At 57.8% G+C, this 56,076-nt stretch carries 58 protein-coding genes and 1 tRNA gene (1 of these 59 only partly in view); 24 read left to right on the top strand and 35 right to left on the bottom strand.

What is annotated here, in order from left to right:
* The 5 genes in view from SLH49_RS21380 to trxA are tightly spaced (at most 59 nt apart) and all read left to right on the top strand, a layout consistent with a single transcriptional unit that may run on beyond the window.
* Positions 1-502, top strand: partial view of an aminoglycoside phosphotransferase family protein gene (locus SLH49_RS21380; protein WP_320271178.1) — the 3' portion only. It extends 470 nt beyond the left edge of the window; only the last 502 of its 972 coding nucleotides appear in the window; the start codon falls outside the window, past its left edge; it ends in the stop codon at positions 500-502.
* The gene (locus tag SLH49_RS21375) at positions 499-1,170 is read left to right on the top strand and encodes a nucleotidyltransferase family protein (RefSeq protein ID WP_320271177.1); all 672 of its coding nucleotides are present in this window, start codon (positions 499-501) and stop codon (positions 1,168-1,170) included. The genes SLH49_RS21380 and SLH49_RS21375 overlap by 4 nt, the downstream gene beginning before the upstream one ends.
* Complete coding sequence (gene addB, locus SLH49_RS21370) at positions 1,163-4,087, top strand: double-strand break repair protein AddB (RefSeq protein ID WP_320271176.1); 2,925 nt, start codon at positions 1,163-1,165, stop codon at positions 4,085-4,087. Before SLH49_RS21375 ends, addB begins: the two co-directional genes overlap by 8 nt.
* Positions 4,084-7,419 carry a double-strand break repair helicase AddA gene (gene addA, locus SLH49_RS21365; protein ID WP_320271175.1) on the top strand — a complete coding sequence of 1,112 codons (3,336 nt, stop codon included), beginning with the start codon at positions 4,084-4,086 and terminating at the stop codon, positions 7,417-7,419. The genes addB and addA overlap by 4 nt, the downstream gene beginning before the upstream one ends.
* Positions 7,420-7,478: 59 nt before the next feature.
* Positions 7,479-7,799, top strand: a complete 321-nt coding sequence (gene trxA, locus SLH49_RS21360; RefSeq protein ID WP_320239922.1) for a thioredoxin — start codon at positions 7,479-7,481, stop codon at positions 7,797-7,799.
* A 96-nt stretch (positions 7,800-7,895) separates the two neighbouring features.
* Here the strand turns inward: trxA and SLH49_RS21355 are convergent, their stop codons facing one another.
* Entirely contained in the window at positions 7,896-8,813 is a 918-nt protein-coding gene (locus SLH49_RS21355) for a hypothetical protein (RefSeq protein ID WP_320271174.1), read from the bottom strand.
* 104 nt (positions 8,814-8,917) lie between these two features.
* On the opposite strand from SLH49_RS21355, the gene hslV reads away from it, so the two are divergent.
* The 4 genes from hslV to SLH49_RS21335 are packed head-to-tail and all read left to right on the top strand — an operon-like array spanning position 8,918 to position 12,146.
* On the top strand, positions 8,918-9,487 hold the full coding sequence (gene hslV, locus SLH49_RS21350) for an ATP-dependent protease subunit HslV (protein ID WP_320271188.1): 570 nt from the start codon (positions 8,918-8,920) through the stop codon (positions 9,485-9,487).
* Entirely contained in the window at positions 9,484-10,551 is a 1,068-nt protein-coding gene (locus tag SLH49_RS21345) for a hypothetical protein (RefSeq protein ID WP_320271173.1), read from the top strand. Before hslV ends, SLH49_RS21345 begins: the two co-directional genes overlap by 4 nt.
* 8 nt (positions 10,552-10,559) lie before the next feature.
* Positions 10,560-11,870, top strand: coding sequence for an ATP-dependent protease ATPase subunit HslU (gene hslU / locus SLH49_RS21340; RefSeq protein WP_320271172.1), 1,311 nt, complete (start codon positions 10,560-10,562; stop codon positions 11,868-11,870).
* A gap of 24 nt (positions 11,871-11,894) precedes the next feature.
* Positions 11,895-12,146, top strand: a complete 252-nt coding sequence (locus tag SLH49_RS21335) for a hypothetical protein (RefSeq protein ID WP_320271171.1) — start codon at positions 11,895-11,897, stop codon at positions 12,144-12,146.
* Positions 12,147-12,158: 12 nt separating this feature from the next.
* On the opposite strand, the gene SLH49_RS21330 is transcribed toward SLH49_RS21335, so the two are convergent.
* Positions 12,159-12,449, bottom strand: a complete 291-nt coding sequence (locus SLH49_RS21330; RefSeq protein WP_320271170.1) for a zf-TFIIB domain-containing protein — start codon at positions 12,447-12,449, stop codon at positions 12,159-12,161.
* Positions 12,450-12,636: 187 nt separating this feature from the next.
* On the opposite strand from SLH49_RS21330, the gene SLH49_RS21325 reads away from it, so the two are divergent.
* On the top strand, positions 12,637-13,134 hold the full coding sequence (locus SLH49_RS21325; RefSeq protein WP_320271169.1) for a hypothetical protein: 498 nt from the start codon (positions 12,637-12,639) through the stop codon (positions 13,132-13,134).
* Positions 13,135-13,314: 180 nt separating this feature from the next.
* Positions 13,315-14,589 carry an MFS transporter gene (locus tag SLH49_RS21320; protein ID WP_320271168.1) on the top strand — a complete coding sequence of 425 codons (1,275 nt, stop codon included), beginning with the start codon at positions 13,315-13,317 and terminating at the stop codon, positions 14,587-14,589.
* On the opposite strand, the gene SLH49_RS21315 is transcribed toward SLH49_RS21320, so the two are convergent.
* The 3 genes from SLH49_RS21315 to dapF are packed head-to-tail and all read right to left on the bottom strand — an operon-like array spanning position 14,550 to position 17,304.
* Positions 14,550-15,197 (bottom strand): glutathione S-transferase, encoded by a 648-nt coding sequence (locus SLH49_RS21315; RefSeq protein ID WP_320271167.1) that lies wholly within the window; start codon positions 15,195-15,197, stop codon positions 14,550-14,552. The two genes, SLH49_RS21320 and SLH49_RS21315, sit on opposite strands and share 40 nt — an antisense overlap.
* 5 nt (positions 15,198-15,202) lie before the next feature.
* The gene (mtaB, locus tag SLH49_RS21310) at positions 15,203-16,471 is read right to left on the bottom strand and encodes a tRNA (N(6)-L-threonylcarbamoyladenosine(37)-C(2))-methylthiotransferase MtaB (protein WP_320271166.1); all 1,269 of its coding nucleotides are present in this window, start codon (positions 16,469-16,471) and stop codon (positions 15,203-15,205) included.
* The gene (gene dapF / locus SLH49_RS21305) at positions 16,456-17,304 is read right to left on the bottom strand and encodes a diaminopimelate epimerase (protein ID WP_320271165.1); all 849 of its coding nucleotides are present in this window, start codon (positions 17,302-17,304) and stop codon (positions 16,456-16,458) included. The genes mtaB and dapF overlap by 16 nt, the downstream gene beginning before the upstream one ends.
* Positions 17,305-17,369: 65 nt before the next feature.
* On the opposite strand from dapF, the gene SLH49_RS21300 reads away from it, so the two are divergent.
* A tRNA-Lys gene (locus tag SLH49_RS21300) sits at positions 17,370-17,445 on the top strand.
* A 149-nt stretch (positions 17,446-17,594) separates the two neighbouring features.
* Here the strand turns inward: SLH49_RS21300 and SLH49_RS21295 are convergent.
* Complete coding sequence (locus SLH49_RS21295) at positions 17,595-17,936, bottom strand: hypothetical protein (RefSeq protein WP_320271164.1); 342 nt, start codon at positions 17,934-17,936, stop codon at positions 17,595-17,597.
* Positions 17,923-18,387 carry a hypothetical protein gene (locus SLH49_RS21290; RefSeq protein ID WP_320271163.1) on the bottom strand — a complete coding sequence of 155 codons (465 nt, stop codon included), beginning with the start codon at positions 18,385-18,387 and terminating at the stop codon, positions 17,923-17,925. The genes SLH49_RS21295 and SLH49_RS21290 overlap by 14 nt, the downstream gene beginning before the upstream one ends.
* Positions 18,388-18,503: 116 nt before the next feature.
* Between SLH49_RS21290 and SLH49_RS21285 the strand changes: the two genes are divergently transcribed.
* Positions 18,504-19,103 (top strand): TetR/AcrR family transcriptional regulator, encoded by a 600-nt coding sequence (locus SLH49_RS21285; protein ID WP_320271162.1) that lies wholly within the window; start codon positions 18,504-18,506, stop codon positions 19,101-19,103.
* On the opposite strand, the gene SLH49_RS21280 is transcribed toward SLH49_RS21285, so the two are convergent.
* The 19 genes from SLH49_RS21280 to phnF all read right to left on the bottom strand — a co-directional run bounded on the left by SLH49_RS21280 (position 19,027) and on the right by phnF (position 40,032).
* On the bottom strand, positions 19,027-19,503 hold the full coding sequence (locus SLH49_RS21280) for a hypothetical protein (RefSeq protein ID WP_320271161.1): 477 nt from the start codon (positions 19,501-19,503) through the stop codon (positions 19,027-19,029). The genes SLH49_RS21285 and SLH49_RS21280 overlap by 77 nt on opposite strands.
* A 539-nt stretch (positions 19,504-20,042) precedes the next feature.
* On the bottom strand, positions 20,043-20,597 hold the full coding sequence (locus SLH49_RS21275) for a hypothetical protein (protein ID WP_320271160.1): 555 nt from the start codon (positions 20,595-20,597) through the stop codon (positions 20,043-20,045).
* A complete protein-coding gene (locus tag SLH49_RS21270) occupies positions 20,594-26,596 on the bottom strand; it encodes a filamentous hemagglutinin N-terminal domain-containing protein (protein WP_320271159.1) in 6,003 nt (2,000 codons plus the stop codon). Before SLH49_RS21270 ends, SLH49_RS21275 begins: the two co-directional genes overlap by 4 nt.
* A 15-nt stretch (positions 26,597-26,611) precedes the next feature.
* Positions 26,612-28,234 carry a ShlB/FhaC/HecB family hemolysin secretion/activation protein gene (locus tag SLH49_RS21265; protein ID WP_320271158.1) on the bottom strand — a complete coding sequence of 541 codons (1,623 nt, stop codon included), beginning with the start codon at positions 28,232-28,234 and terminating at the stop codon, positions 26,612-26,614.
* An 8-nt stretch (positions 28,235-28,242) separates the two neighbouring features.
* The gene (locus tag SLH49_RS21260; RefSeq protein WP_320271157.1) at positions 28,243-29,049 is read right to left on the bottom strand and encodes a tetratricopeptide repeat protein; all 807 of its coding nucleotides are present in this window, start codon (positions 29,047-29,049) and stop codon (positions 28,243-28,245) included.
* A gap of 381 nt (positions 29,050-29,430) precedes the next feature.
* Positions 29,431-29,664 carry an SDR family NAD(P)-dependent oxidoreductase gene (locus SLH49_RS21255; RefSeq protein WP_320271156.1) on the bottom strand — a complete coding sequence of 78 codons (234 nt, stop codon included), beginning with the start codon at positions 29,662-29,664 and terminating at the stop codon, positions 29,431-29,433.
* Between the two features lie 8 nt (positions 29,665-29,672).
* Complete coding sequence (locus SLH49_RS21250) at positions 29,673-29,948, bottom strand: hypothetical protein (RefSeq protein ID WP_320271155.1); 276 nt, start codon at positions 29,946-29,948, stop codon at positions 29,673-29,675.
* Between the two features lie 83 nt (positions 29,949-30,031).
* Entirely contained in the window at positions 30,032-30,883 is an 852-nt protein-coding gene (phnE, locus tag SLH49_RS21245; protein ID WP_320271154.1) for a phosphonate ABC transporter, permease protein PhnE, read from the bottom strand.
* A complete protein-coding gene (gene phnE, locus SLH49_RS21240) occupies positions 30,880-31,821 on the bottom strand; it encodes a phosphonate ABC transporter, permease protein PhnE (protein ID WP_320271153.1) in 942 nt (313 codons plus the stop codon). The genes phnE (SLH49_RS21245) and phnE (SLH49_RS21240) overlap by 4 nt, the downstream gene beginning before the upstream one ends.
* A 57-nt stretch (positions 31,822-31,878) precedes the next feature.
* On the bottom strand, positions 31,879-32,793 hold the full coding sequence (gene phnD / locus SLH49_RS21235) for a phosphate/phosphite/phosphonate ABC transporter substrate-binding protein (protein ID WP_320271152.1): 915 nt from the start codon (positions 32,791-32,793) through the stop codon (positions 31,879-31,881).
* Positions 32,794-32,817: 24 nt separating this feature from the next.
* On the bottom strand, positions 32,818-33,615 hold the full coding sequence (gene phnC, locus SLH49_RS21230; protein WP_320271151.1) for a phosphonate ABC transporter ATP-binding protein: 798 nt from the start codon (positions 33,613-33,615) through the stop codon (positions 32,818-32,820).
* An 88-nt stretch (positions 33,616-33,703) separates the two neighbouring features.
* Positions 33,704-34,876, bottom strand: a complete 1,173-nt coding sequence (locus tag SLH49_RS21225) for an alpha-D-ribose 1-methylphosphonate 5-triphosphate diphosphatase (protein ID WP_320271150.1) — start codon at positions 34,874-34,876, stop codon at positions 33,704-33,706.
* On the bottom strand, positions 34,863-35,579 hold the full coding sequence (locus SLH49_RS21220) for a phosphonate C-P lyase system protein PhnL (RefSeq protein ID WP_320271149.1): 717 nt from the start codon (positions 35,577-35,579) through the stop codon (positions 34,863-34,865). The genes SLH49_RS21225 and SLH49_RS21220 overlap by 14 nt, the downstream gene beginning before the upstream one ends.
* A complete protein-coding gene (locus SLH49_RS21215) occupies positions 35,576-36,364 on the bottom strand; it encodes an ATP-binding cassette domain-containing protein (RefSeq protein WP_320271148.1) in 789 nt (262 codons plus the stop codon). The genes SLH49_RS21220 and SLH49_RS21215 overlap by 4 nt, the downstream gene beginning before the upstream one ends.
* The gene (locus tag SLH49_RS21210) at positions 36,361-37,275 is read right to left on the bottom strand and encodes an alpha-D-ribose 1-methylphosphonate 5-phosphate C-P-lyase PhnJ (RefSeq protein WP_320271147.1); all 915 of its coding nucleotides are present in this window, start codon (positions 37,273-37,275) and stop codon (positions 36,361-36,363) included. Before SLH49_RS21210 ends, SLH49_RS21215 begins: the two co-directional genes overlap by 4 nt.
* Complete coding sequence (locus SLH49_RS21205; protein WP_320271146.1) at positions 37,272-38,336, bottom strand: carbon-phosphorus lyase complex subunit PhnI; 1,065 nt, start codon at positions 38,334-38,336, stop codon at positions 37,272-37,274. The genes SLH49_RS21210 and SLH49_RS21205 overlap by 4 nt, the downstream gene beginning before the upstream one ends.
* Positions 38,336-38,872: a phosphonate C-P lyase system protein PhnH gene (gene phnH / locus SLH49_RS21200; RefSeq protein ID WP_320271145.1), complete on the bottom strand. Its 537-nt coding sequence runs from the start codon at positions 38,870-38,872 to the stop codon at positions 38,336-38,338. Before phnH ends, SLH49_RS21205 begins: the two co-directional genes overlap by 1 nt.
* On the bottom strand, positions 38,872-39,312 hold the full coding sequence (locus SLH49_RS21195) for a phosphonate C-P lyase system protein PhnG (protein ID WP_320271144.1): 441 nt from the start codon (positions 39,310-39,312) through the stop codon (positions 38,872-38,874). Before SLH49_RS21195 ends, phnH begins: the two co-directional genes overlap by 1 nt.
* 3 nt (positions 39,313-39,315) lie before the next feature.
* A complete protein-coding gene (gene phnF, locus SLH49_RS21190; protein WP_320271143.1) occupies positions 39,316-40,032 on the bottom strand; it encodes a phosphonate metabolism transcriptional regulator PhnF in 717 nt (238 codons plus the stop codon).
* Between the two features lie 156 nt (positions 40,033-40,188).
* Between phnF and SLH49_RS21185 the strand changes: the two genes are divergently transcribed.
* Genes SLH49_RS21185 through SLH49_RS21165 form a run of 5 tightly spaced genes read left to right on the top strand, consistent with a single transcriptional unit; the run spans position 40,189 to position 44,514 of the window.
* Entirely contained in the window at positions 40,189-41,058 is an 870-nt protein-coding gene (locus SLH49_RS21185; protein WP_320271142.1) for a PhnD/SsuA/transferrin family substrate-binding protein, read from the top strand.
* Positions 41,051-41,863, top strand: coding sequence for a phosphonate ABC transporter ATP-binding protein (locus tag SLH49_RS21180; protein ID WP_320271141.1), 813 nt, complete (start codon positions 41,051-41,053; stop codon positions 41,861-41,863). The genes SLH49_RS21185 and SLH49_RS21180 overlap by 8 nt, the downstream gene beginning before the upstream one ends.
* Entirely contained in the window at positions 41,856-42,662 is an 807-nt protein-coding gene (gene phnE, locus SLH49_RS21175; RefSeq protein WP_320271140.1) for a phosphonate ABC transporter, permease protein PhnE, read from the top strand. Before SLH49_RS21180 ends, phnE (SLH49_RS21175) begins: the two co-directional genes overlap by 8 nt.
* Entirely contained in the window at positions 42,659-43,303 is a 645-nt protein-coding gene (locus SLH49_RS21170; RefSeq protein ID WP_320271139.1) for a class I SAM-dependent methyltransferase, read from the top strand. Before phnE (SLH49_RS21175) ends, SLH49_RS21170 begins: the two co-directional genes overlap by 4 nt.
* Positions 43,303-44,514, top strand: a complete 1,212-nt coding sequence (locus SLH49_RS21165; RefSeq protein WP_320271138.1) for an alpha-D-ribose 1-methylphosphonate 5-triphosphate diphosphatase — start codon at positions 43,303-43,305, stop codon at positions 44,512-44,514. Before SLH49_RS21170 ends, SLH49_RS21165 begins: the two co-directional genes overlap by 1 nt.
* Positions 44,515-44,906: 392 nt before the next feature.
* Here the strand turns inward: SLH49_RS21165 and SLH49_RS21160 are convergent, their stop codons facing one another.
* The 7 genes from SLH49_RS21160 to SLH49_RS22430 form a co-directional block, all read right to left on the bottom strand.
* Positions 44,907-45,836 carry a type VI immunity family protein gene (locus tag SLH49_RS21160; protein WP_320271137.1) on the bottom strand — a complete coding sequence of 310 codons (930 nt, stop codon included), beginning with the start codon at positions 45,834-45,836 and terminating at the stop codon, positions 44,907-44,909.
* Between the two features lie 6 nt (positions 45,837-45,842).
* Positions 45,843-46,376: an SMI1/KNR4 family protein gene (locus SLH49_RS21155; protein WP_320271136.1), complete on the bottom strand. Its 534-nt coding sequence runs from the start codon at positions 46,374-46,376 to the stop codon at positions 45,843-45,845.
* 14 nt (positions 46,377-46,390) lie between these two features.
* The gene (locus SLH49_RS21150; protein ID WP_320271135.1) at positions 46,391-47,344 is read right to left on the bottom strand and encodes a DUF4150 domain-containing protein; all 954 of its coding nucleotides are present in this window, start codon (positions 47,342-47,344) and stop codon (positions 46,391-46,393) included.
* Positions 47,344-48,276: a beta-ketoacyl synthase N-terminal-like domain-containing protein gene (locus tag SLH49_RS21145; protein ID WP_320271134.1), complete on the bottom strand. Its 933-nt coding sequence runs from the start codon at positions 48,274-48,276 to the stop codon at positions 47,344-47,346. The genes SLH49_RS21150 and SLH49_RS21145 overlap by 1 nt, the downstream gene beginning before the upstream one ends.
* Before the next feature lie 110 nt (positions 48,277-48,386).
* Positions 48,387-49,442 carry a DUF2169 domain-containing protein gene (locus SLH49_RS21140; RefSeq protein ID WP_320271133.1) on the bottom strand — a complete coding sequence of 352 codons (1,056 nt, stop codon included), beginning with the start codon at positions 49,440-49,442 and terminating at the stop codon, positions 48,387-48,389.
* 73 nt (positions 49,443-49,515) lie between these two features.
* Positions 49,516-50,541 carry a hypothetical protein gene (locus SLH49_RS21135; protein ID WP_320271132.1) on the bottom strand — a complete coding sequence of 342 codons (1,026 nt, stop codon included), beginning with the start codon at positions 50,539-50,541 and terminating at the stop codon, positions 49,516-49,518.
* Between the two features lie 136 nt (positions 50,542-50,677).
* Positions 50,678-51,007 (bottom strand): hypothetical protein, encoded by a 330-nt coding sequence (locus SLH49_RS22430; protein ID WP_413785321.1) that lies wholly within the window; start codon positions 51,005-51,007, stop codon positions 50,678-50,680.
* Between SLH49_RS22430 and SLH49_RS22425 the strand changes: the two genes are divergently transcribed.
* From SLH49_RS22425 to SLH49_RS21110, 6 genes are all read left to right on the top strand, one after another.
* Positions 50,931-51,608 (top strand): DUF2214 family protein, encoded by a 678-nt coding sequence (locus SLH49_RS22425; RefSeq protein WP_413785320.1) that lies wholly within the window; start codon positions 50,931-50,933, stop codon positions 51,606-51,608. The two genes, SLH49_RS22430 and SLH49_RS22425, sit on opposite strands and share 77 nt — an antisense overlap.
* Before the next feature lie 307 nt (positions 51,609-51,915).
* Positions 51,916-52,335 carry a hypothetical protein gene (locus SLH49_RS21130; RefSeq protein ID WP_320271131.1) on the top strand — a complete coding sequence of 140 codons (420 nt, stop codon included), beginning with the start codon at positions 51,916-51,918 and terminating at the stop codon, positions 52,333-52,335.
* Between the two features lie 14 nt (positions 52,336-52,349).
* Complete coding sequence (locus SLH49_RS21125; RefSeq protein ID WP_320271187.1) at positions 52,350-52,976, top strand: MotA/TolQ/ExbB proton channel family protein; 627 nt, start codon at positions 52,350-52,352, stop codon at positions 52,974-52,976.
* The gene (locus SLH49_RS21120; protein ID WP_320271130.1) at positions 52,969-53,334 is read left to right on the top strand and encodes a biopolymer transporter ExbD; all 366 of its coding nucleotides are present in this window, start codon (positions 52,969-52,971) and stop codon (positions 53,332-53,334) included. The genes SLH49_RS21125 and SLH49_RS21120 overlap by 8 nt, the downstream gene beginning before the upstream one ends.
* A complete protein-coding gene (locus SLH49_RS21115) occupies positions 53,334-53,720 on the top strand; it encodes an ExbD/TolR family protein (protein ID WP_320271129.1) in 387 nt (128 codons plus the stop codon). The genes SLH49_RS21120 and SLH49_RS21115 overlap by 1 nt, the downstream gene beginning before the upstream one ends.
* Entirely contained in the window at positions 53,717-54,580 is an 864-nt protein-coding gene (locus SLH49_RS21110) for a TonB family protein (protein ID WP_320271128.1), read from the top strand. The genes SLH49_RS21115 and SLH49_RS21110 overlap by 4 nt, the downstream gene beginning before the upstream one ends.
* Positions 54,581-55,371: 791 nt before the next feature.
* On the opposite strand, the gene SLH49_RS21105 is transcribed toward SLH49_RS21110, so the two are convergent.
* Positions 55,372-55,713 carry a hypothetical protein gene (locus SLH49_RS21105; RefSeq protein ID WP_320271127.1) on the bottom strand — a complete coding sequence of 114 codons (342 nt, stop codon included), beginning with the start codon at positions 55,711-55,713 and terminating at the stop codon, positions 55,372-55,374.
* Positions 55,714-55,875: 162 nt separating this feature from the next.
* The coding region (locus SLH49_RS21100) for a hypothetical protein (protein ID WP_320271126.1) at positions 55,876-56,076 on the bottom strand (201 nt) is incomplete at its 5' end.

Raw genomic sequence — 56,076 nt, 5'->3', positions numbered from 1 at the left:
TCTCATCAGCGAGATGGCGCGCGCGCTTGAGCGGCTCGCGCCCCATGCCGATACGCTGGCCTTGCGCGATTATCACGCGGAAAACCTGATCTGGCGCCCCGGTCTGTCAGGGCTTGCGCGCGTGGGGCTTCTTGACTTCCAAGACGCTTTTGTCGCGCCCGAAGGGTACGACCTCGTCTCGCTCTTGCGCGATGCGCGGCGCGATGTTCCACCCGCGCTCGTCACCCGGATGGTCGCGTATTACATGGACAAGACCAACGCTGATCAGGGTTTTCATGCGCAGTTGGCCTGCCTTGGCGCACAGCGCAATCTGCGCATTCTTGGCGTCTTTCCGCGTTTGGCCAAGCAGATGCGAAAACCAAAATATCTGGCCTTAATCCCGCGCGTTTGGGCCAATCTCCAACTTGACCTTGCCCATCCCGCACTTGCCGAGCTACGCCGCGTGGCCGATGCCACCCTTCCAAGCCCAACGGACGCATTCCTGGAAGGTCTACAGCCATGACTACGCCGATCATGCTGTTTGCCGCTGGTTTGGGCACGAGGATGGGCGATCTGGTGCGGGATAAGCCGAAACCGCTGATAAAGGTGGCAGGCAAAGCGCTGATCGATCACGCGCTTGACCTGACAATGATCCCCGAAGTCGGGCAACGCGTCGTGAATGTGCATTACAAGGCCGAGATGCTGCGTGCGCATTTGGCGCCGCACCCGGTTCTCATTTCCGACGAAACCGCCGCACTTCTGGAAACCGGTGGCGGGTTGAAGAAAGCGCTTCCATTGCTGGGTGCCGGTCCGGTTCTGACGATGAACACCGATGCGGTGTGGCAAGGACCGAACCCGATTGACACCATCTTGAATGCCTGGCGGCCCGAAATGGAGGCGCTTTTGCTGCTTGTCCGTCAGCCGCAGGTTTATGGGCATCGCGGTGCCGGGGATTTCAGGATCAATGCGGATGGCAGGTTGGTTCGCGCGCCCGAGGCAGTCTATTCAGGCCTTCAGATGTTGCGCATCGAAGGGCTGGAGGCGATTAGGGACAAGGCATTCTCCATGAATGTGCTGTGGGATCAGATCGCAGAACGCGGCGGCCTCTACGGCGTGCATTACGCGGGGCACTGGTGCGATGTGGGCCAACCGTCCAGCATTCCCCTTGCCGAAAGCATGCCACATGTTTGAACAGATACACAAAGCCCGCGTCTTTGCCACGCCACCTGGCGTCGACTTTGCCGAAGCATTGGTAGCGGGTCTGGAAGACCGGGCGGCCAATCTGGCACCTGCCGATTGGGCGCGGACTGAGATTTACGTCAATACAACACGGATGCAGCGCCGGGTCAGGGCGGTTTTTGATCAGGGTCCGCCACGGCTCTTACCGCGGATCCGGTTGATCACCGACCTTGCAAACGACCCGGAGGTGATTGCCCAACCGACGGCAATTTCTCCGCTGCGGCGCAGGTTGGAACTGTCGCGCTTTGTTGGTCTGCTTCTCGCGCAAGAACCCGATCTGGCATCACGGGCTGCGCTTTATGATCTGTCCGATAGCCTTGCGAACCTGATGGACGAAATGCAGGGCGAGGGGGTCAGCCCGTCCGCATTTCGCAAGCTCGATATCGCCGATCAGTCGGGCCATTGGGAACGGTCACTGAAATTTCTGAACATCATCGCCCCGTTTTTCGACGACGGGGCCGCCCCGCTTGATCAGGAGGCGCGGCAAAGGCGTGTCATCACTGCGCTGGCTGAGAAGTGGGCAGCGCAGCCGGTTCAACACCCGGTCATCGTCGCAGGCTCAACCGGGTCGCGGGGTGCGACGGCAATGTTCATGGAAGCGGTGGCGCGATTGCCGCAAGGTGCCATCATCCTGCCCGGCTTTGATTTTGAACTGCCGGAGCCCGTTTGGGCCAGCATGGGTGACGCAATGCAAGGTGAGGATCACCCGCAATTCCGGTTCCGGCGTCTGATGGACAGGTTGGACATCGGGGCCAAAGACATTGCCCGGTGGTCAGATCAGGGGCCTGCAAATCCCGCGCGCAATGCGATGATCTCGCTGTCGCTGCGTCCAGCACCGGTGACGGATCAATGGTTACAGGATGGCCCGGGTCTGGGTGACTTGTGCGCCGCAACGGCAGGGCTGACTCTGGTCGAGGCCGCATCGCCGCGCGAAGAGGCGGACGCGATTGCGCTTGCTCTGCGTCGGGCCGCGCAGGAGGGGAAGACCGCCGCACTGATCTCACCCGACCGGATGTTGAGTCGGCAGGTGACCGCGGCGCTTGACCGCTGGGAGATTGAGCCGGATGACAGCGCGGGAACGCCGTTGCCGCTTTCACCACCCGGCAGGCTGTTGCGCCATGTGGGGGAGATGATTGCAAAACCGCCAGATGTGGCCGCTTTGCTGACATTGCTCAAACATCCTCTCTGCCACTCAGAGGGTGAGGATCGTGGTGAACACCTGCGCAACACGCGAGAGCTGGAGCTGCATCTGCGTAAGACTGGCCCCCGATTTCCAAGTGCGGAGGACCTGCAGGATTGGGCGCAAACAGAGCAGCAGATGAATTGGGCGCGCTGGGTGCAGGAAGTCGCGCTTGCGACGCCCTTTGAAGGTGAAACCGCCCTGACTGACCATTTGGAGCATCATCTCGATGTGGCAGAGCAGGTTTGCGCGGGACCAGATGCAACCGGCTCCGGCGGGCTCTGGAAAGAGGCGGCGGGGCGCGAGGCGCAGCGTATTTGTACCACTTTGGGTGATGCGGCGGATGCCGCAGGACCCATTACCGCATTCGACTATGTGACGCTTTTTGGTGGGGTGCTGGCGACCGGAACGGTGCGCGATCGCGACCGGGGGCATCCACAGATCCTGATCTGGGGGACTCTAGAGGCGCGGGTGCAAAGCGCGGATCTGACCATTCTAGGCGGGCTCAACGAAGGGTCCTGGCCAGAGGCGCCGCCGCCTGATCCGTGGCTCAACCGCGCGATGCGCATGCAGGCTGGACTTTTGTTGCCCGAACGCAAGATCGGGCTTTCAGCACACGATTACCAGCAGGCCGTTTGTGGAAAAGAAGTGTGGATCACACGGTCAAAACGGTCTGCGGATGCCGAGACGGTGCCTGCGCGCTGGGTGAACCGACTAACGAACCTGTTGAGCGGTTTGCCCGCGCAGAACGGGCCCGCCGCGTTGGCGCAGATGCGCGCGCGCGGGCAAACATGGCTTGATCAGGGGGCGGCGCTTTCTGCGCCGACACGCCGTGTCGATCCTGCACCACGCCCATCACCTTGCCCGCCGATTGCGGCGCGTCCACGGCAATTGTCGGTCACACAAATCAAGACGTTGATCCGCGATCCCTTCGCGATCTATGCGCGCAAGGTTCTGCGGCTCGAGCCGCTCAACCCGCTTGTGGCGACGCCAGATGCACCGCTGCGCGGCACGATTATTCACGCTATTCTGGAACGGTTCATCGCGGCCAAGGGCGATCCGACAGATCGCGGAGGATTCATGCCGATGGCGCGGGCGCAATTCGCGCAAGATTGCCCATGGCCGACGATCGGTGCGCAATGGCTGGCGCGTCTGGACCGAACGATTGACACGTTTTTGGAAGGCGAGGCGCAACGGCAAGTGGATGTCGCCCGACATCTTGTCGAACAACAGGGCCGCGCTGTGCTGCCGGGGCCGGATATGACCCTGACCTGCAAGGCCGACCGGATTGATGTGATGCCGGATGACGGGGTCATCATCTACGATTACAAAACCGGTGCGGTGCCGACCGGACCGCAGCAAGAGCAATTCGATAAGCAATTGCTGCTTGAGGCGGCGATGGTTGAAAAAGGGGCCTTTCGCGATCTGGGTGTGCGGCCCGTGCATTCGGCGGCGTTTATCGGTGTGAATGCCGCGATGAAGGTTGTGCAAGCGCCGCTGGACAAAAATCCTGTTGATCAGGTCTGGGCGGATTTGGAGACCCTGTTTCAGAACTGGCTGCGCGCCGACCGCGGCTATACCGCGCGGATGGCTCTGTTCTCAAAATCCGACACTGGCCCCTATGATCACCTGTCGCGTTTTGGCGAATGGGATACGAGCGATAGCCCAAAGGCGGAACGGTTGACATGATCCGCGACGCCGCCTCGCAACGGCAGATCGATGCCGCTGATCCGCAAGTGTCGACTTGGCTTTCGGCGAATGCGGGTTCAGGGAAAACGCGGGTGCTGACCGACCGGGTGGCACGCCTGTTGCTGAACAATGTCTCACCACAGAACATCCTGTGTCTGACCTACACCAAGGCGGCGGCGGCCGAAATGCAGAACCGCTTGTTCAAGCGGCTGGGTGCCTGGGCGATGATGCCGGATAAGGATCTGCGTCGGGATCTCGCGGTGCTTGGCATTGATCACCAGATTGATGCCGCCCAACTGCGTGAGGCGCGCACGCTTTTTGCGCGGGCCATCGAAACGCCGGGTGGGCTGAAGATCCAGACCATTCATTCGTTTTGTGCTGGGATCCTGCGCCGTTTCCCGCTTGAGGCACGGGTCAGCCCACAATTCCGCGAGATGGAGGATCGTGATGCTGAATTGTTGCGCGCAGACGTCGTCGATCAGATGCTTATGGGGCCGGAGGCCTCTGTTGTGCGGGCCATGCTCGCGCACTTTACGGGTGATGATCTGTCAAAACTGACTGCGGAGATTGCGACAAAGCGTGATCATTTCGGGCGGGGCGTGACCGACGACGATCTGAAAGCCGCTCTTGACATACTTGCCGGTGCGCAGCGCGAGGATGCGCTTAAAATCGCGATTGAGGGACATGAATCCAGCATCGTTGCGGATCTGACTGCAGCTTTCGCCGATCAATCCGCGACCTATCGGAAATTCGCGGCCAGGCTGGCGCAACTCAATTTGGCGGACCCCGATTGGGAGGCGCTCGATACGCTGTTTGACCTCTTCCTTTACAAGGGAACTGGGGCTTCGAAATCCGCTAACTTTCCGCAAAGCAATCATGGCAAGGCCGTCTCTGCGATGGCCCCCTTCGCGGAAGGGGTGCATGACTGGATGGACCGGGTCGCCAAGGCGCGGCAGTTCCTTTGGGCGATGGATGCGTTTGACCGATCAAAGGCGATGTATGATTTCGCGAATGCCTTCATCCCGTCCTATGAGGCGCGAAAGCTGGGGCTGGGCGCGCTCGATTTCGACGATCTGATCCGCAAGGCCAAAGCTTTGCTGACCGATCCCAATGTCGCGCAATGGGTACTGTTCCGGCTGGATGGCGGGATTGACCATATCCTTGTGGATGAGGCGCAGGATACCAGCCCCACCCAATGGGCTGTCATCCGTCATCTGGCGCAGGAATTTGCCGCCGGGCAGGGCGCGCGCGCGGATCAGGAGCGAACGATCTTTGTGGTCGGCGACAAGAAGCAATCGATCTATTCATTCCAAGGCGCCGACCCGGCAGCGTTTGATCAGATGAAGGATCATTTTCAAAGCGCCTACCGGGCGATTGGGCAGCCCTTTGAAACCACCTCGCTTGATCATTCCTTCCGCTCTGCGCAGTCGATCCTGTCGGTTGTTGACGCCACCTTTACCGACGATCTGGCGGAAGGGATGGATGATCAGTTAAGCCACATTGCGTTCAAGCAAAACATGCCCGGTCGTGTCGATCTGTGGCCAGTCATCGAGAAATCGGGACAGGAGGATAATCGCCCTTGGTATCAGCCTGTGGATCAGCCTAGCGCAACAGACCACACCATTTTGATGGCAAAGCGGGTCGCATCGCAAATTAAGCACATGATTGATCATGAGCGACTTCCTGTTGAATTGGGAAATACTGATCACTACCAATCGCGTCCGATTACCGAAGGCGACTTTCTGATCCTCGTGCAGCGCCGGTCAGAGCTTTTCGCTGAAATCATCCGTGCTTGTAAAAATGCAGGTCTCGAAATCGCGGGGGCCGACCGGCTGCGGGTTGGGGCAGAGCTTGCGGTCAAAGACATCACCGCACTTCTGAATTTTCTGGCTTTGCCAGAGGATGATTTGTCCCTCGCCGCTGCGCTGCGCTCGCCGCTTTTCGGCTGGTCAGAGCAAGACCTGTTTACGCTCGCGCACCACCGGCCCGCCAAAAGCTATCTCTGGGCGGCGTTGCGTGATGCGGATCATCCGCAGACACTCGCCCTGCTGAACGATCTGCGCCGTCAGGCTGATTTCCTGCGGCCCTACGACCTGATCGAACGCATCCTGATCCGCCATGACGGGCGGCGCAACCTGCTCGCCCGATTGGGGCCAGAGGCGGAGGATGGGATCGATGCGCTCCTCTCGCAGGCGCTGGCCTATGAAAGCACTGGTGTGCCAAGCCTGACCGGCTTCCTGACTTGGATGGAAACCGATGATCTGGAGATCAAGCGCCAGATGGACAATCAGGGCGATCGGATCCGGGTGATGACCGTGCATGGGGCCAAGGGGTTGGAGGCACCCATCGTGATCCTGCCTGATACCGCGAAGCGAAAAAAGGATGTTCGCCACGAATTGCTCAAGGGTGACGACCATCTGATCTGGAAGACGCCAAAGGACATATCACCCCCAGCGGTGCTGAAACTGCGAGACGAAGCGCTGGCCGCAGATGATCGCGAGCGTGCGCGCCTGCTTTATGTGGCGATGACCCGTGCCGAGCAATGGCTGATCGTGGGCGCGGCGGGCGATGTAGGTCAGGGCAACGAAAGCTGGTACAACATCATCGCAAACGGCATGGAACAGCGCGGCCCCTTCGATGCGATGTCGGGTGATCTGCCGATCAAACGCGTGGCTGATCTCGGTTGGGGCGAGTTGGAGCAGATCACGCCCGAGAAACCAGCGCCTAAAGTGGTCAGCCCGCCAGATTTCGCCCCGCTGCCAGAGGCCACGCGACGAAGCACCATCGCTCCGTCTGACCTGCCGGGGCCAAAGGCGCTGCCGGGTGCGCAAGATATTGATGAAACAGAAGATGCGCTCAGCCGAGGGACGATCATCCACAGCCTTCTGGAGCATCTGCCCATTGTCGCCCCCGCCGAAAGGCACGCATTGGGTCGGCAGATCACCGATGACGACGCGCTGATCACGCATGTTCTCGGCCTACTGGACAACCCGGACCTCGCCCCGCTTTGGAACAGGGACGCGCTGACCGAAGTCAGCATTACCGCAGAGATCGAAAATCTGGGCCGGATACACGGCACCATAGACCGGCTTCTGATTACACCGGACAAAGTGACAGCAATAGACTACAAATCGAACCGGCATGTGCCGGACGCGCCGCATCAGGCGCCCTTGGGCATCGTGAACCAGCTTGCGGTTTATGCGGCAGCACTCGCCCAGATTTACCCGGACAAGCACATCGAAACGGCGATCCTTTGGACCGACACCGTTGATCTGATGGTCATCCCCGAAAATCAGCTTCACGAAGCGCTGAACAATCTTACGCCGCCTTGACCAACCGGGCGGGGGTACCTAGTTTCGCAGTCCATTGATTTTCGCCAAGGAGTAACCTGATGGCCACCGTAGCCGTAACCGACGCAACCTTTGACGCCGAAGTGCGCCAATCCGACATCCCCGTTGTCGTGGACTTCTGGGCAGAATGGTGCGGCCCCTGCAAACAGATCGGCCCCGCCTTGGAAGAATTGTCGTCCGAGATGGAAGGCAAAGTGAAGATCGTCAAAGTGAACGTGGACGAAAACCCGAACTCGCCTGCGCAAATGGGCGTGCGCGGCATCCCTGCGCTTTTCGTTTTTAAGGACGGTGAGGTTGTGTCGAACAAGGCCGGTGCCGCGCCGAAAGCGGCGATTCAGGGTTGGATTGAAGAGTCGATCTAAACTCACGAACATCCGAGTTTTAGGGCGTCCTCTAGGGCGCCCTTTTTCGTTCGAATGATGAGCGGCCCTCACGGTGAAAACAGGATTGGTGCTGGCTCAGACCGGCCACCCATGTCCTCTCAAAACCTCACGAATGCGCATCCGGACTTCCGGGCGGCCTGCGTTGATGGACCGTAGCTGCAGGAACCAATGTATGTAAGCCGCATAGTCGGGCGCATGTACGCCAACCTGAGCAAAGGCAGTCTCCTCTCCGATCTGCTCCACATTCAACGCGATATGGTGAAAGTCGATTTTCCCAAAAAGGATCAACGGCTTTTCAAAGAAGTATCCCATGAATCCCGCGCTGGAGTTCTGGGTCACCACGTAGTCGCAGCCTTGTAGATATACCTCTGATTGTTCGGTCCCGATCCGCAAACGAGGATGCTCAGTCATCAAGCGATCCAGCGCCTGTTTCTCGGCGGCTGAATATGCCTCTGATGGATGCAAAGTGGCCACCACGTACCGCGTAGGATCATGTCGCAACACCGCGCGGAGCATCTCAATCGGACTACAGGTCTGAAAGGACCGCTGAACCATCAATCGCCCTTGCAGGGGCACATAGACAAAACCACCCCGCGTCACCCGCCCTGCACGGCCTTCAAACAACCTGTCCTGCCAGAAGCGATAGAATCTTCGCGCTGCATCGTGGTCCTGAACGTCAGCGTCAAACGCCTCTTTAGCCACGGGCCACTCCCAGCGCTTGGCGCTCTTTTCGATGTGCCAGAACGGATAGGAATAGGTGCGCCGAAACACCAGATCGTCCCGCCCAACAGGCTCATCCATCAAAAACAAGCCCCGACCGGGCCGCGCCATGGCCCGCAAGCGTGCAAGGCTGTCATCCCCGTCATAGGCGACGCTCAAACCGGCGCTTTCCAGCACCGCCGCCACGTGACCCAGAAAGTTGTGATTGCCGCGCTCTGCCTGCCTGCGCAGTTTCGGATGCAGATAGAATGTCACCGTGTTCACAGCACTCATGGCGCCGACGCTAGCCGCGCCTCCCCTCCACCTCAAGCCGGGTCCGGGGTTGTTTGCGCAACCAACGCCCGCCATATAGGCACCACTGCGGTAAGGAGCGAATGATGACGCGTGAAGAGTTTCCCGGCTGGCACGGCACAACGATTATCGGCGTGCGCAAAGGGGGTCAGGTTGTCATCGCCGGTGACGGGCAGGTGAGCCTTGGACAGACCGTGATCAAGGGGACCGCCCGCAAGGTGCGCAAGCTGTCCCCCGGCGGGCAGGATGTGATCGCCGGGTTTGCCGGGTCCACCGCCGACGCTTTTACTTTGCTGGAGCGGTTGGAGAAAAAGCTGGAAGCGACGCCTGGCCAGCTTGCCCGTGCTTCGGTGGAGCTTGCCAAGGATTGGCGCACCGACAAATACCTGCAAAAGCTAGAGGCGATGCTGATCGTCAGCGACGGCACTGAGCTGTTTGTGATCACCGGCGCAGGCGATGTGCTGGAGCCTGAACATGACATCGCCGCCATCGGGTCGGGCGGCAATTACGCATTGGCCGCCGGGCGCGCGCTGATGGCAACCGACCAAAGCGCGGAAGAGATCGCGCGCCAAGCCATGGCGATTGCCGCGGATATCTGCGTCTACACCAACGGCAATCTGACGGTTGAGACGCTGCAGGCGGCATCCAAAGCATGATTGAACGTGATGATGTCAGGGCCGCGGTCAGCAGCGGCCTTTTGTCAGAAAAGCAGGCGGCTGATCTGATCGCCCTCTCTGACAGTCGCCGGGGTGCGCGTGAGAACCTTGATCCGGGTGATGAACCCTTTGAGCTGTTCAAAGGGTTCAACGAAATTTTCATCGTCATCGGTCTGATCATTCTGGCCTTTGGCTGGTCCGGTGTCGTGACCCTTGCGCTGGGCGACGAGATCATCGACCTCAAACGCTATGCGATCATGGTCACGGGCGCCGGCGCAGTGTTGCTGTGGCTTTTGTCGGAGTATTTCATCCGCAAGCGGCGCATGGTCGCCCCGGCGATTGCGCTGTCGGTCATGTTCGCGGGCAATGCAGCCTTCGGTTTCATCGCCGCGATGACCCAACCTTTCATGATCGCGCAGAACGATTTCACCAGCGTGCCCTTGCCGCTGGCGCTTGCTACGCTTGCCCTGTTGGCCTATTGGTGGCGGTTCCGCGTGCCCTTTGCGATGGCGATGATCGCGGTGGGGCTCTTCGTGATTGCCATTGTCTTCACCGCCAGTCGGGGTGGCGCGGTAGAAGAAATCAGTGATCTGTTCCTCCTATCCGCTGGCGGCCCTTTTGCGTGGATCACGCTGGCGCTGGGCATCGTGGTCTTCGCCGTTGCCATGACATTTGACATGAGCGATCCGCATCGCGTCACCCGCCGTGCGGCGAACGGGTTCTGGCTGCATGTTGTGGCCGCTCCGGCGCTGGTGAACACGCTGGCCTTGTCGCTGCTTGATCGCGATACGGGCGGTGCCAACGCGATCCTGTTTGGTGTGCTGATGTTGTTCGCCGTCGTGGCCATCGTCATCGACCGCCGGTCATTCCTGATCGCAGCTATTGGCTACATCGTGGCTCTGGCCGCAACGGTGTTTGACGGCGATGGGGCGGCCCTGACGGTGCTGATCCTTGGCGTCGTGCTCTTACTGCTCGGTGCCTTCTGGGAACGGATCCGGGCGCGTATTTTGCGCGTGATGCCGGGCTTTGTGCCGCTTCACCGCCTTCCCCCGTCGCAAGCTTAAGGACTTTCATGACAGACCTGACCCCCCACGAAATCGTCTCGGAACTTGACCGGTTCATCATCGGGCAAAAGGATGCCAAGCGTGCCGTCGCCGTGGCCCTGCGCAACCGCTGGCGGCGCAAGCAACTGGGCGATGATCTGCGGGATGAGGTCTACCCAAAGAACATCCTGATGATCGGGCCGACCGGTGTGGGCAAGACCGAGATCAGCCGCCGCCTGGCCAAACTCGCCCGCGCGCCCTTCATCAAGGTCGAGGCGACAAAGTTTACCGAAGTGGGCTATGTCGGGCGTGATGTCGAACAGATCATCCGGGATCTGGTCGATACCGCGATCCTCGACACCCGCGAACATATGCGCGAGGACGTGAAAGCCAAGGCACACAAGGCCGCCGAAGACCGCGTGATCACGGCAGTTGCGGGCACCGACGCCCGCGACGCGACGCGCGAAATGTTTCGCAAGAAGCTGAAATCGGGCGAGCTTGATGATACCGTGATCGAGCTTGAGCTTGCCGACACCACCAACCCTTTCGGCGGGTTCGAGATCCCCGGTCAGCCCGGTGGCGGCATGGGCGGCATGATGAATCTCGGCGATATCTTCGGCAAAGCCATGGGCGGACGCACGGTCAAAAAGAAGATGACCGTCGCCGAAAGCTATGAGGCACTGATCGCGGATGAGGCGGATAAACTGTTGGACGACGAAACCGTCACCAAGGCCGCGTTGGAGGCGGTCGAACAGAACGGCATCGTCTTCCTTGATGAGATCGACAAGGTCTGCGCCAATGCCGACCGGCTCGGTGCTGATGTGAGCCGTGAAGGGGTGCAACGCGACCTCCTACCCCTGATCGAAGGCACGACCGTTTCCACAAAGCACGGGCCGATCAAGACCGACCATATCCTCTTCATCGCATCAGGCGCATTCCATGTGGCGAAACCCTCGGATTTGCTGCCGGAATTGCAAGGTCGGTTGCCGATCCGCGTTGAACTGCGCGCGTTGACCGAAGAGGATTTCGTCCGCATCCTGACAGAGACAGACAATGCGCTGACCCTGCAATACTCCGCGCTGATGAAAACCGAGGAGGTCACGGTGGACTTCGCCGAAGGCGGCATCAAAGCCCTCGCCAAGATCGCGGCAGAGGTCAATGAAAGCGTCGAAAACATCGGCGCACGGCGGCTTTACACGGTGATTGAGCGTGTCTTCGAAGATCTGTCCTTCAACGCTCCCGACCGCGCAGGCGAGGCGATCACGATAGATGCGGCCTATGTCGAGGAACATTTGGGCGAACTCGCCCGCTCCACCGATGTCAGCCGCTACGTGCTGTAAATGCTGCGGCTCAGGCGATACCCCGTGATCCTGATCCTGCTGATCGCGGGGATCCTGATCATCATCTTCGCCTATGCCACGCTGAACCTGTTCCAAACCGCGATGGCCAATGTCCGGTTCCTGCGCGAATTCGGCTGGTTAGCCGTGCAAGAGGGCGGCCTGGTCCAACTGGCCCAGATCGTCATGAACGGCACCATCGCCATGCTCAGCTATATCGGCTTCAAGCTCTGCGAAAGCGAATTGGTGCAGCGCTATCAACGCTGGCAGAACCGGTAGGCGGCCCGCCGATCAGTCAAAAATATCCATGATGCTGTCAAACATGCTTTCCCGCTTGCGCCGCTTCGGGCGGCCTTGCTGCATGCGCTGCGGGCTTTCATGGTAATGCACATCTCCATAGGCGTCCTCGGCGGAGACGCCACCATCCATCAAAGCCTCTTCCCGGATCGCCATGATGATCTTCTCAAGCTCGCCCCGATCAAGCCAGATCCCGCCCGATGTGGGGCAGATATCGATCTTGACGCCATAGCGCTCAACTTCCCGCATGGGAGAACCATCGATGGGAGACGTCATGAGAGGCATTAGGCGATCCTTTGTGATTGAAGCGTTTGAATTGAGTTATGGTGGAATGGAGCGATTACAAGGCGTTGATTGCGCGATGACGGGGGAGAGGGGGTAGTTCAATAAGAAGGCATTTGCAGCTCCTGCAACAGTCGATAAGTTGCCGGCAGGTGAAGCGTACGGAGACTATCATTTGTCTAGGGTCTTGTTGCTTCTCACTTTTACCCTGTTTTGCTTCCCAAGCTATGCAGATGAACATGCCCAAGGCAGTATCCGAATTCCAGGATATGATACGGCAGGTTTCGTCGGTGATTTGAACGCAAGCAGATTCTTCAGTGCAATGTCATTGGTGGCATCTGCAATCCCGAACGATAACCCAGACAAAGTCCTGCTTTTGCTCTTCATTGGTGAGGGTATCATAAAAGATGACCGGATCGCTGAATTTGGTCTCCAAGGATTCTCGGATGAGCAGGCGAATGCTCTTGCAGAACTTGAGGTGGCCGACGAGCAATGCAACCTAGTGCGCTTAGATTCAGAACTCGAGCACGAAGTTCATTTGCTCGCTATCGATACAGCGCTTGCGACCGAACAGGATTTGCATCGCTGCATTGCGGTCCTGCTTGCAGTATCTAGAGGCGTGCCCAGCCAAAGGGCCAGAACGCTGACAAACCAGCAGCTTATCGTAGAGTTTTTCGAGAGTTTCTAGGCGTCGAAAGATCGTTAGATCTCACGAAGGATCGCAACAAGAGTCGCTCTTTTGGGTCATCGCCGACCAATCGAATCAGACATCCATGATGCTTCACGGAACGTGAAGTGTCATTTGCTAACCGGGTATCATCGACACTTAACCCTTCCCCTCACCGCAAACACCCTCCATCAAAGGGCCATGCGCGCCTATCTCGCCTTCATCCGCGACAACGCACCTTTCCTCGCCGTCGGCGCACTGCTCTTCTTCCTTTCCAGCTTTGGCCAGACCTTCCTTATCGCCATCTTCGCCGGAGAAATCCGGGCCGAGTTTGCGCTGAGCAACGGTGATTGGGGGCTCCTTTACATGGGAGCAACGGCAGCTTCGGCCACGGTGATGATCTTCGCGGGCGCGCTGACGGACCGGTTTCGCGTGCGCACACTGGGGGTTGCTGTGCTGGGGCTGCTCGCCATCGCCTGCCTCGGTATGGCGCTGAACCAAAGCGTGCTTGGCCTCGTGCTAATCGTCTTTTGCCTGCGTCTCTTCGGTCAGGGCATGACGAGCCACACCGCCGCCACTGCGATGGCACGCTGGTTCAGCGCCACGCGCGGGCGGGCGCTGGCGATTGCCACAGTGGGGTTCGTGCTGGCCGAGGCGGCGTTGCCACTTTTCAGTGCCTGGATCAAAACCATCCTGCCTTGGCGGCATGTCTGGGTCGGTTTTGGCTGTTTCATCCTGCTCATGATGCCGCTGATCTGGCACCTGCTCCGTTACGAACGCACGCCGCAATCGGTCGCCAAGACCGACAGCACGCCGGGTATGGACGGGCGACATTGGACAAGGGCCGAGGCGATCCGCTATCCGCTTTTCTTGACCATCCTGCCCGCCATGACCCTTTTCCCGATGTTCGCCACGACCTTCTTTTTCCATCAGGTCCATTTCGCTGAAATCAAGGGATGGAGCCACATCGCGTTGGTGGCCGTCTTCCCTCTGGGCACCTTTACCCTGATGGCCTCGACGTTCCTTTTCGGCTGGGCGATTGATCGGTTCGGGGCCAGCCGTTTGCTGCTGATCTACCTGCTGCCTTACAGCGTCGCCTTTGTCATCCATGCCTATGCGCCGACAATTACATGGGCCGCGTTGGGCGTGATCCTGATGGGTCTTGCGGGCGGCGGACAGGCGACGTTGCCGGTGACGACTTGGTCGACCTATTTCGGCACGGCGCATATCGGGGCGATCAAGGCGGTTTCGACGGCTGTGATGGTCTTTGGCTCGGCCATCGGGCCGGGCTTGTCCGGATGGCTGATAGATGTGGGGGTCGGCCTTGAGAGGCAGTTATTGATCTATGCGGTCACATTCGTGCTTGCTTCGGGCGCGATGATCGTGCCGCTGCGCCGTGCGAATGCGCGGTTGACTGATCGCGGCGACAGTCCTGTTCAGGCCGGTGGTGGTCCGGGAAAGATCACCGGCACCTGATCCGCGTGCCAGGGAGTGTACTTCTTCATTACTTCGGCAAATCGTGTCGAGTTCAGAAAACTGTCTAGCCAGGTGGTGAGCCTTGAGAGGCCCTGCGCGTCGAACCATTCACGATCGGTGTTGGCGAATTGGCGGACGAATGGCAGGATGGCCATGTCGGCCATTGTCCGGCGCGGGCCCGTCAGAAAAGCTGTATGTTTCAGCCGGGCGTTCCAGTCGGTGAGATAAGACAGCGCCTCGGCCCGGTCGCTTGCTACATCGCGATTCGGAAAACGCACTGCGTATTTCGTGTGGTCCAGCGCCCTCTTGAACGGGCCGTCGCAGGCATCGATCAGGTCATAGCCCGCGGCGGGCATGTCGAGCCAGCCTTCGGGATCGTTCTGCGCCAAAGCCCAGAGCATCACATCGCGACTTTCCTCAATCACCTGATCACCGGCGACAATGACGGGCACCGTGCCCTTGGGCGACGCGGCAAGGAATGGCGCGGGTTTGTCTTTCAGCAGGATCTCTCGCAGCTCCACCTGACAGCCGCTTGCCGCGATCGCGAGGCGCGCCCGCATGGCGTAGGGACAGCGGCGGAAGGTCCAGAGGATGGGGAGCGTTGCCATCCGCGCTAGGCCACCAATTGCTGCCCTGCGATGCCGGTGATCTCGGCTTTCACGATCTGCCCTTCGTGCTGATCCGTGGCGAAGGTGACTTCGGCAAATTGCGGCGTGCGCCCCATGCGGGGGCTTTCCATCAGGATGTCATGGGCCGTGCCAACTTGCTTTACCAGATGGGTTTTAACCCGTTTTGCCCCCGCCGCGCGCAGTTCTGCCGCGCGCGCCTTGATCACACGCCCATCAACTTGCGGCATCTTTGCGGCTGGCGTGCCGGGGCGAGGCGAATAGGGGAAGACGTGGAGCCATGTGAGGTGGCATTCCTCCACAAGCGCGAGCGAATTGGCGAACATCGCCTCGGTCTCGGTCGGGAAACCAGCGATGATGTCCGCGCCAAAGGTCATATCGGGGCGCAGCTTGCGCGCCTCTTCGCAAAACCGGATCGCATCATCCCGCAGGTGCCGACGCTTCATCCGTTTCAGGATCAGGTCATCGCCATGCTGCAGCGAAAGATGCAGATGCGGCATCAGGCGCGGTTCAGTCGCGATGGCGCAAAGCAGGTTCTCATCCACCTCGATACTGTCAATGGAACTGATCCGCAGGCGCGGCAAGTCGGGCACGAGTTTGAGGATGCGCATCACCAGATCGCCTAGCTTTGGCTGGCTCGGCAGATCAGCACCCCAGCTTGTCAGGTCAACGCCGGTCAGGACAACTTCGTTATAGCCTTTGTCCACGAGCCGTTTGATCTGATCCACGACTACACCCGCCGGAACGGAGCGGGAATTGCCGCGGCCGTAAGGAATGATGCAGAAGGTGCAGCGATGATCGCAGCCGTTCTGGACCTGCACATAGGCCCGGCTGCGCGTGCCAAAACCGTCGATCAGGTGCCCTGCGGTTTCGGTCACGGACATGATGTCGTCCACCTGCACCGGCTCGGTCTGTCCGATCAGATCAGGGGCCATCTGCGCCCAGGTCGCCGGGTTCATCTTTTCGGTGTTGCCGATGACGACGTCAACTTCCGCCATGTTGGCGAATATGTCAGGTGCGGTTTGGGCCGCACAACCGGTGACGATCAGCTTTGCATCCGGATTGTCGCGACGCAGCTTGCGAATGTCCTGCCGCGCCTTGCGCACGGCCTCGGACGTGACGGCGCATGTATTTACGATCACGGCATCCGTGACACCGGCCGCGGTCGCCAATTCCTTCATCGCCTCTGTCTCATAGGCATTCAGGCGGCAGCCATGGTTCGAGAAGATCGGGGCGCGTATCATGTCAGCCGCCATTGCCCGTCAAAGACATGGGCAGTGGGGCCCGTCATCCAGACACCATCATCGCGCCAGCTGATCTGAATGCGACCCCCGTCGAGGTCGATTGTCACATCACGCCCCGTCAGCCCCCGCCGCACTGCCGCGACAGCGGTTGCACAAGAGGATGACCCGGAGGCGAGCGTGATGCCCACGCCACGTTCCCATACGCGCATACGCAGATGATCGGGCCCAATGACGCTGGCAAACTGCACATTCGTGCGCTCAGGGAAAAGCGGATGATGCTCGATCTCTGCGCCGCGCATCTGAAGATCAATCGCTTCGGCATCATCGACGAAGAATGTACAATGCGGATTGCCCATACCAGTCGCAGTGGGCGCACCCTCAATGGGTAGGCTCAGCGTCTCCATCTCGTGCGCAAGCGGCACCTGATCCCATGTCAGCAGAGGTTGCCCCATATTGACTGATATCAGCCCATCGTCCGCATCAACGGCCTGTAACGTCCCGCGTTCGGTAGTGATGGTCAGCGCATCACGGCCGGTTTCATCCATCAGATAACGCGCGATGCAACGTGTCGCATTCCCGCATGCCGCCGCCTGAGAGCCATCGCTGTTCCAGAAGGTGAGATGGATATCAGCTTTGTCGGTCTCGGTCATAACTGCCAACTGATCAAAGCCGATCCCCGTGTGACGATCTCCCATCGCCTGTGCCAGATGCGAATCGACAGGCGCCGCAGCCTGCCGCGCGTCAACGACAACAAAGTCGTTCCCCAGCCCATGCATCTTCATGAAGGGCAGATATGTTGCCTCTGATCCAGCCATGGCGGGCATATAGACAATGGTGTACGACATATCCACCCGGTATTGCTTTTGGGGGTTGACCGAGCGCACGCGCCTTTCTAAGTACGCGGCTCAGTGGGCCGTTAGCTCAGTTGGTAGAGCAACTGACTTTTAATCAGTAGGTCGATGGTTCGAACCCATCACGGCTCACCATTTTATGTATTTGTCATTAGACCATGAAAGTGCAGATTTGGAGCATAAGCTTGCAAATACTGTCGTTTGGTAAGCTTGCAATACCAATTCCTGACTGAAATCGGGATGACACTTCGCTTTGGACTAGCGGAGACACGCTGGTTGTTCCGTTAGTCCCATGTTTTGCCGCCAAGTCTTTCAGCCAACTCAATCCACTCTATTTGCAAGCGGCTCCCAAGCGCCCGTGCTCCGCATTTCAGAAGGTTGGCAAGCGCACCAGCTTCTTCTTGCCTTGCGCGGTTGATCGCGGCTTCGAGCGCGAGCACATGCAAACTTGGTTGGGATAGCAAAAAGCGCTGATGCTCAACGATAAAGGCCCATTCATCAGCGAACAGGGTATGGAGTTGCTTGATCATGCGCGCACCGCAACCGCAAGCCGCCGCGCACTGAAGAAGGGAGAGTTGTCGATTGATGATATTGGTCGGGTGCAGCACCTCGTCATCTGGAGCCATCGGCAGCCATCATGCCAGAGACGGTGACGATCTTTTTGATCCGGTGATCCGTCACTGATGCAGACGCAATAATGGAGCCACCCTGGCAAACGCCGAGGCCGTAAATCTCCTCAACGAACGGCAGCGTTCCAAGGTAAGACACGGCATCCCAAGTGTTCTCGATCAGCCGGAACATGTACCGGCTTTTCTTGTACTCTCCGAGCAACGCGGGGCTGTCGCCCATTCCAAGGTAGTCGAAGCCCAAGTAGATAAATCCTCGGGCTGCCATCTCCGGGCCATAGGTCGCTGGGATTTGCCCTCTCACTTGAGGAAAAGGGCTCGCGCCAACGAGCGTCTTGTACTTCTTGTTGAGATCAAAGTCGTCAGGGAGGTACAGGTCACCGACCAAATCCACGCCGAAGGATTTGAAGGTCACAGCATTCGCGCCTGGTTTGAAGGTTGCCTGGGTCATTGTTTTGTTCTGCTCGGGATGTGGCCTGTTGGCCTTGCATAAGTAAATCACGCAGTTTACTTATGGGGCAGAAAGCTAAATGTAAACCATACGCTTTACTTTTTGAGGGATGCGCCGTGAAACGTACTGAATTAAAACGAAAAGATATTGTCGAAGCCGCTATTGAAGAGTTCAGCACACACGGCTTTGAGGGCGCGCGAACGGCTCAGATCGCAAAATCTGCTGCCGTTTCGACTCGCACCCTGTTCAATCATTTCCCGACGAAAGAAGCGCTATTCGGTCACATGGTAGACATCGTGATTGAGCAGACAGGGGCAATTACGTCGGCCCCGTATGACCCGTCGCGACCTATTCGAGATCAACTGATCAAGTCTTTGCAGGACTACATTTCGGCGATCACTGATGACGTGTATATGCGGCTGAACCGCATGGTGATGTCTGAGTACCTGCGCGATCAAGAGCTTGCGCGCCGGATTTTTGCCCACGCTGAAATGAACACAAACCCCGTGCGAGGGATCATCGAGGGAGCAGTTGCGGCCAAAGTTCTGAATGATGTTGATCCGCAATATGCGACTGACCTGCTGTCTGGTCCAGCCATCCGTTTGTTCTTCTGGCCACAGTTTCTTGTCGGGGCTGAGGTCAGCCAAGACGCGCGGACTGTTTACGAGGATAGTGTAGATATGTTCTTGGCGAGATTTGGAAAGAAGGCAAACTGAACGGCCCCAATGCCCTTTCGTTGGAAGTCAGTATACCGCCGCTAGCTTTGCGGAACCATTTGTTCAGCTCACCATTAAGCACGTATTCTTCATCCGTATCCTTGACCGCATCTCGGTACGAAAATGAGCCTACTTCATTGAGAGAGCCTTTTGGCAGGAGCTGAATTAATGAATTCACCTCGACAGTCAACTGATCTTCCCAACCGGAAGGCAGATCATTATAGCTAATGACTTCCTTTTGGAGGATATCAATGATGCTATCAGATCTAGGCAATTTCCGAATAATTGCTTCCAACTTGCCGCGCTCTAAAGCATCATTGTAAAGATACTCGACGCCTTGAAGTTCACAAAGCTTATCGGAGTCTTCAATAGAAATTGCCAGATCTAAATCTACGGTCATTGATTTGGCCTCGTTGGCAATAGACTTGGATCAATACTCCAACGATCAGCGAAATCTGGCAGCTGAGACTAAAAATGATCAAAGCTATTACTATTCTCAATGATTTCACTGAGTTCATTATGGAATGTTGTGCTTCCTGTAAACGGAGCGTTACCCGGTGAACTCACGTGTCCGCCGGCTTGGCCTCCGACATCTAGAATATCATCTGGCACCCTCCACCTTAGATCGGCCGTTGCCGTCGTTAGATCTCTAACCTCATCAACGCTCGGTCCCTAGTTTGAAAATTGCTCATAGTGATCAGACATGCGCCATTCATGCTGACCGCCAGGTCCTCGGATCATAACTTTGAAGTCTTCTATAGTCTTCATACTACCCCAAATCTACCGAACACCATCGGCGCACAGATCTGAATGTCTTAGGTTGAATACTGAACCAAAACTTGAAGCTATATTATCAACTAAAATGTAGCCGACCTGCACGTGGTGCATCTGGTACTCACGCTAGCGCCATAATCCAGCAGACTAGAGGCCGAAAAAGGTTCATTCGCGTCGCTTTGAGATTTCAATAGCTTTTGTTAGCAGTTCAGGATCTTCTCCTTCGGATAGATATTCCAACTGATCATCGGTGGGTGTGAAAGAGACTTTCTCCAGGTCTTCTGTCCGCTTCAAGTAGGCGTAGTCAATCAAATCAGCTCTGCCCAGACTTCGTCTCACCGCACGCCGCCTTTCAACGTCAGCTGTAAGTTTCTTAGGAAGCGCGATATCCCTTGCCCAAGTTATCATGGCATCTGAGACTTTCTTGGCAAAGTCTGAATCAAATTCGTCGGTTTCGAACTTGTCCGTGTTATTCCCACCGAACGGTTTCGGACCACCCCAACCAAGTTCGATTGCAATTCTAGAGTAGCAGTTATCGTAACGGCTCGCTTGCGCGCGGAAAACCTTCGGCCTCAAGTTACGTTTATAGACTGGTCCCATGCTAACCTGACGTTGGCCAATATCTATGAAGAACCGAGGGCCATCAGAGGTTTTTGACAGCGTCCAGCCTTCTTCAACAAGCAAAGCGGTTTCATCGTCATTGAGGGCTAAGCCGGTCAATGCCGCACCTCTTCTACGACAATTTTTAAGCCGTCTATCTCAGAGAGGGGCCTTCCCGCAAACTCCGTTGGAAGGCCTAGGTCACTTAGCTGGTTAGAATTCATTGAAGCGCTGCCGTTCGCTATCTCCGGATAGATCTGTCGTTGATTAGGCGTCAAATCAGCATCCCCTGTCTTAACTTCGATCACATGTAATGTCCTCGTATCAGGATCGTAGACCATGATATCGGGGCGACAAGTTGAGCAGCCGTCGGCTGCACTAACCGCCCGATTTTCAATAAGCCTTGCGTTCTCACCGTAAGTTTCACGTAGCAAATCGAGCTCCGCTTCAACTGCCGCATTGTGTGCCGCACTACCTTTGTCAAATCGCTGCCTGACCTCAACATAGCCTTCGGGCGAGCGCGGTATTTCACCTGCATCCAACTTTCTTTGGACGTAAGCATCGTAGTCCGCTTGTGGGTATGGGCTGCCTTCAGGCAGAACCCTGTTTGGCAAACCAGGAACGGCATTGAGCGCCTTTAGTGCGACACCGGCAGTGCCTGCGCTCGCTGTGGTGACTGTCACCGTTGCTGACAGATCGCCCAGGATTTGCGCAGCTCCATGCCAGTCGCCCGCTTCCTCCAAGGCGCGTGCCTCGTCAAGCTTGGCGACAACATCTTCATAACCCGCCTGAACCGTCCCAACCGGATCGGTCACCGCGGCCCAGATTGATTGCCCGATCAACTCAAGCTGTTGTTGTGCCGTCTCGTCTCCCGCAACCGCCGCCGCCGTGATGCTTGCCAGATCGATAGTGCCGGTGACAGCATCAACAGGTATTTGCTGCAGCGCATCAAAATAGGCGTTTTGCAGGACCTCCGATTTATAGGCGGCGAACAGATCACCGACGCCAAGGCGTCCATCGGTTTCCTGCTGAATCCCAGTGTGAATACCACCGTGTGTGTACTCAGAAAACAAAAGACGGGAATCAAGCGTGCCTGCACGGATATGCACTGCGAAGCTTTCATGCGCCGCGCTCAGATCTGCGAAGGCAATGGCGCAAGCCGCAGATGCCATATCCAGACAGGCCATCTTGAACTGCCGGTCGCGTTCTGCATCAAGTGCGTTCAGCTCCTGAATGGTATCCCAAAGCTGCGCGATCTCTTCGGCTGAGCATTCGCCGGAACTTTGGCAAGCCCAAAGCCGTTCGTTAGCGGCCTGCCGCCGCACCGCTTCGTCATGATATAGGTAGTTGTTCAGAAAACCTGATTTCGCGATGGAGCCGCCGCCTGAGACGTTCTCAGCAACGCCGCCAGATGTCAGAAAACCTGCCGTTGCTCCGACAAGCTCGGCTCTGTTGGTAAAGCTGGCCCGCCATGCCGCATAACTCTCACCATCAGTCTCATCCGGCGCAAAGTCCTTGGCAATCCCTGCAAACACCGACTGTGCAATTCCCGCTGCGGCACCAGAGCCACAAGAGCCGCCCAGAGCCTCACCTGCTGCACAGCCCACTACACCATGAAGAAGCGCATGCTCAAAATCACCCTCCTCAAAGAACCCGGCCTCAACCCCATCCCCGATCCCTTGTTGCAGATCCGCCATAGCGAGGTTGATCGCGGCGCTTTCCAGGCTGCTGCCAAATGCGTCAAGGAAGTCTGTGTCGTCATAAACGGCTGTTGTCAGGCCGGCGGTCAGAGTGGCGTCGATGCCCGCCTCGACAAATCCCGCAACGGTGAATTGGCTGCCGAATCCAGCTGCCTGGAATAGTGATGTCTCGGCCCAGGCCATACCCTCGAACGAGCCGCCGAATGTGTCGAGATTAACCCCGCTTGTCAGCCCGGCGGATACGGCAGAAAAGCTTGCCTCGCCCAGGATGTCGCCCGCATCCACATCACCGGCCACAACACCATCCGCCGTTTCCACCACCATCGTGGCCGCAAAGCTTTGCGTTGCGGTGTTCACAGCCGTCGTAAGCGCGGTGTTCGTTGCCGAGACGCCAATGCTTTGTGCGATCTGCAGGAATTCCAGACCGGCCATGCCTTGCGTCACGGCGATTGTCAGCAACGCCTTGAAAGCCGGGCTAAGCGCGCGCTCTTTTTCATAGAAGCTGTAGCTGACCAGTTCGATCGGTTCGTTGATCGTGTCGTCGCGGCCAAGCACGCCATCAAGATAAGCGTATTCGGCACCATCGGCGCCAGTGGGCAGCGCGATTTGCTGGACAAGGAACGCACCTTCCTCAGACCATTCGCCACCTTCGCGCCAATGTGGATCGGTGCTTGCGTTGCTGTCGTCGCCATCCGCGTCCTGCGGCCCGCCCAGATAGGCATCGGCGATGTTGAACCGGCCCGTATCCTCGTTTTCGGCAACCCAACCACCGGGATGTGTGCCGTCAATCAACGGATTGCGCACACCCGCCAATACGATCTGGGAGTTGATGTCGAAATTGACGCCACCCGCCGCCTCAATCGCGTTGAAGGTGACGTTTTCGGTGATGTCCTCCGCCCGGATATCGGTCATGATGACGCCGTTATCCTTATGCTCGACAAGGAAGTCGTATTCCACATCGATAGCCGCCAGCAGGTAGGTGGTGCCCGTGACCTGGGTGACGAACTCACCTCCCACCGTGAAGTCGACGGCCGTCAGCGTCAGGTCCGCACCGGAATTGAGGTTGATGTCGCCCGCCGCATCGGCAACCGCACCAACGGATGAAGTGATCAGCGACCGGCTATCGCGGGAATTGGTGATCAGACCACCCAGATAACGCGTGCTTTTGTAGCTCGACCGCGCACGCACATCCGTGGGTGCGGTGAATGCAGAACTGCCGTTGACAGAAACGAGTGACAGTTGACCGGGGGCAAGGTCGTCATTCGGCACACCCGGAATTGTGAAACGGCTGCCCTCGACAAGGATGTTGTTTGCAGCAACGCCAGTGATTGAGGCGCCCGTGATTGTCGTCACCTGGTTCGTGACATCCAAAGTCTGCGACCGGCGGATCTTTTTGCGGAAGAAGTTACCGCTTTTGCGCGCCCGGTCGCGGAAATAGACATCCCTCACCGCTGCGAGAACCAGATCACCGTCTTGCGCGATCAAACCGACATCGCCACCAGCAGTCAGGTTCGCCCCTTCCAGCACAATGTCGTTCTGGCCAGAGGCATTGCCCGACGACAAAAGCATGATATCGCCACCAGCGGTCAGACTGGTGGTCAGGTTGTCAAAGCGCTCGACCCGATCACGGTTTGACCCGCTTGTCTTCCCGGTTTCCGAGACCAGCGCGAGGGCGCCAATCGTGATATCGCCACCGGCGATGAGCGTGATGTTATCGCCTGCGCTGATCTCTGCCCCGGCGGTAGTGATTGCATCCCGTGCTGTCAGAACGATCGTGCTGCCTGCCTCAAACCTTGCGGTCTGCAAGGCGCGGTCTTCCTGATCCGTCCAGCCGGAATTGGCAAAAAGACGGGCGAAGGCGGGGTTCGCATTCGGCAGGCGGATCAGTCGGATACCACGTTCGGTCACCACCGTCCGGGCATCTGTCACAATCTCGATATTGTTGCCTACCACGGCGATATTCTCGGCCGAGACCGTGCCGCCGGTTGACCGGAACGTATCGCTCACCGCGATGCTGATCGTATCGGTCGCGCGGATACTGCCCGCATTGTCAAAATTGTCCGTGCGGAAATCCACATTCCGCCCGGTGATCATCGCCCCGCTCAGACCCGCAAAACGGATTTCGGGGTTGGCGAGATAGACTTTCGGCGCCAGCACGCGCTGGCCGTCAATCACTGTCTCTTCCAGCCAGATGATGTCACTGGTCAAGGCACCAATCTGGTCAGGGGTCAATGCCACGCCGGGCGTTAGATCGAGGTTTTCAAGCTCATTGATCGCGTTGTTGTACATCGCCTCGATCTGCCTGCGCTCATCAACACCGGTGATCAGGATCAGCTGGCCCAAAAGCTCTTGCAGTTGTTTGCGGATCAGCAGCGCCTCGGCATAGGCATCACCAAACCGGCGCAGTTCGGGGTCATATTGGATGGCGCTGAGGAAGTAGTCAGACGAGACGAATTGATCGAGATCCACAAATTCCGGACGCGTTTCGACAAGGAAATCCGCATCGGGATCTTCGTTGGGTATTAACAGGTCCGGGTTGCCGATATCGTCAACATTCACATCCGTCAGGTCGACGTCAGTCGGCCTCGCCCGATCATCGGTTAGGGCTGTTGCGGCCCCATTGAAGACATAGCCGGAAATCGCGGTGCCATTGATGTCACCACCCGCCTCGATCACACCAAAGTCCGCACCAATGAACTCCAGCCCGCCACCATTATCGCGGTAATAATTCTGGCCAATATTGGTCAGGCTGTTTGCGGCGATGTTGATGTCGCCAAAGGCCGAGATTGTGCTGAATGCGTTGACGGCATCTCCGGCATTGATGGTGATATCCCCGGCAGAGATGATGCGCGAAGCGTCAGAGGTAAACGTGATAGACTGGTCTTCGCGGATCTCTTCGTAGCAGGTGTCGCGTTCACAATCCGCCTCGCCCTGGTCACCGGCTGTCGTCACACCCGCTGCCAGGTCGGGCCCGTCCCGTTCGTTGCGAAAGCTCAACGCAGCAATGCTGATATTGCCGCTGACTGTCTCAACAACACCGCCAAACTGGTTGATGAAGGCATCGGCGCGCGTGTTGTCATCGCCGCCAATTGTGATGCCACTGTTGGACACGATGCTGCCGCCGCGATTGGTGATCGTCTCATCACTGCGCAGGACAAGCGATGTGTCACCAAACATCAGCCCTTCATTGGTCAGGTCCAGGCTCGTGGTGACAAGCAGCCCACCTTCCGTGGACGCAAGCGTGCCGAAATTCATCAGACTATCGACCTCAACACGCATCGTCTCGGCTGAGACAACATCAGCACCACCACCAACGCGGAACGCCCCTGTGATATCGAAATCAAATCTGGTTGCGGTCAGTTCCGCATTGGCACCAACATCCAGATCGCGTCCGACCGTCAGGATAGCCGCGCTGTCCGCCACCAGCTTGGCATTGGCAGCCAGCACAAGATCCTCGGCACTGGTCACATCGACATTTTGCTGGGCGACCACGTCGCCGCGTACCTCAACCTCTTCAGCCCGCACTGTCACATTCTGCGTCGCGCTGGCATTGTTCATCACCAGCCGGCCATCGGCGGTGATCGTCATGCCACCGGCATTGGCCGCCATGTTCTGCGGGGCACGCACGCCCACCCCCTCTTCGGTTGAGGTGATGGTAATGGAATTAGCAAACATCCCGCCAAGCGCTGTTGAATCGATTGCAAGCGACGGTTTGGTCGAGCCATCATCAGGCTTCGCTGTCACTTCGCGCGTCGCATAAACGATGTCATTGCGCCCCGCGACAATGCGGATGCGCTGGCCACTGACCACGCCGCCAACACGCACCTCGCGGGAAAGCAGGTCAAAGGTCGTGGTATCTGATGCATCAAGTCCGCTTTGCCCGATCCGTACTGCGCCATTATCCACCGAAAAACCAGTGAACCGCTCGCCTTCAAATGTCGGCGTGCCGGTTGTGATTGTCAGGCGATTGGTGTTGATGAACCCGCAGCCATCACAGGTGATCCCGTTCGGGTTCGCTACGATGACGTCCGCACGCTGCCCGCCGACCTCGAGAAACCCGTTCATGACCGACGGATTGGTTGACGTCACCTCATTCAGGATCACCCCTGCCGCCCCACCGGTGAGATTGCTGTTGCCCTGAATGATGCCGCCAAGCTGGGTGGTCGCCGTATTCGTATCGACGTTGTTGAGGATCGCACCGCCCGCGCCCACGCCGAACTCGGTAAAGGTGTTGTGCGAGACACCATTCGCATCCGGCGTCTGGATCATCACCATTGGCAGGCCGTTGGCGGTGTCAATGACCTGCGGGCCACCGCCATCGGCCACAATGGATTGCGCCATCAATGGTTGTACGCTGATAAGCGCGGCACAAAGTGCCGAGATCGCATTCTTGAGATATCTTTTCATCTTCTGTGCCATCTCAATCATCCTTCATCAAAAACGCGCAGAAATCGAGGCCGCAAAAATACCATCTGGTAAGGTCACGTCTTCCGGGCCGCGTAGCAATTGCTGCCAGCTGAAATCAGCCGAATAGGTGCCGCCTACCAAGCGCATGCCAAGTGCAGAGCCGACCAGCGTGGGCGAATAATCCCTGCCAGGAATATCCGATATGCCAAAATCAACGCCCGCATAGGCCTGGATGCGGCCAAGACTTGGCGGCAAAGGGACGTCCGGCCCCCAGATCAGATCATTGCGCAAATAGGCGCCGGAACTGGTGGACAGCGTGCCGACCCCGTCAAAAGTCGGGTCGCTACTTGCCAATTGGCCGCGATCATCCTCGCTGTCATTATTTGTCGCAATCCCGCGGACCGTTGAGTATCCCCCGATGGAGAATTGATAATTAGGATAAAGATCATCCTCGGAATACTGCCCGCGCAGTGTTCCGGAATAGCTGATCTGCCCGATCCCGGTCTGCCATGGGCGAAAGAAGTTTACGCCAAAATCCGCTAGCTGAAACTGCGCATTCGGACCGACAAGCGGGTCCGGTGCCACCTCGGCGCCAAATGCGTCCAGCCCCTGCTCATAGCCCAGTTCCGCTGTCAGGCTTCCGCCCAGAAACTCACGTTCATGTTCCAGATCAATGCGGGCGCTTGCCAATGTCCGACTAGACGCGTTGATTTTGATCTCGGCGATGCGATTGACATTCTCGCGGCGTTCAATCGTCGAGGACAGGATCGTCTTGCTGATCTGATTGCGGTGCATCACCCGCGCAACACCAAGTGTTGCCGTTTCCGTCCAACCATCTGTGCCAATTGTCGAAATCGGACCCAGCGTATCAGTCTCATAGCCCGAATACTGATACGTCGTCTCAAACGCCCAACGACCATAGGGAAAGCGCACAGACGCGCCGACATTCTCGGACGCGGCACCGCCTGTGTCAGAAGAGAATGGATATTCCTCGGTCCCGCGCGACAGGTTCAACGCCCAGCTTTCGTTCAGACCCAGCAGATGATCATAGGTCAGGTTGATCGTGCCCTGATATTGTCCGCTGCCCGGTGTGCCCTGATTGTCAGCCGCAATCCGCGCGGTCCAGGGTTTGTCGGCCGTCGCCGTCACCTCCAGAACGGATTCCCCTTCCTCTTCGCCCGCGCTGATTTCCATTGTCGCATTATATGCGGGCATCCCGCGGATAATCTCCAATCCCTGCTCGATCTCACGCAAGTTGGCGGACTTGCCTGCCAGATTGGGAAAGACGATCTCCTCCCAGATCGGCCTGCGTTCGCCGTTAAAGAGCACCTCGGCCAACTCGCCTTCAACCACGGTGATTTCAAGCGACCGATCCGCGATGTTCTGCTCGGGCAAATAGGCGCGTGCGGTGACATAGCCCTTGTCGACATAAAGAAACGTCACGGCCTCAAGCGCGCCATTGATCCCTTCAATGTCCAGACATTGTCCGCGAAAAGGGGCAAGCGCATCATCGACCTCGGCGGATGAAATAAGTGTGATCCCGGTCACATCAATCCTGTCGATCGGGATGCACGTGATCTGCGCCTGAACGCTGCTTGCCAAAACGGCGAATACGCCGCCAAGCGCATATTCTCTCGGTGAAGTAGGCACAGCGCGGATCAGTTTCCGTCCGCCGCTTCCTCTTCCAGGATACGCGCTTCGGTCCAGGCACGGGCCAGCGCTTGACCCTCGGCAATCTCTTCGGCTGTCAACTCCGCTTCAATTTCATCCCGCAGTATCCCCGCATCGGCCAGACCACGAACAACGGCGAGGTTGGCATAGGAATAGGCCGTGACGGGATCAGGCGATGCGCCAATCATCAGAAGCTTGGCATATTCATACATGCCGCCCGCATTCCCCAGATCTGCCGATTGTTTCAGATATTGTGCCGCTTGTTCGAGGTTGCCAGCATCAATAGAGGTCTGCCCAAGCACGTTCATGGCAAGGATATTCCCTTGCCCCGCAGCACCTTGCCAATATGACAGCGCAACCGCATCGTCCTGAGCCACACCACGACCGGCGCGGTAAGCCAGACCACAATTAAGCTGACCATCCGGGTCACCCGCATCCGCCGCCGCACATAGGAGCCGGGTGCCCTCGACATAATCGCGCAACAGCACGCGGCCCTCATGATACATCAGCCCCAGCCGGACCTGCGCCTTGGTCGAACCGCTTTCCGCCGCGGCACTGTAAAGATTCGCCGCGCGCATCTCGTCCTGTTCAGTGCCCAACCCGAGCTCGAACAGACGGCCAAGATAGAAGGCACCTTCGCCATCCCCGGCCTCATATGCTGCCGCAAATTCCGTCGCGGCGCCCGCCACGTCGCCATCATTTAATAGCGCGACGCCAGTCTCAACATCGGCAAGGGCCGGAACTGTCCAGAAAATGGCAACAAAACAGGAGGTTAATGTGGAACCGTAGCGCATATCACATCCATTTCAGAGTACGTGTTAAGAGAACCGTTAATCAACCGAGAGACGAATCGTCAACGGGCCGTTAACCAGTTCTCGCAAACTGTCACGTTGCTGCACGAAATCGCCGCAATTGCTCAAAGGTCGATAGGTTCAGTCACATCGGCGCCAACTGGCTGATCTTGGTGTGTTGCTACGTTGAGTTTTTTTCGCTCGTAACAGTACCAATGCCTGTTTCCTGCTTTCGCCAGCCCAGGCAGAAGAAGTTGCGGATTGTTGTATGTGGGACATCGAAGTGGTTTGTGATCTCGCTCCACACCGTCAATCAAACGCGCAATAAAACGTTGTCTTAGGCGATTGCGGCAGACGCAGCCTCCTTGGTGCAATCGTCCAAACCTACGGATCCAGGAAAACCCTGATCAATGCCATAAAGGAGAAACTTCGTCGGCTACGCCCCCATGCCAGGTAGGCGGATCTGTGCCCGACAAAAGAGGAGGTGAAGACGATTGAGCCACCACCACGTCTACGCGTCGCTGGTATTTGATACTTGGCTGCATAGAACCCACTGTTGAAGTTCACCGCCATAGCCTTGTGCCATTTCTCTTCGTCCATGTCGGGAATAGGTAACATGTCTCCCGTCACACCGGCGTTGTTGAACGCACCGTCGAGGCCACCAAAACTCGCTTCTGCGCGTTACACGAGTTCGGCTGCGTATCCGCTCCCTCCAACATCCCAGCCACAAAAACTGCTTCACATCTACCGACTGAGATCTCGTTGACGACTTGCTCAAGCAGTTGAGCTCGACGCGCACCGGGGACCAGTTTTTCGCCCTCCACCGCGAAGATCTTCGCGACCGTAGCTCCAATGCCGCTGCTTGCAACGGCATTAATAATAGTCTTTCCGTTCAAAAGCATTCCCGTCTCCGTTTGTTGAACTGTTGGGAGGTGCCTCGTCTATCCGTGCGGCGCGACCGACCCTTTTTTCGATCCTGCGCTGCTCATTTTGCCAGGTCCGCCTTGCCGATCAGGCGTTGGCGGATCAGGCCGGACAGCCAGTCGATCAGGTAGACCATCGCGATGATCAAAAAGATGATCGACCAGGCCTCACCCCAGCGATAGGCAGCGATGCGGTCAGACAGAAGGAACCCAATGCCGCCTGCGCCCACGATCCCCAGGATCGTGCCGGAGCGCACGTTGGATTCGAAGTTGTAAAGCAGGATCGACAGGATCACCGGGTTCACTTGCGGCATGATCCCGAAACGGATCTGCTGCAGCCGCGACCCGCCAGAGGCTTTGACGCCGTCGATGGGACGTTCGGATGTGTTCTCAATTGCTTCCGAGAACAGCTTTGAGAACGTGCCGATTTCGCTCACCGCGATGGCAAGGATACCAGCCAGCGGGCCAAGGCCAAAGGCACGAATGAAGATAAGGGCGAGGATCAGCGTCTCAAACGCACGGATCACGTCAAACCCGCGCCGTGCACTATGCCGCCAAAAGGTGAAGCGGTTGATATTCTTCGCCCCCAGAAACGACAGCGGGAAAGCAAAAACGGCCCCCAGCACGGTGCCAAGGAAAGCGATGGCCAGCGTCTCGCCCAGCCCGTTAAGGATTTCGGAAAACTCTTCCCACGTGGTCCAGATGTAGGGCGGGAACATGAAGCTCGCGACGGTGCCAAGTCGTTCCAGGCCGGTCCATATCCGCTGCGGGCTGAAGTCAAACGCCCAGAGGCAGTAGCAAAAAAGCCCGATCATGAAGACCCGCAAGCCAATCTTGCGCGCCTGCACCGCGGGCGGATCACGGAAGGCGAGGGGTACGCGGGCGCGGGCGACTGCGATATCTTCAGGTGTCATGCGCGGAACCCTTCCATACCGATGATCCGGTGGCGCAGCTTTTCAGAGCCGTAATCGATAATCATCACCGTCACGAAGATGATCACGAAGAGCGCGGACAAATCGGTGTATTCCTGAAAGCTCATCGCGACGCGAAATTCCTGACCCAAACCACCGGCACCGACATAGCCGATGATGGATGAGGCGCGCACGTTGATCTCGAACCGCAAGAGCGTGTAGCTGATGATGTTGGGCATGACCTGTGGCACCGCGCCATAGCGAATCTGATCAAACCAGGTGCCGCCCGCCGCTTTGACCCCTTCCAGCGGACCCATATCGATGTTTTCGTTGACCTCGGAGTAGAGCTTGCCCAAGGCGCCCGCCGCATGCAGCCCGATCGCCAGCACACCCGCCATCGGCCCGACGGAAAAGCAGAAGACAAAGATGATCGCCCAGACCAGCTCTGGCACAGTGCGTGCGATTTCCAGGTAGCGGCGCGTGATCCACAGCACCCATTTGTTCGGCGCAAGGTTGCGCGCAGCGGGGAAGGACAACAGGAACCCGCCGATGACGCCCAGAACGGTCGCCATGTAGGCGATCAGGATCGTCTCAAACAAGAGTTCCAGCCAGGTCCGCCAGCGCCAGAACCACTCGGCCAGATCAGCGCCTAGAGTTTCCCAGCGCAAGACAGGGATCATTTGCGAGATGAACTCGCCAAGCCGGGGAATGCCTGCTGCGATGACCCAGCGCCATTCGCGCGAGCCATCGGGCATGGTGACCTGCGTGACCCGAAAGAAATCGCCGAGCCAGGATGTGATCATGAAAACAATGAAAAACAATACCGATCCAATCAGCCATGCGCGGCGTGATGATTTGCGGGCTTCTGCAAACTCGGCCTCAAACGCGTCAATCTGGGAATGGCCCTGCGGCGCAAAGGCGGGATCGGTAATGGCTGTCATCGGGAACCTCTTGAAACGTCAGGGCAGGCCGGATGGCCTGCCCCCATACGATACAGATCAGCCGCTGCGGCGCTGGTCCCGGATCCATTCGCGCATGTCGACGATCCACTGATAGCGTTCGTGGTTCACGCGCTGAAAACCAACTTCTGGGTTCTCGTTATCTGCTGTCCAAGAGGAATAGAGCTTGTAACCTTCGGGATCCGCCGTCGGGAAGGCTTCAATCGCGGTCGTGACGTCTTCGATCAGCTCTTCGGGCAGGTTAGAGCGGAAAGTCCATGGCCCCGACGTGATTTCAGGGCTTTCCCAGATCGTGCAGATCTCGCCGGCGGTGATCATGCCCTTGTCTTCCATGCGCGTGTAGACAGAGCTTTGCGGGTTATCCATCCAGGTGGCAGCCGTATCAAACGTGCCGTTATAGACGCCCTGCACACCGGCCTCGTGGCTGCCGGAGAAGGTGACGGTGCCGAAAAACTCTTCGGGGATGATCTCTTCGACATTGATCATGTTGAAGTAAGGTACGGCGTAGCCGGACGTGGAATCCGGATCGGCAAAGGCATGCACTTTGCCCTCAGCATCCGCGAGGCTTTCGATACCGCTGTCACAGCGTGCAACGACGATGGAGTAATACCCGGTCGAGCCGTCCTGGTTCAGTGTCGTTAGTGTTGGGATCACGCCGCCATTTGTGGCGGTGTATGCAGCCGCATAAGAGGACGACCCGAAACGGCCGATTTCGATCTGGTCAGCGGCCATCGCCTGGATCACGCCGTCATAGTTGCCTGCGGTGAAGATCTCGACCTCGACGCCCAGCTCCTCTTCAAGGAACGCGCGCAGCGGTTCGTTCCGCATCAGGCGGTCCTTTTCGTTCTCGCCCGACAGGATGCCGAATTTCAAAACGGCATAATCCTCTTTCCAGGCCAATGCCGGTGTAGCAACAAGTGCGCAAAGCGCGGTTGTGGTTAGAAAACGCATCATTGATCTCCCTGATTTGCGTTTGCTTCAGGCCATTTCCCGCACGGCGGTGGAGGTGACGGCCTCGTTAAATTCCTGCAGGCCTTGCAGCCCATAGATATCGCGCACCACACCATCCGTCAGTTGTGCTGCGGTGCCATCAAAGAAGATGCGGCCCTGCCGCATCGCGATGATCCGGTCGCAATAGGCGCGCGCGGTGTCGAGCGTGTGGAGGTTGACCAGAACGGTGATCCCGTCCTCTTCGTTGATCTGTTTCAGACCATCCATCACGAGGGTGGCGTTGGCAGGGTCAAGCGAGGCGATCGGTTCGTCGGCCAGCATGATTTTTGGCTGTTGCACCAACGCTTTGGCAATCGCGACCCGCTGTTGTTGGCCACCCGAAAGCGTGCCCGCCCGTTGCAGCGCCTGCGGCACAAGATCGAGCCGGTCCAAGGCGGCAATGGCCATAGCGCGCTCTTCATCGGTAAAGCGCATCGCCATCGATGACAGAAACCCGTGCTCGGCCAAGCGCCCGATTAGCACGTTGGTCAGCACATCCAGCCGCTCGACCAGATTGAATTGCTGAAAGATCATCGCACAGTCGCGCCGCCAGGCCCGCAGCGCCTTGCCTTTCAGTGCCGTGATCTCGGACCCCTGAAACGAAATCGACCCCGAAGAGGGGTCGATGAGGCGATTGATCAGGCGGAGCATTGTCGACTTGCCAGCCCCGGAACGTCCGATGACGCCCACAAACTGCCCTGGTGCAATGTCGAGTGAAACGTTGTCGACGGCGGTGGTCTCGCCAAAGACGCGGCTGACGTTGGAAAGGGTGAGAGGTGCGACCATACCGATTCATCCGAATGAATTTTATGAGCCGATTTAGCGGCCCTTCGGTAACAGTGCCGAGTCCTTTCGATGACAGTTTTGTTAACGCTTAGGCGACGGTCCGCAGGCGGGCGGCGATACCTGTCATGCTTCCGTTGGAATGGACGATCTCTCCGGCCTTCAGCGTTTCGACAACGCGGTCATTGGCATCAACAATGGCAAGATCAGCGCGTTTGCCGATTGCAATTTCACCTCGGTCAGTCAGGCCCAGCGCCTTGGCCGGGTTGGCGGTGGCGAGGCGTGCTGCACCGGCCAATCCCTGAAGATCGGTCTTTGCCAGAACACGGATAGCGGGCAGGATCGCAGCCGGGTGATAGTCGGCAGCAAGGATATGCAACATACCCGCGCGGTGCAGGTCGCGCGCGGACAGATTGCCGGAATAGCTCTGCCCGCGCATCGCGTTTGGTGCGCCCATGGCTGTCATGAGCCCGCGTGCAACAACCGCTTCGGCAGCATCCATCGTCACCGGGAATTCGCTGATGACGGCGCCGATATCGGCCATCAGCCCTGCCTTTTTGACAGTATCGTCGTCGTGGCTGGCCAAAGCAACGCGATGCGCGCGACAGAGGGCCGACACAGTTTGCAGATTTGCAAACACTTCGTCTTCTGGCGTCCTATGGGACAACCGCTCCTCAACATCAGCGCGCGCTTGTTCCACGGTGCTGCCCTCGCGCGCTGCCTTCAATTCGATCATGCGCTCCAGATTGCGGTACTGTCCTTGTCCCGGCGTGTGATCCATGACCGAGACGAGATCGACCTGATCGTCATCCAGTAGATCGCCCAGCGCGTCAATCGCGGCGGTAAAGGTGATGTCGAACCGCGCATGGATCTTGTGATCGACGCACATGTGATCCTTCGCCGCTTTCAACGCGCGGATGATCCCGCAGGTATGCTCAAACGACCGCCGCTCCCCATCGCGCGCGCCGCGGGAAAAAGACACCGAGGCATAGGCCGTTGTCACTCCACTGGCCGCCAGCCGCGCATCAAGGTGGCCAAGCGCGACATCCATGGGAAAGTCCACTTGTACCCGCGGCTCAAGCTCTTGCTCGATCATGTCGCCATGCATGTCGATGAAACCGGGAAACAGGTGTTTCCCATCCCCCTGCAGGCCGCCCGCGACCGCATGTTTCTTGACATCAGCGATCACACCATCCTCGATCAGGACAGAACCACCGGGCACCACGCGATCTGGCAGAACAAGGGTGAAATCAGATAGCCACATCTTTGCGGTCCTCTTCTGGGGCGGCGTCCGGGGTCAGGTCAATCTCGCGGTCGATCAGGGAGGCAACGTCGCCGGGATGATGAAAGACGCCGATCATGGCCGTGCCATGCGCCTTGAGTTCGGCAAGACGGTTCACCAGTGCCGCCCGGGCCTGCACGTCAAGCGAGGCGGTTGGTTCATCCAACAGAAGCAGCCTTTGCGGCAGGATCAGCGCGCGGGCCAGGTTCACCTTTTGCTGTTCGCCGCCCGAAAACGTGGTCGGGTAGGCCGCCCAAAGCTCTTGTTTCACGCCAAAGGCATCAAGCCAATGCCGCGCCTCGCGTCGGGCCTCATCCGCCGTTCGCCCGGCAAGGCGCAGGGGTTCTGCAACCAGCGCTTCGGCGCTAACGCGAGGCCGCGCGGTCAGGAACTGGGTGACAAAGCCGATCTCTGTTCGGCGCAGATGTGTGACATCCACATCTGCGGCCCGCGCCAGATCGATAACGCCGTGATTGGAGTGAAACAGGATCTCGCCACCCCCGGCGAGATAGCTGCGATAAAGCGTGCGCAGCAGGGTGGATTTACCCGCACCGTTCCGTCCTTTGAGCAGCAGGAACTCACCCTCCTTCAAGCTGAAAGAGATATCCGAGAACGCGCCCATCTGCGTGCCCAGATGGTGCATCGTGAAACCTTTGGAGAGGTCGCGGACGTCAAGAACAGTCATAGCTTTGCATGCACCAATTGTTGCGTATAGGCGTGTTGCGGGTCCTGAAACACCTGATCGGCGAGGCCTTCCTCGACCACTTCGCCTCGCCGCATGACCATCACCCGGTCAGATAACGTGCGGATGACACCCAGGTCGTGGCTGACAATGACCATGGTGATCTTGCGCTCTTGTTGGAGTTTCTTCAGCGTATCCAGCACCAGCGCCTGTACGCTGACGTCGAGCCCAGTGGTAGGTTCATCCAGCAGAAGCAGCGCAGGCTCCAGCGCAATCGCCTTGGCCAGTTGCACCCGTTGCTGCATGCCGCCCGAAAGCTCAATCGGCGGCGCATCCATCCGGTCGAGCGGGAATTCGGACGCATCCAGCGCATCACGGGCCTTATCGCGCAGCACGGCAAAGCGGCGCTCACCGGCGACCAGCAGACGCTCGGCCACATTCCCGGAAGAGGAATGCTTCATCAGCAGCCCCAGATGCGGGTTCTGATAGACGATCCCGATCCGCGTCGCGCAGAGCATCCGCCGCGCGTAACGGTCCAGATCAAAGAGGTTGCCCTGAACATCCGGCAGATCAAGCGTGTAGCTGCCCGTATCGGGATGCTCTTCAAGGTTCAGGCAGCGCAGAAAGGTGGATTTGCCAGAGCCGCTTTCGCCGACAATGCCCAGTACCTCGCCGGGATAGACAGTGGCCGACACGTTCCGCAACGCGGTCACATCGCCGTAGTTTTTGCTGACATCCCGCGCAATCAGGAGTGGCCGGGTTTTGACGATCCGGGGTTCGTCCATCATTGCGGCATCTCCCCGTTCTTATACCAGGTCTCGCCGATTTGGACTTGCTCGCCGTCTCCCTGGTGAATGGTTTTGACGCCAAGCTCGCTGTCGGAGACCTCGTAGGTCGATGTGCCATCGTCCTGTGGGATTTCATTCATGAAGAACCCGCGCGCGCCGGAGCGGGTACAGGTCAGTGCCCCGTGATCCTCCACCTTGTAGGGCACATCGTCAAAGACCAGCGGCTCAACCCGGGTGAAGGGTGGCACCGCATGCAGCCGCTTTTCGCGACCTGCGGACAGGATCGTCAGGTGTTTGGCCATATCCATCTTGGGCACGTCCCAGCGCGGGATGGGCGACGGCGTCATCACGAACCTCCCATGGACAAGGCTGGGGTAAGCGGCACCCTGCATCACCCGGCCGGAGCGCACGATCTGTTCGTAAAGCTGCAGCCACATCCGCCCGTAATCGGCATCCGCATGCATCTGCCGGGCGACGGACATATTCGGCTGAACCGGGCGCAAAGGTTCGGGGTTCGGCACCTGCAGCACCAGCACCTGATCCTCGCGCAGCTTCTCTTCGGGGATGCGGTGGCGCGACTGGATCAGATCGGCCTTCAGCGTGTCCATTGTCGTCGGCGCGCCGGAGACACGCGCGAGGAACCGCCGGATCGAAGCTGCGTTCACGCTATCATCGGCCCCCTGATCGATGACCTTCACCGTGGTCTTCGGGTTGATCAGCGTGCAGGACACCTGCAAGCCACCGGTACCCCAACCGCGCGCCATCGGCACCTCGCGGCTGGCATAAGGGATCTGGCAACCGGGCACCGCGATGGCCTTGAGCGTCTTGCGCCGGATCTCGCGTTTGGCCGAGGCATCAAGGAAGCCGTATGACATCGGCTCCCAGTCTTTGGTGAGGGATTGCAGGCTCATTCCGCGGGCTCCGGTGCTTTTTCCTTGGCGGCCTTCTTGGCCTTGGCATCGCGCATGGCATCAAGGCTCGACTGGAAGGTGACGTAGTGCGGCAGTTTGAAATGAATGCAGAAGCCAGAGCTTTCGACGCCTTCGGTATGGTAGAGGAAGAACTCCTCTTCCGTGGCAGAGCCTTTGGGCGCACCTTCGGAATTCAAGTCGAGTGTCGCAGCGGCGATCACTTTGACCTCGTTCCAGCCCATCGTCGCTGAAAAGCCCAGCTCCAGCTGCGTGCCCTTCTTTTTGACCACTTCTGCCTCGCTGATCTTGACCCTGCCCGCGCTGAACTGGGTGCCGCGCGGATGGGTCACCATCACTTCCGCCTCGGCCAGGCGCAGTTCATTGACCGTTGGATGCGCCTGTCCATAGCCGCGCTGCGCGGCATAGCCGAGTGCCAGAACACCGCCAGTTTCCGCCCGCGCGAGGCTTTGCAGCGTGTGGGCGCGCTTTGCGGGGAACAAGAGCGGTTCGCGGGTCACATCAGGGATGTCGTTGCCAAGGGTGTCGTCCGGCTTGGCCGCAGTCAGCAGGTCATTGTCGGCCTGCCAGGCGGCAACCGAAGGTTGCTGTGCCGGGGCTGGCCGGGCGGCAGGTGTGACCGGGTCGGGCATATGGGTTTCGCCCGACAGCACTTCTGTCGCCAAAATACGGTGCGCATAATCGAGCGTGGGCCCAAGAACCTGCCCGCCGGGGATATCCTTGAACGCGGCAGAGATGCGGCGGTGGGTGAACAACCCATCTTGCGTCACCGGGTCAGCGACGGCGACGCGGGGTTGCGTCGTCCGCCACGCACGCAGAAGCAAGATTGCTTCGTAAAGCTCGCCGCCCGTCTGGGCCAGAGCGAGCGCGGCGAGGTCTTCGTCGTATAGCGAGGCTTCGCCCATCACCCGATCAATGAGGTAGGGCATTGCCGCGCGAACCTCAGCCACGCGTTCGGGGGTGATTGCGCCCATATCCTCGCGGAACAGGCGTTGGGATTGCTCGATGGCCCGCTCGCCACCGCGTGTCGCGACATAGGCCATCAGAGCACCTCGATTTCGGTCGAACGCGGCAGGCCGATCACCTGTTCGCCGTCCAGAAAGAAGATTTCGAACCCCATCGGATAACGCATGATCAGCTGCCGTTCTGCCCAGAATGCCGAAGGGATATCGCCAACGCGGACGTCCAACGCGCCGTCAACACCGGGCCCCGTCAGCTGCAATGCGGAGCCCGTACCGAATGTCGTGGGCATGACGAGGGTCGCGCCATCTTCGGGGTAAAGATCGCTGCCCTGCCGGATATCGCGCAGGAATGCAGGTGTAGGCACGGCAGACAAAAACAGATGATCCGCCGCGTCGGGCATCACCAAATGCGCCCCGGTGCGGCTGGCCAATTGGCGTAGCGTCTCATCGTCCGCATAGACCGCGCATTCGCGGTCGATCAGCGTTTCGATCAACGCGGCCTGCCCGGTTTGGGGCAGGCGCCGCACCTTGCCCGGACGCGACAAGGCCCACATCAGCGCCTCGTAGGTGGCATTGGTGCGCGCTTCAAAATCAGATGGCGTTGGATGATGGGTCATCAGAATGTCTCCATATCCACACGCGTCGCTTCGACCCGGCAAAGCCGGTCATGGTCTTCGCGGGCCTGCGCGGCCTCTTCGGTGGTAATGAAAACGGTGCAGGCCTCATGGGCGATGCCTGACGCGACCGCGAGGTCAATCAGGGCCATGGCCATCGCCGCCTCAAGATCACGCCCGCGTCGCATGCCGTACCCTTCCTGTCCGTCTGCGGCGATACGTGCCTCGCTGACCAGTACTTCACCTAAGTGAAAGTTGGTGCCTTGGGCCGTGTCCTGCATCGGCAGCATGACCAGCCCGGTGCGGTTCTCCAGAACCTCAATCGCACCAAGCTGCCCGATCAGCGGCTCAGCAAAGGCTTTCAGACGATCCGCATTTGCTCTGGCCAACACACTCAGCATTTTGTCATGTGGATGGGCTTCAAGGCTTTGCGGATCGGGCATTGTCTAATCCTCGGATCTGGGAATGGTGAATTTCACACGGGCGGCAGACCAGATCACCTGGCTAAAGGCGATTGGCGTGTCGTCCGGCAAGGTGTCGACCGCGCGGATCACGATGACGGGCATGTCGGGGTGCTGGCGCAGCTGCTGCGCCTCATCCGCACGGGCGGGGCGCGCATGGATCTGCGTGCTACCCCGCAGGTAATCCGTGATCCCATAGGACCGGTAAACCGCACTGACCGAGCCCATCACCTCCCTGCGTTCAGGGAAATCGGGAAACCGCGCGATGTCGTGAAAAATCGTGCCGAAAGAGACCGGAACGCCATCGGCATGGGTCAACCGGCTGGTGCCGACAACGGGTGCACCTTCCTCAATCTGGAGATTGGCGGCGATACGTTTTGTGGCACTCATTCGCTCCACCCCCAGACTTTCGCCTGACACATCCACGCCCTGCGCGCCGAGATTCTGCCGCAGCCTTGTACGGGCACCGATCGTATATTCCAGCAGCGTATGCGGCTGCACAAAGGTGCCGCGGCCCTGCTCAACGCTCAGAAAACCGTCTTTGGCCAACTCGGTCACCGCACGCCGCACGGTATGGCGACCTGCCCCGTATGCAGCGGTCAGCTCTGGTTCCGTCGGGAGCTTTGTTCCCGGTTGCAGCACACCGTCCATAATGTCACGTTCAATTTCCGCGCGTATGTCGCGCCACTTATCTCGTTGCATCTTGATTCATCCGAATGAATTTGGGGTAACCCGGCTCTGTGACAGTCCTGTGTCACATTTCCAAACATAGCGGGTTTCACAAATCTTTCATGAAAGCTTTGCTCAACTGCCACACCTAAAATGATTCATCCGAATGAATTTTCAATGGAGGCTGTCATGAAATTCAAATCTGTTGTTCTTGGCCTGGGTTTTGCGACCGCATCCGCTGTCGCGTCCTTTGCCGACACATGGTCAATCGCAGTGACCGATGTGGAAGGGATGGAGCGTTTGCAGCTCGAATGGGGCCCATTCAAGGAAGCATTGGAAGCGGCAACAGGCGAGACGTTTGAATTCTACGCCGTGAACTCCCGCACTGCCGCCGCCGAGGCTTTGCGCGGCGAAACGGTTGATTTCGTCGTCTCCGGTCCGGCTGAATACGTCGTCATCAACAAGCTGACTGACGCCACCCCGCTGATCGGTCTGGGTCGTCCCGACTATCATTGCGCCATCATCACCCGCGCTGATAGCGGCATCAACACGATGCAGGATCTCGTGGGCAAGACCGTGGCCTTTGGCGATATCGGCTCCACCTCGAACATGCTGTGCCCGATGCAGGTTCTCGCCGATCACGGCGTGGACCCGGTCAACGATATCGAAAAAATCCACACTAGCCGGAACATCGCCCACGAAGCACTGAAGAATGGTGAGGTTGATGCCATCGGGTCAAATGCTGGCAGCTGGCTGAACGTGCGCAATTCGGAGACCGATCTGCCCTACGGCTTCTTCAAGATGATCGGCCGTTCGGGTGACCTGCCCAACGACATGATCATGGTCGGTGCGCATGTGCCTGAGGAAGCAGCGCAGCTGGTCCAAACTGCGATCCTTGAAAACAAGGAAGCGATCATCGCGGGCATCACGGCCCATGAAGAGAACGACAAATATGTCGGCATGGACCTCGTGGCGATTGAAGACAGCGCCTATGATTACGTGCGCTCCATGTACAGCAATGCAGGTTACCCGCAGTTCGACAACTTCATCGGTGACTGATCTGCTGGAAAAACCGGTCGCGCCTGCGCGGCCCGTGGTAGCCGGGGAGGTCAGCTTCCCGGTGCCTGCCGTTGATATCGCGGCGGAGCGCATCGCCAAGTCGTTCGGCGAGACGCGGATCTTTTCCGATGTCAGTTTTCGTCTCGCGCGGGGTGAGGCAGTGGCGCTTGTTGGTGCGAATGGCACCGGAAAATCGACGCTGCTGCGTTGCCTGATGGGGCTGATCCCTGTGAGTGACGGCAAAGTCGTGTTGCTGGATCAGGACACGACCGGTCTGCAGGGCAAGGCCATGCGCAGCCTGCGCGCCCGGATCGGGCTGGTTTCGCAAAAGCACAATCTGGTGCCCCGGCTGAGCGTTTTGTCGAATGTCAGCCACGGCCTTTTGGGACGCAATCCGGGTATGCGGCATTGGAGCCATATGTTCGCTCCCGCTGCCTCACGCGATGCGGGGATGCGCGCGTTGGAAAAGGTGGGCTTGAGCGATTTTGCCCTGCGCCGCGCCGACCGGCTGTCTGGTGGTCAATCACAACGTGTCGCCATCGCCCGCGCCATTGTCGGCAACCCCGAAGTGTTGATCGCCGATGAACCCTGCGCCTCGCTTGACCCCGCGGCAGGCGAAGATGTGATGGAGTTGTTCTTTCAGCTGGCGCGCGACGAAGGCGTCACGGTAGTCTTCACCTCGCACAATATCGAACATGCCCTGCATTATGGGGACCGCGTGCTGGGCCTTGCGGAGGGGGCGATCATGCTGGACGCCACCGCCGCGTCACTCAGCGCGTCAGATTTGCGGGGGCTTTATGACTAGCCTTGCCGCACCCACCCGGATCGAACGCCCCTCTGTCTTTGCCTTTATCGGCTATGTGCTGGGGCTGACGCTGATCGTCTGGTGCCTTGCCGGTGCCGGGTTCTCGCTTGAGAAGATGGCCACCGCCCCGCCGCGCTTTGCCGATTTTCTGGATCGTGCCTTCCCGCCCAATACTGACCCGCAGACGCTGGTGCGGCTGGGATGGAAGATGGTTGAGACCTTGCAGATCGCCGTTGCGGGTGCGGTGATCGGGGTGATCCTGTCGGTGCCCGTGGCACTCTTGGCGGCACGCGGGCTGATTGCGGGCGTTTGGGTCAACCAGATCGTGCGCAACATCCTTGGCTTCATCCGGGCAGTCCCAGATATCGCCTGGGCGCTCGTTTTTGTGGTGGCCGTAGGGCTTGGGCCTTTCGCGGGCATGCTGGCCATTGCCGTCGACACCATCGGCTTTTGCGGGCGCTTTTTTGCAGACGACATGGAAGGAACGGACAAAGGCCCAGCCGAAAGTCTTACCGCCACCGGCGCCCGCAAGATCGACGTGGTGGCCTGCGCGGCAATCCCTGCGGCGATGCCGGCCTTTATCTCTACCTCGCTTTTCGCGCTGGAAAAGGCGGTGCGATCCTCCACCATCCTCGGCCTTGTGGGCGCGGGAGGTATCGGCATTGAACTGAAAGTGGGGTTCGATCTCTTCGACTATCCCACCGCGATGACCGTGATCCTGATGATCGCGGTCGTGGTCATCGCCATCGAACAACTCAGCGGCTGGGCCCGCACAAAAATCATCGGAGAGCAGCGTTGAAAACGGATACCGCCGACGCCCATTGGAACGATCAATGGGCCAATATTGAAGCTGGCAGCAAATGGCTGACGCCCGAGCCCGACGTAACCGCATGGGCCGAAGCGTTCGCGCCCGGATCGCGGGTTCTTGACCTTGGCGCCGGTGTCGGGCGGCACGCGCTTTGGATAGCCGAGCGCGGGCATCAGGTCACCGCTTTGGACGCAGCGCCCGAAGGGCTTGTCGAGATTGCGCGGTTTGGCAGTGTCGAAACCGTCGAGGCGCGCATGCATGCGCTGCCCTTTGACGATGCCAGCTTTGACCATGTGCTGAGCTGGAATGTGATCTATCACGGGGATGAAGACATCCTGCTGCGGACCATCGCTGAAATCCGCCGCGTGCTGAAACCGGGTGGCACCTATCTGGGTACGATGCTGTCCAAGCGGCGCTTGCCATACGAACAGGCAAAGGCCGAAGGAAATGAGATCAGCCAAAATACCTGGGTTTTTGACAGTCCTGAAACGGACAAAGTACATCCTCACTACTACTGTTCCGCTGCCGAACTGGTTGCGCTATTTTCAGGGTTCGAGGTGATTGCGTTGCGTGATCAGGAACATGAAAGGCCGGGCTCCTATCACTGGCATCTGACTCTGGAACGGCTCTGATGACATTCACGTTTCAAGGCGCTGCGGTCTTTCTTCCGGGTATGATCGCCGAAACAACAGTGACGGTGGACAATGGCACGATTGCTGAAATCGGCGGTCCGGTGCAGGGAGAGGTCGTTGACGCACGCGGCCTGATCCTTGCTCCAGCGATGGTCGACGTGCACGGTGACGCGTTCGAGCGACAGTTGATGCCACGCCCGAATACCTATTTTCCTACCGAGGTTGCAGTGCTGGATACTGACCGCCAGCTTGCTGCGAACGGAATTGCCACTGCCTATCACGCGGTCACGCTGGGATGGGAACCGGGGCTGCGCGCTGTCGCGCGGGGCCGGACCCTGATTCAGGCGCTTATCGACCTCGCATCGCGCCTCACCGTTGAAAATCGGATACAGTTACGTTGGGAAACTTTTGCCTTTGATGAGGCTTGGGAGACAATTCAATGGGCGCTTGAGGCCCCACTGACGCCCTCCATTGCATTCAACGACCATACGTCAATGACCATGCGCGCCTTTGACACCTCAATTCAGGACCGGGCTTTTGAACATAGCCCCGATTTCAGCACAGCCTCGCTTGATGATGATCGCTTGCGGCAACGAACGGCAGGGCATGCAAAGCGGTCCGGGATGGATGAAGACAGCTATCTTGAGTTGTTGCGTAAGGTTTGGGGCCGACGTAACGATGTCCCGACCGCCATTGCCAAGGTCGCCGAGGCGGGTAAAGCCGTAGGTGCCCCAATGCTCAGTCACGACGATACCCGCACCGAAACACGTACCTATTTTCGCGATCTGGGGGCGACCACAGCCGAGTTCCCGATGGTGATTGAAGCGGCACAGGCGGCGCGGGCCAATGGCGACATGATCATCTTTGGCGCACCAAACGGCGCGCGCGGCGGCAGCCATATTGGCTCGCTTGGTGCAGGCGACATGGTTGAAGCCGGATTGTGTGACGCGCTGGCCTCTGACTACTTCTACCCGGCAATGCTTGCAGCTGTCGCAAAGATGGACGCCGAAAAGCGGGCAGACCGGAGCACGCTATGGTCGCTTGTATCTGATGGGCCCGCCCGGTCTATGGGGCTGATAGATCGCGGGCAGATCGTCGTGGGCAAACGTGCAGACCTGGTCGTGGTCGACTGGTCTGAAGGCGTCACACCTGCCATTTGTGGTACATGGGTCGCTGGCCGCTGCGCCTATCGCGGCCTGCCAGCGGGGTGAGCGTTTGGCTACTTCACCGTGACGACTATCGTCCGGCGATCGCGCTGAGCTTAATGCAGATCATGGGCGAAAGCGCGCTTTGTTACGCCTATGCAATCCTCTTGCCCGAGATGGCGGACGATCTTGACCCCAGCCCGATGACACTCTTTGGCGGGCTGTCGCCAGGGTTGTTCTTTGGTGGGGCCATATTCGGAACGAAATGCTTCCTGATCTCACATGTAAAGCCTAGACAATCATGAAAAGCGATGGTCGGGTGACGATCCGGGAATGCGGACTGGGCGCCAGTGGCGAAATTGCCCAGGGCAGGTTGGTGAAGTTGAATTGGCCTGAATCGTCGTTTTGACAGTTGTTTCCATTGCCGAGAAATTACCGAATTCATTCGGACCAAAAGTCTATCGCCAGCGCTCCGGCTCGATGAACCGTTTTATCCAACGATTCGTATTGTCTTCTGCCCCAAAGTAAGATCCATCAAATTCCGGGTGATCATCGCAGAGAATTGACTCCAAAGACTGCGCTAGACAAAAGTAGGCCGCTGGAATGCCATTCGGTCTGTTGACGTCGCCAACACTCGGTGCCTCGCCAACTCTGTACACCGTGCCGAAACGTGCCGCACTATAACTCACATCTTCGATACTCTTAGATGACACACAGAAATCATTTCCTACGCCAGTCAACCACCCGATTGTCTTCAGTGAGAAGTTCTCCAAGGCAAGCGTGCCTGCGATATCTTCGATATCAATACACCAAAACCGCCGTGACAGTCGGAATATCTCATCGAAAGCTTGGTCTTTTTCCCACGGGTAGTACGAAAAGGTAAAACCTGCATGAAAGAAACTGAATGGGCATGTGTCGGCAATCCGAAAGGCCAGTTGGCTAACAAGGTCGGGATTTGTCTTTGCGGGCATCAGGAATCTTGCATATGCTCTCGATCCAAGATTGCGAAACTTAATACTGTGAGAGGAAAAACTCCAGCTATACTCTTCGTCAATTTCCTTTCCATCCCACAGGCGGAATTCAAAAGCACGGTCAGAGGTTATTCTTCGCCTTACAGGTTCCAAAATCGGCGACGGGCCGCCGTTTTGGGCCACCTGCCGCCCACTGGCCGTCAACTCAGGACGCGCAACCGGCAGCCATTCCTCCTTTTCTGCGATCTTATACAGCCCGTCTGATGCACCTTCCTCGAGTTGCGCATACATTCTCACCAGATTCTCAAACGTTTCCACATCCAAAGTGCTGAAATAGACGGTCAAGTCGAGCTTTACGCGCAAAACCGCGATATTATCAATTACGATCGGACCTTGGAGCCTCTGAGGGAGCGTCATCAATAATCAATCGTCGTCTTCATGAATTCCGTCCTGTTCATCTTTTATCATCTCATCAAGGGTCTCGAATTCTTGCGTCAGATAGTCGAAGAATGTCTGGAACGTGTCTTCAAGCTCCATTGCGTCGTAGAGTTCGAAAACAGGTTCATTCTCGTGGTTTCTCTTTGTGGGGTTGAGAACAAGAAAATTCTCTATATCCTCACCTAGCATTATTGGCACAGCACCGTTGGCAAACGGGTTCGGGTCTTCGCTTTCCCAAATATCGGACCACTCGGCAACGGTGGACTTTACCCACTCTGCCGCATGATCACCGACTGACAGCAGCTTTCCCTCTCCATCAAAATTCGCCCATCCATCATGTCGGAGAAGAAACGCCTTATAGTTTTGAGGCAGCGTGATGCCGATCCTCTTTTCCAGTTCATTTATATGTACTAAAGAGGCCGGTTTACCCAATACTCCGTCATAGTCCTCATCGAACACAAGCTTTTCGTAAGTCTGATGCGCACTATGAAGCTTTTCGACTAATGCAGTTATGTCCATCACAAACTCCCAATTCAGCAGCAATTCGGTTTAACGCCAGTGTGGGGGCCACCCTTTGTCCGACCCCTATTATCCCTTGGGCACATGAATTTCTTCATCTGTCCGCCCATCCATGAATTTGGTCGGCTTGACATCCATCTGAGGTTCTGTGAAGCGGTTGGGTGTCCCCCAATTTGGATTTCGTTGGAGTGATCAGCGCTAAAGCCTTTGTAGTTATTTGCTTTTGCTTTTTTCTTCAGTTCTGCTTTGCACTTCTTGGAAACCCCGTCATGGAACCCTAAGTTTGCTGGTTTTCCCTGTCGCGCTGCTCGATTCAGCTTGGCACAGATCTTGTTGCCCGCTTTCCTGTTCTTCCGATAAGTTGCTTTTGGTACACGCTTGTGACCGGCAAAGGGGCCGGTGTGTTTTTTTCCTCTTTTTGGCTTTGCAATTGCTGAATTGGCGCGTTTATTAATATGCGCGCACTTCGCGCAGATTTCCTCTTTCTCGCAATCCGTAAACTTCTTCTTGCTGCTTGCAGGGGCATTTTTGCAGTCGATGACAAGCGGATTGCTTCCAGGGTTTCCTGGATCGACATTACCCGCCAGATCCGCAGCATTCTTATTGTTGTGAAATTTCTTATCCGTATGGCGGCAGGCATTCTTTCCGTCCATCTTGACGTCGAAGGAATAGGTGATCCAGTCGGTCGCCTTCATGTTGACGTTGGACTTTACACCACCCGCCGTGCCCGGTTCGTCGCCGTTTGACGACCCGTATTGCGAGCCTTTGATGGCAATCATCTTGCCCTTGGCCTTTACCGTTTTGGTGCCGCCCTTTAAGGATGATTGTTGGGCAATGTTTGGATATGGGATCGGAACCGGCCCGCCGGGAGAGGGTGTCTTGCAGACATCCGGGATTGTGGCTGTCGAAATGCCGATGGTGCTCTTGTAGGTCAGGCCCAAACTGTTGACCACGATATGGCTTGGCATCACATTGCTCCCACGCGGCTCAGAATTGCGGCGTCACGGCGGCCAGCCTCGGAACTGGCCCAGATCATACTAAGTGGCCCTTTTGCATAGCCACGTGCCTCTGCCTCGATCACTATTGCTGTATACAACGGGCCCGACGCTGCGCCAAGGTCCCCCCAACAATCGGCTGGTGCTTCAAAGTCCGCGGCGTCCCGGAACAGGCCGGACGTCTTGAGTGCCGCAAAACCGTATTCATTACCGCGATACCGCTCGCCGTTCATATCGCATATGATCCGGTCAATCTGCGCGCCTTCTGGCAGGTCCACCGCCGCATTTTTAAAGGCGTCTGACAACCCTTCACCTAGGACGATATCCTCTGTCTTGATGAGATTCTTTTCTTGACCCGACCCGGCGGACAGTAACCCGAGCAGCGGCCGGATGCCGAGACGTTTTGCCATGTTTGCTCGTGTCAGAGCCACAAAGCCCGCCGCTTCTCCAGGGCAAAAACCGTAGAGGTTGTTGTTGGAATGAAGTTGTTCGATATCGTCGAGCCATTCCAACGTTTCAGCGTTAAGGTAGCTTTCGACGCCACCAGCAAGCACAATGTCGATCCCATCTCGGTCGAGCAAGTTGAGCGCTGCCTGCATCGCGGCGATACCACCGGAGTGACCGCCCATCCAATGAACGACCTTAGTAATGGTGATGACGTCCCCGAGCGTTCTTTGTAGTCCTGTTGCCACTTGCGCGGCCACCTCGGGTCCCTGTCCTGGGCGTTCCTCTCCAGTGCTGAATGCAATACAAATTGACGGTTTTGTACGCGCTTCTAGGATCGGCCGGATCGCCTCCTGCGCCGCCGCAGTTGCCATTTCTGTAAGTCGAGCAACCCCGGTTACCGCCATGTCGAGCCCAGGATCCAGGGTGACTTTCATCGGTTCGCCAAACCGGTCGATCATGTAGGGATGTTCGGTGATCACCGATATGTCTGCTCTGACAGCCGCAACGCTTGCAGGCCGGTTGTAGCCGAGAGGTGTCCGCGCACCCGATCCGATCACGACAGCTCCACTCATCCTGTTTCAGCGGTCCAGACACCACTTCGCAGTATTGACTGAGGTGTCCCAATACGACGACGAAGACGGATCGTTGAGCTGACCAGCTTTTCTTCTCGGCCGGGAGGCACCTCAAGCGCCGACAAGTATACGAGCTCGAACCGCCGTTTGTTGGGATAGAGCCAAAGCGTATGGATACTTGGCGTCTGCCGCACATCTGCTGCCCGCTTGAAACTGGTGATGATGTCGATACTCAATCGAGGAAGAACGAAGCCTAGTATGCCATCTTGGGAAAAACCGGCCAACCTGACATTCTCATAGCCTACCAATGCCCTGCTGGTCTGCTGATCCATTGGAGCTGAGTGAAAGTATCGTCGGTCAAAGTCGAGGGGAACCAGCGGATCGCGGGTCTCGGACCAGCGTTTGTCATAGGTCCCAGCGAACTTCACTCGTGGCTGCCAATGATGCGCGACCGGACCGATACCCGCCGGTTTTCCCTCCTTATGTCCGCGATAGGGTCGGTTCTCGTACTCGATATTGGGAGCCTGAGTGTCAGCCAGGTGCGCGGCTTTGGTTGCGAAGCCGCGACCGACTGGGTTGGCCTCCTCCCACTCGTTCCCGGTCCGATCCCAACCCCCAAAAGCGTTCTCCCATCTTATCGGCATTTCGGTGAACGGCGCCGGTGCGGTGAGACCGACGCCGCCGACTTCTTCGTAAATCCCCCGATGGCCAACTACCTTCAGTGTCTTGTCGACATCCGCGACTTTGAAACGGATCTGCATGTCGCGGACGGGCTCTCCATTCGCAGATACCGCCGAGCCTTCGACCAGAATATCGGTGACGGTCTTGGAAAGTGCGAAATCACTGTCGCTGCGGAGCCCGGACGTCATCGGATCGCCCGCAAATTCAGGAAATCTCTTCACCTCTGTCTGTTCCGCAGCTGCCCTTTGTTGCCCGTTCGGATCGATTTCGAAGCAGGCCCGCAAAGCAACCAGCCAAAACTCGGCGCCCTTCTCGTCCCGGGTCCATGTTCGCTCAGCCGCGAAAGGTGTTTCGTTTTCGAGCAGCCACACCTTCGATTACACGCCTCTGTCTGGTGGTAACAACACAAGCGATAGGATAGTCTCGGAAGTATCGCTAATACTATTAGACATCCCGTTGCTCCAGCCAGGTTCTGAAACGAGAGGCAACCGGAAGCGGATCGCTTGCTTCTATCAGGAATGCCGTGAAATCGGCATCAAAGTCCTGGGGTTCAAGTGAGAACAAATCTTCGCCCCGTGCGTCGGGATAAAGCTCCAAGAAGGCCTTGCCAGCGTGATTGGCGAGGTGGGGAGACTCCATATGTTTTATGAGCCATTTGTCATAAGTGGTATCTCCGATCATCCCCGCCGCTCGGATCGGGATCTTTTGGGTTTCAGTAGAACGATAGAGTTTAGCAAGCCAACTATCCAGACCGGTGCGGTCCACATTTGTGACGAGAAGCCGGAGGGTCTTCGTCCACTTGTCTCCCATAGTCAGAACACTTGCTTTCAGGATATCTATACCTTCATTGCGCCCAAGTGTGCAGAGCGCTTGCGCCGCAGCCAAACGGACTTCATATTGAGCATCCTTCATCGAGACAATTAGTTGACCCACAAGGTCCTGACGGTCGCAGACAGTGGCTAGCCGACAGGCATCGGCGCGTATCTTTGAAGCGGGGTGCAGAAGCAAATCCGCGAGCACTTCACCCGGATCGTATTGGTGGGCAATTAATGCAGCAAGCGCGGCTCCAGCTTTGATCGGTTCCTTCTCAGCAATCCATTCTTTGACATAGTGCTTGGTCAGGTCTGGCGGTTGCCACTCGAAAGCACCGTTCAGACCGATGGACCCGTCCACAGCGAACTTGGCAAAAGAAACGGCTTGCTGAATGCGCTTGTCGTCCTGTAACTCCAGCGCCAAGAACGATGTGACAAACAACTCACCCCTTTCTGGATAGGTTTCGAACGCGTCTATAATGAATGGCCAGGCGTTGCATCCCGCGATACGTATGCCGTCGAGATGGCATTCAAGTCGATCCGAAACCCACTTCGCAGCGCTCTGATCGATAGGATCTTCTTCGGTTAATGTCTTCCACTGCGCCCATTGAAAAGCGGCAGCTTCAACATGCTCCCGTACGACTCTATCGACGATCATGCGCCCTATGGACCATAAGTTTCAAAAAGCTCTCAATGAAACAGGGTCTAGCACGGCTTCCCTCATCACATTTCATGAAAAAAATGCATTTTTAGTTTAGGAAAGTCTACCGTTAACGACATTTATCTCGCGAAGGCTACGCAATGCCGCCCTTTCTTTCAAAGAACATGACATTCGCTGTCCGTCGAACGTCGGCTTCTGCGAACGACCCGATGATTTTGTGGCAGCGAAAAATACCGGTTCCCCATCCTCCATTTAAGGGGGCGAGGTTCCGATGCACGGACTGCAGGCACTGGTGAAAATGAGCCTGTCCGAAACCCATACCAGCGAAATCGGAATGGCAACAAAAGCAATCGATGTGACGACCCGCTTTGAGCTCAATAAAGGCAATGGGTTTGTCGCCTCCCGCAACAGCGACTATCGCTGTTCTGTGGTCTTCAACCCGCTTTCGGTATTCCTCCGGTATATACAGTGCTTGGCTCCACGCCTTGCACTATTCGGGCGTGAGCGCGCGAGATATGCGGACACTTGCCTCAATCTATGGAGGTGCCTTTTTCGCGCTTCTCGTTCTTGGCCTTTTGCGCATCTATTACGACGAATCTGGTCGCCACTACCACCTCGAGAACACTGTATTTTGGTTGAAGATGGGCGTGTTTGTATTGGTCGCCACGCTCAGCATCTGGCCGAAGGTCTATTCAGTGAAAATATGCAGTAGACGCCAGATCTTTGATGGCTGGGTTAACCTGCTTATGGTGATCCAGACCAAACAGATTCTTCATCGTCAGATCCGAACGGTAGAAGGCTTTGAAAATGCTGACACAGGCGCCGCCACAGTCGCACGGTCTTTCGCCCCGACCACTCAGACCACGGCGGCCAAATGGACCACACAAGCGACGTATGCGCCCCGGTGGAACGCATCATCCGGTACTTTTCCGCGCTGCATGACGAAGAGATGGCTCGCGGCAGCGGCTACCGCCACGACAAATCCAGCGAACAGGGTAAGTAGAATGCGCCGCGTTGGAAGAGGGTTTTCGATCATATCTGCCAACCCAGATTGTAGTAGGTGAGTAGCTTGACCATGTCAGCTTGTGCAGCCCCGGAGTTATCCTACGCGCAGAGCGACGCATAACTTGGCTGGTCTAACGGTTAGCGTCGCTCAAAGGGATGTCCACACGCGTATGTGCGACGTTGTCTCGCGCCTGGTCCGTGGGTCCTCTTTTGCGCTTTCCTACCAGTATTTGGCATTGGTTATTGCCAGGCGGTTTAGGGAACTGGCGGCATTTCGCCGGGCATTGTTGGTGTTTCTTGTTCATATATCTGGCCTTCCAACAAAACTTACAATAATAGTCAGGTAATCTGCACAAGGAGAGATGGATGCGTGCCGTACTCACCGCTTTGGCCTTATTCCACGTGGCAAGCTTCGCTAACGCACAAGAAACCGGCGGCGCCAGCATCATGATCGAACTGAACACGCTTCAGCCAGCCGAAGGCGGTTGTCAGCTTACCTTCGTTACCTCAACGACCCACACGCGGGATATCGAGAAGCTTGTTTTTGAGACGGTGCTTTTCACAACCGAGGGTGCGGTTGAGCGTCTGACGCTCTTTGATTTTGGAGCAATTCCGGCGCATGCCCCGCGCGTACGACAATTCGTTCTGCCACAGCTTGAATGCGCCGATTTGGGCCAGCTTCTGTTCAACGGGGTCAATGTCTGCGAGGTCAACGGAACTGAAGAGACGTCTTGCGCAACCGGCCTCGCGCTGACCAGCCGGACGGATGTGGAGTTGCTCGGGTGACCGATATCGTCGAGATGCTCCGCCAGATCATCGCCCTTGGCGGACCCGTGATTGTTGTTCTGATGGTCTCATCAATCGCTGTGCTGGCCATCGCGCTCTACAAACTCTGGCAGTTCCGCGTGGCTGGTGTCGGGCGGCATCGCGCACTGATGCAGGCCGTGCAGGCATGGGATGCCGGCGATGATAGCGGAACGAATGCCTATCTGAGCCGGTCGACCAGCTATCTAACACCTGTTGTGGAAATGGCGCTCGGCGCCGGGCGCGACGATAATGATCGGCTGATCAGCGAAGCCGAAGCACGCTTTGCCCGTCTAGAACGCGGGTTGCGGATCCTCGATAACGTCGCACAACTGGCCCCGCTTCTGGGTCTTTTTGGAACCGTTTTGGGCATGATCGAGGCATTTCAGGCATTGCAGGATGCAGGCTCTCAGGTCGATCCGTCGATCCTTGCAGGCGGCATCTGGGTGGCCCTGATGACCACCGCTGCCGGACTCGCTGTCGCGATGCCGACATCAATCATTCATTCATGGCTTGAATCCCTTATGGATGCAGAGCGCGGCGTGGCTGATCAAGCTATCCAAACCGTCCTGCACCCCCGAGCCGAGCGGGAGGCTGTGCCCCGCCAAGCCGCCCATGCTTAAGGTAAAGCGGCAAAGGCGTGCGATTTCCATGACGCCGCTTGTTGATGTCATCTTCCTGCTATTGCTGTTCTTTATGCTGACATCGACCTTCTCGAAGTTTGCGGAAGTGGAGCTGAGCGCCGCCTCCGCTGGCGGCGCATCATCGGGAACGCCGCCCATCTTCCTGCAGCTTTACCCCGACCGGCTGACGATCAATGGTCAGACCCAGCCGCTTGACGCACTTTTGATTGACCCGCTGGACGGACAAACCCTGCTGGTCGCCCTACAAAGCGATGTCACCGCGCAACGTCTGACCGATCTACTGGTGGCGCTGCGCGCCTTCCCGGATCTCGACGTCGCTGTCCTCGGCTCGTCCTGATGCGGCAGATCACGCGCAAAAAGAAGGCCGAGCCGACGATTGCGCTGATCAACATTGTCTTTCTGATGCTCATTTTCTTTCTGGTGGCGGGCACGCTGGCGCAACCGCTTGAGGGGGACCTCGAACTGGTTGAAACGCAGGCTCTGGAAGGGCGCGAGCCGCCTGATGCGCTGGTGATAAAGGCAGATGGCGGTCTCAGCCACCGGGGTGCGCCGCTGCCTGACGTGGCAGCTTTTTTGCAGGACAAGACCGATGACGACCTTGTCGAAGTGCGCATCGTCCCCGATCGTGCTTTATCCGCAGACCGACTTGTCACCGTGTCCCGCAATCTGCGCGAAGGCGGCGCGCAATCCGTCATCATCGTCACCGAACGGGCGCTCCAATGATCCGGTCGTCAGCATTTGTCAAAGCGGGGGTCATCGTCGTTTCCGCCGCCCTGCATGTTGGTCTTGTCGTTGCGTTTTACGAGCAGCCCTCTGTTGAGATTGCTGTCGGGACCACGGGGGCGATCAATGCGCAATTGGGCAATAGCTTTGCCGATCTCGTGCAGGGCAAACAGACGCCGCAGATACCAGCCCCCGCGCTCGCGGCTGAAATGCTACCGCCCGCCGAAACCGCCCCCAGCAAATCCACGCAAGTTACCCGACCGACAGAGACGCAGCCCAGCCCGCCAGCCCAGATGACGACCGCCATCGTTGCCGTCCCCCTTGCGACGACGGCACCAACACTCCCCACGCTGACGCCGCAAACACCGACCGCACAGCCCGAGACGCTCGCTCCCGTCGAATTGGAAACGGTCACTGCCACTACCGAAAGCGCCGTTGAGACGTCACGACGCCCTGTCGCCCGACCGCAAAGGCCTGTTCAGCCGCCACCCGGCAACAGCCAACAAGACGCCGTTGCGGGCAGCGCCACGGGCAACACAAGCGCCACCGCGCCGCAACAATCGGGCAATACCGGACAAGCCGCGACAGCTGGGAACGCCGCTGCCAGCAATTATCCCGGCGAGGTGATGCAGCGTATCACACGTATCGGACGGCCACGCGTCCGGGCAAGCGGCATCGCGGTCGTCCGGTTCTCGATTGCCGCGAATGGCGGGCTGGCAGGGGTGTCTATCGTCCAAAGCTCCGGCTCGGCCCGCCTCGACCGCGCCGCAATGCAGGTCATCCAGCGGGCTGCCCCGTTCCCTCCACCACCCCCAGGCGCCAAACGCAGCTTTAGCATCAGAATCGAAGGACGAGGATAGGACAAGAAGATCACAGTCGTTCAACTGTTACCGCCAGACGTTGATGCTGTGTTATGGAAAATGCCTGCGGCATTGCACTGTCCGGCTGCCGGGTCTGATACGATCAACACTTTTTGGCAACCTGCGATATCGAGGCGTCGCAACGCTCTTTATTCCATCCCTTGGATGTCGAGCAGCCCGGATCAGTTCATTTTTATCAATGGCGAGCCCGCGCGACGACCGCCTGCGCCTTCGCTGCCACGGATGTTCAGATCGCCCAACTGGCTTTGAGGGCGTTTCGAATATCAACAGGTTTGCTGGGTGGATGGCAGCGCGCCGCCATACTGGCTGCTCTCCTTTGCCAAGAGAAGGCCGTTGCGGCCCTTTTGAGCCTGTGGCCGAGCAGTCACGTGATTGGCCCGCAGCACTTATACCTACAGGTCTATTGGTGTGTCGGAATGAGCGCTTGTATTGGGTGATGGCCTTGCAACTGACACTATCGCGGCGTTGTCGCGCTGGAGCTTGGTAGGTTTGTAGACAGGCGTGCTGACGCGATTGCAGAGCTTCGCCAAGCAAAGAACGTCAGCATGAACAGGCATGGTGCCCCAACGATATAGACGAGTGCAGGTGCAATCCCATAAAGCCCCGTTCTCAATAACGGCCCGATAACCGCGCCGCCCGAAGTCGCAGCAGTCGTCAGTCCTGCGACACCGCCCTGTTCGTCTTCTCCTACCGCGAGCGAAATGGCAGCCTGATATCCGAGGAAACTCGCGCCAGCGCCAAGCGCGATGATACTAAAGGCAAAGTAGATGCTAAACACGCTGGGTGATCACAAAAGAAGAAGATATCCCCCAGACATCAAAGGAAGACTTGTCCGCAGGAGTTGCGCTAGCGGCCGTTTGAGGCGCGGGATCAAAATGTCCTGAGCGCAGACCATCACGATACCTGCAAAAAAGACAGACGGCACTATTTTGCGCAGCATCCTCCACCCGATATCCGAACCTGTCGAACGTCAGAAAGCCGGTCGTCATCTGAACGACAGTGATTGCAATGACCGAACCGAAACCAATGATCAGCAATGGCCAAACGCGTTCATCATTAAAACTGATCTCGGCGTTCGCATCTGTCAGGCTGCGGCGCGGCGGGTCTGGCATGACAAAAAGAGGACGAGAGCGACGGTGAAGACGGCCATTGCGCCGGCATATAGCGCAACGATAAATCCGATGACGACAAGCCCTGCCACAAGAGCTTGCCCGATAGTCAGGCCGAACGCGGCAGCTTTTTGTTGTTTGGGTCAGGCAATGTCGCATCATTGGTCAGAGGAAGCTGAACATATCTGCGTCCAGATCAGACAAATGCGTTCGGTTGAGCGTGAGGCTATCATCATCTGAGAACTGGAAGACGACATTCCGGCCGTCCTGATTGGCGGTTGCCATGAGGTCATCGAAAGTCTGGACACCTGTAACATCAATCGCGATCTGATCGGAAGGCAGGCTGAAGAACCAGAAGTCAAAACC

It is taken from the genome of Cognatiyoonia sp. IB215446 (genome assembly GCF_033963825.1).
Classification (GTDB): Bacteria; Pseudomonadota; Alphaproteobacteria; order Rhodobacterales; family Rhodobacteraceae; genus Yoonia.
Note: the sequence above shows the minus strand (reverse complement) of the source record. Positions and strands in the feature narration are given on the sequence as shown.

Excerpts from the sequence above, each read along its gene's own strand:
- SLH49_RS21375 (WP_320271177.1), top strand. The coding sequence starts at position 499 with ATGACTACGCCGATCATGCTGTTTGCCGCTGGTTTGGGCACGAGGATG.
- addB (WP_320271176.1), top strand. The coding sequence starts at position 1,163 with ATGTTTGAACAGATACACAAAGCCCGCGTCTTTGCCACGCCACCTGGC.
- addA (WP_320271175.1), top strand. The coding sequence starts at position 4,084 with ATGATCCGCGACGCCGCCTCGCAACGGCAGATCGATGCCGCTGATCCG.
- trxA (WP_320239922.1), top strand. The coding sequence starts at position 7,479 with ATGGCCACCGTAGCCGTAACCGACGCAACCTTTGACGCCGAAGTGCGC.
- SLH49_RS21355 (WP_320271174.1), bottom strand. The coding sequence starts at position 8,813 with ATGAGTGCTGTGAACACGGTGACATTCTATCTGCATCCGAAACTGCGC.
- hslV (WP_320271188.1), top strand. The coding sequence starts at position 8,918 with ATGACGCGTGAAGAGTTTCCCGGCTGGCACGGCACAACGATTATCGGC.
- SLH49_RS21345 (WP_320271173.1), top strand. The coding sequence starts at position 9,484 with ATGATTGAACGTGATGATGTCAGGGCCGCGGTCAGCAGCGGCCTTTTG.
- hslU (WP_320271172.1), top strand. The coding sequence starts at position 10,560 with ATGACAGACCTGACCCCCCACGAAATCGTCTCGGAACTTGACCGGTTC.
- SLH49_RS21330 (WP_320271170.1), bottom strand. The coding sequence starts at position 12,449 with ATGCCTCTCATGACGTCTCCCATCGATGGTTCTCCCATGCGGGAAGTT.
- SLH49_RS21320 (WP_320271168.1), top strand. The coding sequence starts at position 13,315 with ATGCGCGCCTATCTCGCCTTCATCCGCGACAACGCACCTTTCCTCGCC.
- SLH49_RS21315 (WP_320271167.1), bottom strand. The coding sequence starts at position 15,197 with ATGGCAACGCTCCCCATCCTCTGGACCTTCCGCCGCTGTCCCTACGCC.
- mtaB (WP_320271166.1), bottom strand. The coding sequence starts at position 16,471 with ATGGCGGCTGACATGATACGCGCCCCGATCTTCTCGAACCATGGCTGC.
- dapF (WP_320271165.1), bottom strand. The coding sequence starts at position 17,304 with ATGTCGTACACCATTGTCTATATGCCCGCCATGGCTGGATCAGAGGCA.
- SLH49_RS21295 (WP_320271164.1), bottom strand. The coding sequence starts at position 17,936 with ATGGCTCCAGATGACGAGGTGCTGCACCCGACCAATATCATCAATCGA.
- SLH49_RS21290 (WP_320271163.1), bottom strand. The coding sequence starts at position 18,387 with ATGACCCAGGCAACCTTCAAACCAGGCGCGAATGCTGTGACCTTCAAA.
- SLH49_RS21280 (WP_320271161.1), bottom strand. The coding sequence starts at position 19,503 with ATGACCGTAGATTTAGATCTGGCAATTTCTATTGAAGACTCCGATAAG.
- SLH49_RS21270 (WP_320271159.1), bottom strand. The coding sequence starts at position 26,596 with ATGGCACAGAAGATGAAAAGATATCTCAAGAATGCGATCTCGGCACTT.
- SLH49_RS21260 (WP_320271157.1), bottom strand. The coding sequence starts at position 29,049 with ATGCGCTACGGTTCCACATTAACCTCCTGTTTTGTTGCCATTTTCTGG.
- SLH49_RS21255 (WP_320271156.1), bottom strand. The coding sequence starts at position 29,664 with ATGTTACCTATTCCCGACATGGACGAAGAGAAATGGCACAAGGCTATG.
- SLH49_RS21250 (WP_320271155.1), bottom strand. The coding sequence starts at position 29,948 with ATGCTTTTGAACGGAAAGACTATTATTAATGCCGTTGCAAGCAGCGGC.
- phnE (WP_320271154.1), bottom strand. The coding sequence starts at position 30,883 with ATGACACCTGAAGATATCGCAGTCGCCCGCGCCCGCGTACCCCTCGCC.
- phnE (WP_320271153.1), bottom strand. The coding sequence starts at position 31,821 with ATGACAGCCATTACCGATCCCGCCTTTGCGCCGCAGGGCCATTCCCAG.
- phnD (WP_320271152.1), bottom strand. The coding sequence starts at position 32,793 with ATGATGCGTTTTCTAACCACAACCGCGCTTTGCGCACTTGTTGCTACA.
- phnC (WP_320271151.1), bottom strand. The coding sequence starts at position 33,615 with ATGGTCGCACCTCTCACCCTTTCCAACGTCAGCCGCGTCTTTGGCGAG.
- SLH49_RS21225 (WP_320271150.1), bottom strand. The coding sequence starts at position 34,876 with ATGTGGCTATCTGATTTCACCCTTGTTCTGCCAGATCGCGTGGTGCCC.
- SLH49_RS21220 (WP_320271149.1), bottom strand. The coding sequence starts at position 35,579 with ATGACTGTTCTTGACGTCCGCGACCTCTCCAAAGGTTTCACGATGCAC.
- SLH49_RS21215 (WP_320271148.1), bottom strand. The coding sequence starts at position 36,364 with ATGATGGACGAACCCCGGATCGTCAAAACCCGGCCACTCCTGATTGCG.
- SLH49_RS21210 (WP_320271147.1), bottom strand. The coding sequence starts at position 37,275 with ATGAGCCTGCAATCCCTCACCAAAGACTGGGAGCCGATGTCATACGGC.
- SLH49_RS21205 (WP_320271146.1), bottom strand. The coding sequence starts at position 38,336 with ATGGCCTATGTCGCGACACGCGGTGGCGAGCGGGCCATCGAGCAATCC.
- phnH (WP_320271145.1), bottom strand. The coding sequence starts at position 38,872 with ATGACCCATCATCCAACGCCATCTGATTTTGAAGCGCGCACCAATGCC.
- SLH49_RS21195 (WP_320271144.1), bottom strand. The coding sequence starts at position 39,312 with ATGCCCGATCCGCAAAGCCTTGAAGCCCATCCACATGACAAAATGCTG.
- phnF (WP_320271143.1), bottom strand. The coding sequence starts at position 40,032 with ATGCAACGAGATAAGTGGCGCGACATACGCGCGGAAATTGAACGTGAC.
- SLH49_RS21185 (WP_320271142.1), top strand. The coding sequence starts at position 40,189 with ATGAAATTCAAATCTGTTGTTCTTGGCCTGGGTTTTGCGACCGCATCC.
- phnE (WP_320271140.1), top strand. The coding sequence starts at position 41,856 with ATGACTAGCCTTGCCGCACCCACCCGGATCGAACGCCCCTCTGTCTTT.
- SLH49_RS21165 (WP_320271138.1), top strand. The coding sequence starts at position 43,303 with ATGACATTCACGTTTCAAGGCGCTGCGGTCTTTCTTCCGGGTATGATC.
- SLH49_RS21160 (WP_320271137.1), bottom strand. The coding sequence starts at position 45,836 with ATGACGCTCCCTCAGAGGCTCCAAGGTCCGATCGTAATTGATAATATC.
- SLH49_RS21155 (WP_320271136.1), bottom strand. The coding sequence starts at position 46,376 with ATGGACATAACTGCATTAGTCGAAAAGCTTCATAGTGCGCATCAGACT.
- SLH49_RS21150 (WP_320271135.1), bottom strand. The coding sequence starts at position 47,344 with ATGCCAAGCCATATCGTGGTCAACAGTTTGGGCCTGACCTACAAGAGC.
- SLH49_RS21145 (WP_320271134.1), bottom strand. The coding sequence starts at position 48,276 with ATGATCGACCGGTTTGGCGAACCGATGAAAGTCACCCTGGATCCTGGG.
- SLH49_RS21135 (WP_320271132.1), bottom strand. The coding sequence starts at position 50,541 with ATGATCGTCGATAGAGTCGTACGGGAGCATGTTGAAGCTGCCGCTTTT.
- SLH49_RS22425 (WP_413785320.1), top strand. The coding sequence starts at position 50,931 with ATGGGTTTGTCGCCTCCCGCAACAGCGACTATCGCTGTTCTGTGGTCT.
- SLH49_RS21130 (WP_320271131.1), top strand. The coding sequence starts at position 51,916 with ATGCGTGCCGTACTCACCGCTTTGGCCTTATTCCACGTGGCAAGCTTC.
- SLH49_RS21125 (WP_320271187.1), top strand. The coding sequence starts at position 52,350 with ATGCTCCGCCAGATCATCGCCCTTGGCGGACCCGTGATTGTTGTTCTG.
- SLH49_RS21120 (WP_320271130.1), top strand. The coding sequence starts at position 52,969 with ATGCTTAAGGTAAAGCGGCAAAGGCGTGCGATTTCCATGACGCCGCTT.
- SLH49_RS21115 (WP_320271129.1), top strand. The coding sequence starts at position 53,334 with ATGCGGCAGATCACGCGCAAAAAGAAGGCCGAGCCGACGATTGCGCTG.
- SLH49_RS21110 (WP_320271128.1), top strand. The coding sequence starts at position 53,717 with ATGATCCGGTCGTCAGCATTTGTCAAAGCGGGGGTCATCGTCGTTTCC.
- SLH49_RS21105 (WP_320271127.1), bottom strand. The coding sequence starts at position 55,713 with ATGCCAGACCCGCCGCGCCGCAGCCTGACAGATGCGAACGCCGAGATC.